44 protein-coding genes (2 of these 44 cut by a window edge) are annotated in these 57671 nt (G+C 41.7%); 24 read left to right on the forward strand and 20 right to left on the reverse strand.

Annotated features, from left to right (window positions below; all coding sequences use genetic code 11):
• Positions 1–76 carry the 5' portion of a DUF6471 domain-containing protein gene (locus tag QQK00_RS14235; protein WP_284218253.1) on the reverse strand. The gene continues 206 nt to the left of window position 1, outside the view, so only the first 76 of its 282 coding nucleotides appear in the window; the start codon lies at positions 74–76; the stop codon falls past the left edge of the window.
• Between the two features lie 213 nt (positions 77–289).
• Between QQK00_RS14235 and QQK00_RS14240 the strand changes: the two genes are divergently transcribed.
• From QQK00_RS14240 to QQK00_RS14265, 6 genes are all read left to right on the forward strand, one after another.
• Entirely contained in the window at positions 290–679 is a 390-nt protein-coding gene (locus QQK00_RS14240; protein WP_284218254.1) for a DUF2170 family protein, read from the forward strand.
• A gap of 12 nt (positions 680–691) precedes the next feature.
• On the forward strand, positions 692–1372 hold the full coding sequence (locus QQK00_RS14245; RefSeq protein WP_284218255.1) for a PspA/IM30 family protein: 681 nt from the start codon (positions 692–694) through the stop codon (positions 1370–1372).
• Between the two features lie 144 nt (positions 1373–1516).
• Positions 1517–2161, forward strand: coding sequence for a YjfK family protein (locus tag QQK00_RS14250; protein ID WP_284218256.1), 645 nt, complete (start codon positions 1517–1519; stop codon positions 2159–2161).
• Positions 2162–2242: 81 nt separating this feature from the next.
• A complete protein-coding gene (locus QQK00_RS14255; protein ID WP_284218257.1) occupies positions 2243–2656 on the forward strand; it encodes a DUF350 domain-containing protein in 414 nt (137 codons plus the stop codon).
• 12 nt (positions 2657–2668) lie between these two features.
• A complete protein-coding gene (locus QQK00_RS14260) occupies positions 2669–3286 on the forward strand; it encodes a DUF1190 domain-containing protein (protein WP_284218258.1) in 618 nt (205 codons plus the stop codon).
• Positions 3287–4474: a glutathionylspermidine synthase family protein gene (locus QQK00_RS14265; RefSeq protein ID WP_284218259.1), complete on the forward strand. Its 1188-nt coding sequence runs from the start codon at positions 3287–3289 to the stop codon at positions 4472–4474. It begins immediately after the preceding gene.
• Positions 4475–4488: 14 nt separating this feature from the next.
• Here QQK00_RS14265 and QQK00_RS14270 read toward each other — a convergent pair whose 3' ends face one another.
• The 3 genes from QQK00_RS14270 to QQK00_RS14280 form a co-directional block, all read right to left on the reverse strand.
• On the reverse strand, positions 4489–5745 hold the full coding sequence (locus tag QQK00_RS14270; protein ID WP_284218260.1) for a lipase family protein: 1257 nt from the start codon (positions 5743–5745) through the stop codon (positions 4489–4491).
• 61 nt (positions 5746–5806) lie between these two features.
• Entirely contained in the window at positions 5807–6451 is a 645-nt protein-coding gene (locus QQK00_RS14275) for a DUF6795 domain-containing protein (RefSeq protein WP_284218261.1), read from the reverse strand.
• 28 nt (positions 6452–6479) lie between these two features.
• Positions 6480–7613: an MFS transporter gene (locus tag QQK00_RS14280; RefSeq protein ID WP_284218330.1), complete on the reverse strand. Its 1134-nt coding sequence runs from the start codon at positions 7611–7613 to the stop codon at positions 6480–6482.
• Positions 7614–7894: 281 nt separating this feature from the next.
• Between QQK00_RS14280 and QQK00_RS14285 the strand changes: the two genes are divergently transcribed.
• Both QQK00_RS14285 and dld read left to right on the forward strand, forming a co-directional pair.
• Positions 7895–8644 carry a 3-keto-disaccharide hydrolase gene (locus QQK00_RS14285; RefSeq protein ID WP_284218262.1) on the forward strand — a complete coding sequence of 250 codons (750 nt, stop codon included), beginning with the start codon at positions 7895–7897 and terminating at the stop codon, positions 8642–8644.
• A 124-nt stretch (positions 8645–8768) separates the two neighbouring features.
• The gene (gene dld / locus QQK00_RS14290; RefSeq protein WP_284218263.1) at positions 8769–10484 is read left to right on the forward strand and encodes a D-lactate dehydrogenase; all 1716 of its coding nucleotides are present in this window, start codon (positions 8769–8771) and stop codon (positions 10482–10484) included.
• A gap of 45 nt (positions 10485–10529) precedes the next feature.
• Here dld and QQK00_RS14295 read toward each other — a convergent pair whose 3' ends face one another.
• A complete protein-coding gene (locus tag QQK00_RS14295; protein ID WP_284218264.1) occupies positions 10530–11855 on the reverse strand; it encodes a LamG domain-containing protein in 1326 nt (441 codons plus the stop codon).
• Positions 11856–12099: 244 nt separating this feature from the next.
• Positions 12100–13284 (reverse strand): LysM peptidoglycan-binding domain-containing protein, encoded by a 1185-nt coding sequence (locus QQK00_RS14300; RefSeq protein ID WP_284218265.1) that lies wholly within the window; start codon positions 13282–13284, stop codon positions 12100–12102.
• Between the two features lie 510 nt (positions 13285–13794).
• On the opposite strand from QQK00_RS14300, the gene QQK00_RS14305 reads away from it, so the two are divergent.
• The 3 genes from QQK00_RS14305 (at position 13795) to hrpB (ending at position 18587) form a co-directional block, all read left to right on the forward strand.
• A complete protein-coding gene (locus QQK00_RS14305; protein ID WP_284218266.1) occupies positions 13795–15144 on the forward strand; it encodes a uracil-xanthine permease family protein in 1350 nt (449 codons plus the stop codon).
• 71 nt (positions 15145–15215) lie between these two features.
• Positions 15216–16034, forward strand: a complete 819-nt coding sequence (locus tag QQK00_RS14310) for an aldo/keto reductase (protein ID WP_284218267.1) — start codon at positions 15216–15218, stop codon at positions 16032–16034.
• A 33-nt stretch (positions 16035–16067) separates the two neighbouring features.
• Positions 16068–18587: an ATP-dependent helicase HrpB gene (hrpB, locus tag QQK00_RS14315; protein WP_284218268.1), complete on the forward strand. Its 2520-nt coding sequence runs from the start codon at positions 16068–16070 to the stop codon at positions 18585–18587.
• Between the two features lie 55 nt (positions 18588–18642).
• Here hrpB and QQK00_RS14320 read toward each other — a convergent pair whose 3' ends face one another.
• Positions 18643–19605, reverse strand: a complete 963-nt coding sequence (locus QQK00_RS14320) for a methylenetetrahydrofolate reductase (RefSeq protein WP_284218269.1) — start codon at positions 19603–19605, stop codon at positions 18643–18645.
• Between the two features lie 127 nt (positions 19606–19732).
• On the opposite strand from QQK00_RS14320, the gene QQK00_RS14325 reads away from it, so the two are divergent.
• A complete protein-coding gene (locus QQK00_RS14325; protein ID WP_284218270.1) occupies positions 19733–20692 on the forward strand; it encodes a bile acid:sodium symporter family protein in 960 nt (319 codons plus the stop codon).
• A gap of 115 nt (positions 20693–20807) precedes the next feature.
• On the opposite strand, the gene QQK00_RS14330 is transcribed toward QQK00_RS14325, so the two are convergent.
• Genes QQK00_RS14330 through QQK00_RS14345 form a run of 4 tightly spaced genes read right to left on the reverse strand, consistent with a single transcriptional unit; the run spans position 20808 to position 29010 of the window.
• Positions 20808–21119, reverse strand: a complete 312-nt coding sequence (locus tag QQK00_RS14330; protein WP_284218271.1) for a Fis family transcriptional regulator — start codon at positions 21117–21119, stop codon at positions 20808–20810.
• Between the two features lie 6 nt (positions 21120–21125).
• Positions 21126–26246: a DNA repair ATPase gene (locus QQK00_RS14335; RefSeq protein WP_284218272.1), complete on the reverse strand. Its 5121-nt coding sequence runs from the start codon at positions 26244–26246 to the stop codon at positions 21126–21128.
• A 40-nt stretch (positions 26247–26286) separates the two neighbouring features.
• Positions 26287–28326, reverse strand: coding sequence for a flotillin family protein (locus QQK00_RS14340; protein ID WP_284218273.1), 2040 nt, complete (start codon positions 28324–28326; stop codon positions 26287–26289).
• Positions 28327–28371: 45 nt separating this feature from the next.
• Positions 28372–29010, reverse strand: a complete 639-nt coding sequence (locus tag QQK00_RS14345) for an OB-fold-containig protein (protein ID WP_284218274.1) — start codon at positions 29008–29010, stop codon at positions 28372–28374.
• 277 nt (positions 29011–29287) lie between these two features.
• Between QQK00_RS14345 and QQK00_RS14350 the strand changes: the two genes are divergently transcribed.
• From QQK00_RS14350 to QQK00_RS14370, 5 genes are all read left to right on the forward strand, one after another.
• Entirely contained in the window at positions 29288–31438 is a 2151-nt protein-coding gene (locus QQK00_RS14350) for a sulfatase (protein WP_284218275.1), read from the forward strand.
• A gap of 204 nt (positions 31439–31642) precedes the next feature.
• On the forward strand, positions 31643–32977 hold the full coding sequence (locus QQK00_RS14355; protein ID WP_284218276.1) for an ATP-binding protein: 1335 nt from the start codon (positions 31643–31645) through the stop codon (positions 32975–32977).
• Positions 32974–33621 carry a response regulator transcription factor gene (locus QQK00_RS14360; protein ID WP_284218277.1) on the forward strand — a complete coding sequence of 216 codons (648 nt, stop codon included), beginning with the start codon at positions 32974–32976 and terminating at the stop codon, positions 33619–33621. The genes QQK00_RS14355 and QQK00_RS14360 overlap by 4 nt, the downstream gene beginning before the upstream one ends.
• Positions 33618–34463, forward strand: a complete 846-nt coding sequence (locus tag QQK00_RS14365) for a DUF2861 family protein (protein ID WP_284218278.1) — start codon at positions 33618–33620, stop codon at positions 34461–34463. The genes QQK00_RS14360 and QQK00_RS14365 overlap by 4 nt, the downstream gene beginning before the upstream one ends.
• A 76-nt stretch (positions 34464–34539) precedes the next feature.
• Positions 34540–36816 (forward strand): glycoside hydrolase, encoded by a 2277-nt coding sequence (locus QQK00_RS14370; protein WP_284218279.1) that lies wholly within the window; start codon positions 34540–34542, stop codon positions 36814–36816.
• A 59-nt stretch (positions 36817–36875) separates the two neighbouring features.
• On the opposite strand, the gene QQK00_RS14375 is transcribed toward QQK00_RS14370, so the two are convergent.
• Positions 36876–37178, reverse strand: a complete 303-nt coding sequence (locus QQK00_RS14375) for a hypothetical protein (protein WP_284218280.1) — start codon at positions 37176–37178, stop codon at positions 36876–36878.
• Positions 37179–37339: 161 nt separating this feature from the next.
• On the opposite strand from QQK00_RS14375, the gene QQK00_RS14380 reads away from it, so the two are divergent.
• Positions 37340–38239 (forward strand): LysR substrate-binding domain-containing protein, encoded by a 900-nt coding sequence (locus QQK00_RS14380; protein WP_284218281.1) that lies wholly within the window; start codon positions 37340–37342, stop codon positions 38237–38239.
• A gap of 174 nt (positions 38240–38413) precedes the next feature.
• Positions 38414–39418, forward strand: coding sequence for a ribosome biogenesis GTPase YlqF (gene ylqF / locus QQK00_RS14385; protein WP_284218282.1), 1005 nt, complete (start codon positions 38414–38416; stop codon positions 39416–39418).
• Positions 39419–39439: 21 nt separating this feature from the next.
• On the opposite strand, the gene QQK00_RS14390 is transcribed toward ylqF, so the two are convergent.
• The 3 genes from QQK00_RS14390 to QQK00_RS14400 all read right to left on the reverse strand — a co-directional run bounded on the left by QQK00_RS14390 (position 39440) and on the right by QQK00_RS14400 (position 43654).
• On the reverse strand, positions 39440–40198 hold the full coding sequence (locus QQK00_RS14390; RefSeq protein WP_284218283.1) for a tetratricopeptide repeat protein: 759 nt from the start codon (positions 40196–40198) through the stop codon (positions 39440–39442).
• A 246-nt stretch (positions 40199–40444) separates the two neighbouring features.
• Complete coding sequence (locus tag QQK00_RS14395) at positions 40445–41314, reverse strand: alpha/beta hydrolase (RefSeq protein WP_284218284.1); 870 nt, start codon at positions 41312–41314, stop codon at positions 40445–40447.
• 210 nt (positions 41315–41524) lie between these two features.
• Positions 41525–43654: a winged helix-turn-helix domain-containing protein gene (locus QQK00_RS14400; RefSeq protein WP_284218285.1), complete on the reverse strand. Its 2130-nt coding sequence runs from the start codon at positions 43652–43654 to the stop codon at positions 41525–41527.
• A 156-nt stretch (positions 43655–43810) separates the two neighbouring features.
• Here QQK00_RS14400 and QQK00_RS14405 point away from each other — a divergent pair, with 156 nt between their 5' ends.
• Together QQK00_RS14405 and QQK00_RS14410 are read left to right on the forward strand one after the other, a co-directional pair.
• Complete coding sequence (locus QQK00_RS14405) at positions 43811–46906, forward strand: TonB-dependent receptor domain-containing protein (protein WP_284218286.1); 3096 nt, start codon at positions 43811–43813, stop codon at positions 46904–46906.
• Positions 46907–47049: 143 nt separating this feature from the next.
• On the forward strand, positions 47050–49080 hold the full coding sequence (locus tag QQK00_RS14410; protein WP_284218287.1) for a S9 family peptidase: 2031 nt from the start codon (positions 47050–47052) through the stop codon (positions 49078–49080).
• Between the two features lie 47 nt (positions 49081–49127).
• Here QQK00_RS14410 and QQK00_RS14415 read toward each other — a convergent pair whose 3' ends face one another.
• The gene (locus QQK00_RS14415; protein WP_284218288.1) at positions 49128–50750 is read right to left on the reverse strand and encodes an NAD(P)/FAD-dependent oxidoreductase; all 1623 of its coding nucleotides are present in this window, start codon (positions 50748–50750) and stop codon (positions 49128–49130) included.
• Positions 50751–51045: 295 nt separating this feature from the next.
• Between QQK00_RS14415 and fdxA the strand changes: the two genes are divergently transcribed.
• The gene (gene fdxA, locus QQK00_RS14420; protein WP_284218289.1) at positions 51046–51369 is read left to right on the forward strand and encodes a ferredoxin FdxA; all 324 of its coding nucleotides are present in this window, start codon (positions 51046–51048) and stop codon (positions 51367–51369) included.
• Between the two features lie 6 nt (positions 51370–51375).
• On the opposite strand, the gene rlmE is transcribed toward fdxA, so the two are convergent.
• Positions 51376–51996, reverse strand: coding sequence for a 23S rRNA (uridine(2552)-2'-O)-methyltransferase RlmE (gene rlmE, locus QQK00_RS14425; RefSeq protein ID WP_284218290.1), 621 nt, complete (start codon positions 51994–51996; stop codon positions 51376–51378).
• 215 nt (positions 51997–52211) lie between these two features.
• Between rlmE and QQK00_RS14430 the strand changes: the two genes are divergently transcribed.
• Complete coding sequence (locus tag QQK00_RS14430) at positions 52212–53000, forward strand: TrmH family RNA methyltransferase (RefSeq protein WP_284218291.1); 789 nt, start codon at positions 52212–52214, stop codon at positions 52998–53000.
• Positions 53001–53046: 46 nt separating this feature from the next.
• Here QQK00_RS14430 and QQK00_RS14435 read toward each other — a convergent pair whose 3' ends face one another.
• The 3 genes from QQK00_RS14435 to QQK00_RS14445 all read right to left on the reverse strand — a co-directional run bounded on the left by QQK00_RS14435 (position 53047) and on the right by QQK00_RS14445 (position 56987).
• Positions 53047–56295, reverse strand: coding sequence for a S41 family peptidase (locus QQK00_RS14435; RefSeq protein ID WP_284218292.1), 3249 nt, complete (start codon positions 56293–56295; stop codon positions 53047–53049).
• Positions 56296–56480: 185 nt separating this feature from the next.
• Positions 56481–56747 (reverse strand): hypothetical protein, encoded by a 267-nt coding sequence (locus QQK00_RS14440; protein ID WP_284218293.1) that lies wholly within the window; start codon positions 56745–56747, stop codon positions 56481–56483.
• Positions 56748–56795: 48 nt separating this feature from the next.
• Positions 56796–56987, reverse strand: a complete 192-nt coding sequence (locus tag QQK00_RS14445) for a hypothetical protein (RefSeq protein WP_284218294.1) — start codon at positions 56985–56987, stop codon at positions 56796–56798.
• A gap of 499 nt (positions 56988–57486) precedes the next feature.
• On the opposite strand from QQK00_RS14445, the gene QQK00_RS14450 reads away from it, so the two are divergent.
• On the forward strand, positions 57487–57671 hold the beginning of the coding sequence (locus QQK00_RS14450) for a helix-turn-helix domain-containing protein (RefSeq protein ID WP_284218295.1). It continues 454 nt past the right edge of the window; 185 of the gene's 639 nt are visible here — the first part of the coding sequence; it begins with the start codon at positions 57487–57489; the stop codon falls past the right edge of the window.

Below are 57671 nucleotides of genomic sequence, written 5' to 3' on the forward strand. Positions count from 1 at the left end.
CGCCTTTTGCATAGGGCAAAATTGACTTCTTGTTATTCACGCTTATATTAACTTGGGTGTGATTGTTTGTTTGCATGCTTGCCTCATAGATAAAGCTCTTAAGTAGTATATCTATTGATGCAACTTATTCAATACATAAGCTATTAATATCACGCATTTGCAATTTATTTTAATTATTTGCAACGTATGTGTTGCAAAATTATCTAAACTCACTATTATATAGACTATCGAAAGCGAAAAGCTTGATCAAAAGTAGCAATAACGTAGTCGCTTTTACATGGAGATTAAAATGACAATGAAGCGAGACCAAATACTTGCCCTTATGCAAGCGCAACTCAATTTCACAGCAGAGATTGAAGGGGATTGTATTAGTATTTCTAACGATGAAGGTTTGGATGCCTTTTTGGTAGTAGGAGAGCAGCAAATCGTCGCAGAAACCGTGTTGTTTCCATTAGATGCGGTAAAAGATTGCTCTGCACTTGACCATGAGATATTACGAACGCATCGGTTAGTGCCGCTGTCAACTGTGGCTGTGTCGTCAATTGGGGGTGAAGAATATTACGTCGCATTCGGTGCATTGTCAGTCGATAGTAAAGATGAAGTTATTGTTGAAGAAGTAGAAGCTCTGTTTGCAAACGTACCAGAGTTTTTAGAATTGTATTCTGAATATTTGAAATAGTAGGAGTCATATATGAGTTTAGGTAGACTTTGGTCAGCGTTAAAAGGCCACACAAACAAAGCATTGGAAGATGCTGCAGATTCACAAGCTATTACAATTTTAGACCAGCAAATCCGTGAAGCTAAAAAAGAAATACAGCAATGTGGGCAAAGCTTACATTCTATCGCTGCAAAGCGTAAGTTAAGCCAAAACAAAGTGGCATCTTTGCAAGCCGATATAGATAAGTATAGCCAAAGTGCGGCTGAGCATGCCGAAACTAACAGAGAGTTAGCATTGGAGTGTGCACAGCGCGTCGGTGAGTTAGAGCAACTCAAAGCAAGTGAGCAAAATATCACTGACAGTTATGTTAAGAACGAGAATACACTTAAGTCGAATTTGGCAACTGCTAAAAATAATTTACGTATGTTAGAACAGCAGGTTGACCAAGTAAAAGCAACTGAATCTGTCCAAAAAGCGCAGGTTGCAGCATCTACGCATTTTAGTGGTGGTAATAGCAAGGTGAAAACAGCATTAGATAGCCTTGAACGCATAAAACAAAAACAAGCGGAAAAAGACGCTGCGTTGGATGCTGCATCTGAGTTAGCTGAGCTTGAAACTGGCTCTGATTTAGATGCTAAAATTCGTCAGGCCGGTGGCGGAGCCAATAACTCTAGCGAAGACATGCTTGCGAAAATTTTGGCTGGCAAAAAGTAAACGTAGATTATCTATTAAAAGCGCTCGAAAATGGGCGCTTTTGTATGTTTAGGCATTGTATGTTTAGACGTAGAGTGTGTTACATTGACTAGCATAAATTAAAAATTGTCGATATACGCAAGTCACTCACATATGGAGTCGTGAATGTTTAATTTGTTTAAAAAAAAGCAGGTTGATAAACCGTCTATTCAAAAACCTGAGGTAATGGGCCTATGCATTGGTTCTAGCTTCGATATCGATAAACTTTCATTCCAACTTATCCTTGATCAACTGGTCATAAAAGATGTCGCCGATACTCAACTTATTCAGGCCGCAGGTAAAGTAGATTTGGGGTCTAGTATACTTCTGCGTTTTTACACGGACGATGAAGCTTGGTTACAAGTGGTGTGTGAAGGTGGCGTTGCTGAAGAGAATGTCGTCGACGTGACGCTATTCCATTATTTTGATACTTTGCATGTGAATACCAGCGAATGGAATACACTACTAAATCAAAAAATAGGTGTACCAGTCTACGTGTTTGAGGGCCATGAATATCAGCGTGTCTGGACAAGCACTACCGAATATCATCCACCAGTAGCTATGCAAGAAGAAACCTTTGATGAGACGAACGAAATATCAAAAACTGACCAGTTTGTGATGTTGTTTGAGCGAGAACTAGGTGATGGTTCTTTTGAGCAGTTATACTTGTCTGGTGAGGAAACTCTAAATGACAGTAATCAACTAGAGCACTGTTTAGTGATTAGCACAGGGATCAAACTGTCGCCGACACAAATTAGAGTCAATGGTTAGGTATTGTAGTGAATGTTTAACAGCAAACCTCGAACAAAAACATAACGTTTAAATTAACAATAAAACTGAAAGAGAAAGCTCATGGAAAATTACGATTTAGTCACAGGTATAATGCACTTCGCGCTATATTTCGGCATTGCGATTTTATTTTTAGTGATATTTAAAGGTGTGTATGGACTGGCTACTCCGCATGCCGAATGGAAACTAATTAAAGAAGAAAAAAATACTGCCGCGGCGATCGGGTTTGGTGGTGCAATTATCGGTTTTGCTACTGCGCTTGCTGGCGCCGTAAGCAACTCAGGTGATTTAATCGACTTTGCTATTTGGGGTGTCATTGCCTTGATTGCACAGCTTATTGCTTATTCGATTGTACGTTTTGTTTTCATGCCAAAAATCACCGAACGCATTGAGAACAATGAAGTGAGTGCCGGGATTGTATTAGGTGCTACGGGCGTCGCTGTAGGGCTGATAAACGCCGCTTGCATGACTTACTAAAGGAGCATGATCATGAAAAGAACATCGTTTCTTGATCTCAGTTTGATGAGAAAACACTCTCGTGCTTTCGCGCTGGCACCTCTATCCTTAGCAGTAATTTCTGGCTGTTCGTCAGGTTCTCAAGATGAGCAAGTAAAGTTTGTTACTTCTGTCTCAGAGTGCACAACAACAACGTCATTAACAGAATCTGAATGCCAGGCGGCATATGAGCAAGCAGTACTTGATGCGGAGGCTACTGCGCCACGCTATCAGTATGAAAGAGATTGTCTTACTGAATTTGGGAACTGCGAACGTCAAGGCAGTTTTTTCGTTCCATTTATGACCGGTTATATTGTTTCCGAAATCATTGATGAAGTTGGAGATGCCTTCGAACGCAAGCATCGTTATAAGCATTCTTATCCTGCATATTTATATTCTGGTAGCGGAAGCTACCGAAACAAAATCATGACCAGTGACGGCCATGTAATTGGTTCTCCGGGACAACGTTCTTATCGTGTATCACGAGACGCCTTGAAGCCTAAGCCAAAAGTAACTCGTACTATCTCTCGTGGTGGTTTTGGAGCTACTGCATCCGCCAAAAGTAACTGGGGTAGCAGTAAATCTTCGAGCAAAGGCGGTTGGGGAGGCTAAATGCTTCGTATCCCCTGTGAAGAACGTCCTAATTGGGAGGCAACCGCAGATGAATTTGGTTTCAAGTTTCATACCCTATATGGAGAAAAATACTGGGATGAATCTGCTTATTACCAGTTTACCCTTGAGCAAATAGAACAAGGGATTGAAGCGCCGACCGAAGAGATTCATCAAATGTGTTTGGCGGTAGTCGATGCGGTTATTCAAGATGACGATTTACTTGAAAGGTTTGCTATCCCAGCATCTCAATGGGCGTTTATTCGTAAAAGTTGGCAAAATGGCGACCCTTCATTATATTCGCGCTTAGACTTTGCATACGACGGCAAAGGTGTTGCGAAACTCTATGAAAACAATGCAGACACGCCGACGTCTATTTATGAAACAGGCTTTTGGCAATGGGTATGGTTAGAAAATAAAGTTGATAGCAAGGCATTAAATCGTACCGCGGACCAATTCAACTCTGTGCAGGAAAAGCTGGTAAATCGCTTTAAAGAGTTACATGCGCTTAATCCCGAACGCACGTTGCATTTTGCTTGTTGTAAAGATACTGAAGAAGACAGAGGCACCGTTCAATACCTGGAAGATTGCGCTATTGCTGCCGGGATAGAAACCAAATTCGTGTATATTGAGGATATTGGCATTGACCAAGATAATCAGTTTACAGATATAGACAACCTTGTTATCCAATGGATGTTTAAGTTGTATCCTTGGGAGTTTATGTTTGAAGATGAATATGGAGAGATACTTGGTAAGCAAAATATTCGTTGGATAGAGCCACCTTGGAAAGCAATTTTATCTAATAAAGCGCTACTGCCAATGTTGTGGAAGTTATTTCCCAATCATCCAAATTTACTGCCCGCATTTTTTGAAGATGAATTACATCTGGTGCCTGCTGACATGACCTTAGTGAAGAAACCTATATTTTCACGAGAAGGAGCAAATATCTCGTTCACAAATCATCTAGGTGAGCCGATTGATGGGGACGAGAGTTTGCTCGATTCAGATGGACCCTATGGCTCAGAGGGTTATATTTATCAGCAAATGCACGTATTACCTGTATTTCAGAACAATCATACGCTAATAGGGAGTTGGCTGATTGATGATCAAGCTGCGGGCATTTCTATAAGAGAAGATAGCCAAGCGATAACGCAAGACATGAGTCGGTATTTACCCCACATTATTCTTTAGTTTATTACTAACTCCTATAACGCTCCCATAATTACCATAGGTAATTCTACTGGCATACTTGCTATGTTAGGGCTTGCTAGGGTTGCAATAAGCGCCATTGATGCCTTATTTGAAACAAGTCTAAACAATTGCTCTAACAAATATCGAATAAATGTCTCCGTCATTTGTACTGTGCTGACCGCAGCTTTTCCAATAAACCTGAGTACGCCTTTTAATAAGCTTGCTAGCGATTTTTTGAAGTTGACTGCAAGCGTCGCTGCTCTGTGCAATAGCCATGCTAGGAAGTCGAGTGTACTCAATATGGTGATTAGACTAGCAGCCACAATAACCTGAGCTGAGCGAATAAGTCTTTTTAAAATATACATGATTATTTTTTGTGTACTCGCACCCAAGTGCTTACCCGTCTCAAGTGCTGCTTCTAATACACTTACGTTTTGATAAGAGAGCGGATCTGGAATACGTTGTACAGCACTCCATGAATCAAACTTTGCGGCACTTGGCATATATGAATCCGTCATCGAATGTGCACTAGGAGCAATAAGCACTTGGCGTTGAATGCAACAATCTCCATGGGTGTGCACAAATGGCCAACAGGGAACCATAGGTACGGGGTCGCCATCATTATAAACTCTAAATGCTTTTACTCGTCTAGACTCGAGGGCTTGCTTAAAATCAGAACCATAACCAACGCGAGGGCTGCCAAAGGTGTAAAGGTTCACCGCATAACCTTGACGCGCGAAATACTCCGCATTTAATGAGGCAAGTGCACCGCCAAGGCTGTGACCAACACAATGAACTGTATTAATACCAGTATTTTTAATGTCGTTAGAAAACGCTTTTAGATCGTCAAAGTAAGATTCAAAGGTGTCGATAAAACCTGAATGGCATTTAGTTCCTAAGGGCGATACTTTTGGGATTGTCCAGAGATCAGTGAGCACGTCAGACATGGTTGCCGTGCCTCTTGTCGAGACGATTGCTTCATTACGCCTGTTGCCCTCTCCAAGCGCAAAGAAGCCAAACCCAGATGTTTGTTTTGTTCCTTTATTTAGCGCCAATTTTTTGGTGAACAATACCGGTGCATTTACCTTGTCATAGCCACTTTGACCTTCAAATCGTTTTGAGGCATCAAAACCACCTGCCTCATTTATTGTGCCTCTCAGGCCAGTCTGCTGGTTGCGGCCTTCTCTGTTTTCATCAAGTGAATCTACGATGTTCATATTGTATGCAGCATCTGCGATTTTTGCTGCATTGAGTGGGCTGAGTGTTGGCATTTTGAATTTACCGAAGTTAAATGTAGCAGTTAATATGGCTTGGAGATTTATTCACGTCACATTACTCCAGTCGACACAAGCCGAAATAATCAGACAACTGGGAGATGTCATGTGCTTTTTCTGTTTCACTTAATTCGCAACGCATTTTCAGTGGTAAGCCGTCATTCTCACTATTTAACTCATAATTACCCTTCTTAAAACGCCATGCGGTATATGATTTGCCTTGATAATTTATGGTCAGTTCTTGACCGATGGCCGGGTTATGCGGGAACATCGACCAAAAAAAAGATTGTTGAGTTTTTACAGGAAAAGAGAATTCACCCGATGGATCTGTCATTTTTTCCTCAGAAAAAACCTCATCTTTCCATTTGTAATTATGAACGATGTTTGCGCCTTCAACAGGCTCACCGTTCAGTTCAACTACACCACTTACTGGAGAGAATAAGACTAGGGTAGAAGAGAAAGTGCTCATGGAATAAGTTATCCCCAATAAAATAATAAGTGCTTTTAACCAGTTAACAATCATAAAAAGAAAGTAGCAACCTTGTTCACTGAATGAACAATATGAATAACATATCTGCAATTGAAACGCTAATGAAATGAAAATGCGATTTGAGAGCATAAGGTGAATGAACACTAATTTCTCTGGCTCATCTGTATTGGCAAATATACCGGCGTGAAAGGAACAAACAGAGGTATTGGTCAAATGACCAAATTCACCTTCAATTTCATTCCTAGTCTGCTTTTAGCGAAAACCTAAATTCACTGCCATCTTGAGGTTCATCGGGAATATTCAGCGCTAAAATAAGCGAGCACACCGCAAAACCTGCACCAATGTAAAATACTGCGCTGGGCGAGCTTAACCACAATATGCCCAAGAGTGCTGGTATTACTACGGCCGCTATATGGTTGATGGTGAATGCAACACCCGCAGTGGATGCAATATCCTTTGGGTCAGCAATTTTTTGAAAGTAGGTTTTCATCGCAATAGCCATTGCAAAGAAAAGGTGATCAATAACAAACAATACCGCAGCCACTTGCGCATCAGAGACCATTGCGTAAGACACAAAGACGACTGCTAGTCCGACATACTCGACAGTTAACGCCGTGCGTTCACCTACTTTTGCTATCCACTTTCCAATTTTAGGCGCAAATATTAAATTAAAAACATAATTGATAATAAATAGTAAGCTAATTTGCCCGACAGAGTATCCAAACTTTTCGACCATCATGAAGGAGGCAAATACCAAGAATATTTGCCGTCTGGCGCCGCTAAAAAAGGTTAGGGCGTAATACAACCAGTATCGTTTCCGTAATACCATGTGTTTGTGTTGTAAAGACGGTTGCTCAAATTGCTTAAAGAATCCCCACATGAAGACGACAAGGATTAAACCGAATCCGCCTGCGAGCATATACATGGCGGTATAATTAACGTCCAACCATTCCATCAATACCCATATTGAGCCATAAGCAAATAATGATGCAAAACTCTTAACGGCAAGTTGTTGACCCATAAAATGCGCCGCTTTGTCTTTGTGCAGCCATTGCAGTGTTAACGATTGATTGATGGTTTCAAAGTAATGGAATCCGATTGACATCAATACAGTTGTGCAATACAAACCGATTTCAAAAGGTAATAACCCGGTAACCGCGATACCAATACACATGACTAACAAGGAGAGCATGGCAAATGTTTGCTCTTTTAGAATTAGCAGTACAAACACTGCAGTGAATGCGAGAAAGCCCGGAACTTCGCGCAAACTTTGCAATAAGCCAATTTCTGCGCCGGTAAATTGTGCTTTTTCAACAACAAAATTGTTTAGCAATGCGACCCAAACGGAAAACACCAAAGGCATTGCAAATGCCATTGCCAAGAGCAGTAACTGCGGGTTATTGCGGAAGTTTGATATTTGTATCACTACGTGCTCATATGCGTTAAAGCAGCAATAGTATATTTATAATGCTCAATGTAAAAGTGAGAATAGTGGCACACGATCAAAAAAATATAGGTCAATACCATCTTTCGTAAGTATTCTTTTCTTACCTGAGATTGAGCAAGACAGTTTTGCAGCGTAAAGTTACAATTTATTTACAAACGCTCAATATCGATTATTGAGTGATGAAAGATTAAACACACATCAGGGAAACTATGAAAAGCTCATTTTTGAAAGGTTTACGATTTGCCATTTTAGGTCAAATGTCCTTAGCAGTAGCGTTTATGTCATATGCTAATCAGCAACTGCCGCCGCAGGCAACAGAGTATTATGCGCCAGTGCCAGTAAAAATAAGTACAGATCCTGTTCCCTCTGATGCAATTGTCCTTTTTGATGGGAATAGCACTGATGCATGGGAGCACCACGATGGTTCTGCGGTAAAATGGACTGTCGAAGATGGTGCGATGACCGTTAAACCAGGCAGTAAAGGTATTCGCTCAAAAGCGTCCTTTTGCGACGCACAAATACATATTGAATGGCGAACACCTGCTGAGGATGCTACAAAAAAAGGTCAAAACGATAGTAATAGTGGTCTATTTATTATGGGACGTTATGAAATACAAATTTTAAATAATTATGACAATGACACCTATGTAAATGGTCAAGCAGGCTCTATTTACAAGCAATACCCTCCTTTGGTTAACGCGAGTAAACCAAGAATGGAATGGCAGACATACGACATCATTTTTGCTGCGCCACGTTTTGATAAAAATGGAATGGTCACCAAAAAGGCGACAATGACGGCGCTACATAATGGTGTACTTGTGCAAAATCATTCTGAGCTTCAGGGCAGCACAACATACAAAGGTTTACCACAATATAAAGCACATGGTTGTGCACCAATTCATCTTCAGGATCACGGTTCTAAAGTAAGTTTCAGAAATATTTGGGTACGTGAACTATAAGCTGGTCGTAAAGCGAGGTATAAGAAGCATCTGGTCACTTTTGCATGTTTTACTGCACATATGATACATATATGACGTAAAATCTAGCGTTAGCGGTAAACACAGTAAATGGACTCGGAAAAAAGTGACAAAACCTTTAGTTATTGAACAGCTTGCAAGTGTGCTTGCTCCCGAGCATATTGCGACTGAAGAAAAAGAGACCGAACATTATCGCAAGGGTTGGCGTTCAGGTGGTGGTGCCGCTTTAGCTGTTTTATTTCCACAAACGTTAATTGAATATTGGCGTGCCTTGGAAGTATGTGTCGCGTCGAATTGCATTATTGTTATGCAAGCGGCAAATACGGGACTCACAGAGGGTTCAGCACCAAATGGTGAGGATTATGATCGCGATGTGATTGTGATCAATACCTTGGCAATGGATAACATCGTTGTATTGGGAGACGGTGAGCAAATCATCAGTTTTCCCGGCGCGACCTTACATAAGCTAGAGAAAACGCTAAAACCATTCAAGCGTGCGCCACATTCTGTTATTGGTTCTTCATGTTTAGGCGCGTCGGTTGTTGGTGGCATAGCGAATAATTCAGGCGGTGCACTTGTTAAGCGTGGGCCAGCGTATACTGAATTAGCGCTTTATGCACAAGTTAATGCAAATGGCGTACTATCTTTAGTAAATCATCTTGGGATTGATTTAGGGAACGAACCTGAAGAAATACTCGCTAACCTCGTATCGGGGGATTTTGAGCAATGCCTCGGCAGAGCTGTGGGTGACCAAGACGTTCGAGTGGCCTCAGCCAGCGATTATGAAAGCCGTATTCGTGATGTGGATGCAAATTCGCCAAGTCGCTTTAACGCGGACAGCTCTCGACTTTATGAAGCTAGCGGCTGTGCCGGAAAAATAGCAGTATTCGCCGTAAGGCTAGACACCTTTGAAATGCCGGCGCGAGAGCAAACGTACTATATTGGTACGAATGACCCTAAAGTACTTACCCGTATTCGGAAACATATGTTAACGCAATTTACCCATCTTCCTGAAGTGGGGGAGTATATGCATCGAGACGTATTCGATGTCGCGAAAGAGTATGGCAAAGATACCTTGCTTAGCATAAAACACTTAGGTACTGACACTATGCCAACGCTATTTGCGGCGAAAGGGCGGATTGACGCTGTGCTGAATAAACTGACGTTCTTACCTGATAATTTGACAGACAAATTTATGCAAGTTATCAGTAAGTTGTTTCCGTGTCAGCTAAGTCATCGCTTGATGCAATGGCGTGACAAATTTGAACATCATTTGATTTTAAAGATGAGTGATAATGGGATAGAAGAGGCAAACAAATACCTCGAACATCTATTTGTCAATAACGAACAGGGTGGATATTTTGTATGCTCAGATGACGAAGCTGAAAATGCGTACTTGCTAAGGTTTGCAGCGGCTGGCGCAGCCGTTCGCTATCAAATAATGAACGCGGATAAAACGTCAGATATCCTTGCATTAGATATTGCTTTGCGCAGAAATGATGAAACGTGGGTAGAAGCTTTACCAGAAGATATCGCCAAGCATATCGACATGCCTCTTTATTACGGGCACTTCTTCTGTCATGTGTTTCATCAGGACTACATCTTGAAGCGGGGGAGTAGCGCAAAAGAGGTAAAAGAAAAAATCTTGGCCTTACTTGACCAACGCGGCGCTAAATACCCCGCTGAGCACAATGTGGGACATATGTATGAAGCTGAAGCTAGCCTGAAAGCGTTTTATACAGACTTAGATCCAACCAACACCTTTAATCCGGGTGTCGGTAAAATGGACAAGCACAAACGGAATTGTGCTTGTAGTATCTAGTTGTTGTTGCCTAACTTGTCGATTGGAATATGCTAATTTTGGCGTTCACTTTACATTGACTGTATGCTCGTGTGTTTTCGAATGTGCAATAGTCTTGTCACCCGATTTAAGTACTATTTGGATATTCGTTTTATCAAGATCTATGGCAGTCTTGAGTTGCACACTGCTGCGAAGGTGCCCATAGCCAGCCTTAAGTGACAATTGTTTACTTGTTAATGTTTTTGAGTCTTTTGTAAGTAGAATATCTGCGTCTATATCAATGTCGCTCTCGTAAACATAGTCCACTTCCAAGGTATTTAACACTTGGTTGACGCTTTTTATCTCCACTCGCTCATCAAAAATATCACCAGCTGATTCATTCGAATTATTTGAGTTTGGGTGTTGTTCAGTTACGTCAAGATAGACATAAGCGCGAATCCAATCGTAGTAGGACGTATTTATGCTGTTATCTGCGAGTTGCTCGTCTGTTGGATATGGTTTAGCCCAGTCATAGGTTTCGGTAACCATATTAATTTGCATTGGCCGGTTGTACGGACGCGCTGAAAGTGTAGTATCGATAGAAATATGCCCTGAAAATTGGTCGTTCAAGTAAAAATCGACTTCGTTTTCATTCTTCCACCAAGCAGCGTAGGTATTAAAGTCTTGCCATACTTCTTTTCCATTCGCTAATTTTGCGTTGCCGGGAGCGCCAGTCCCGTCACCCTCAGCAACATTTGTACCTTTTGAGAACCTTAGGGCGCGTCCGTAAAAATTCATCACTGAGTTATCACTGTTGGGGTCTACAAGTAGCTCACTATCTTCGGGTTTGCAGCCTCGATACCAAACGTGAGTGTTGTATTGCTGGCCGGTGCGAAATAAGGCGCCAAATGGTGCGTCGATTACGCCACCGACGGCTTCAGCGATATCGAGCTCAAGTGCCCAAGAATCTTCTGAACAGCTTTCCCCAAGAAAGTTCTCACCTTCGAAAGGCACGTTTTTATTTGAAAGCCAAAATGTCGTGGACATATTTATACGTGACGCTTTAAAGCGTGCTTCATAGTACCCATGATAGGCGCCTTGATTAAGCGATTGTATTGCGCCCCCACCGATAGTATAAGGACCATCGGTTTTTTTTAGTTTATGGTTTTTAATTTGTAAAAAGCCATCAGATAAAGTTACTGCGCTAGGTACAAACTTTGCTGGTGGGCGACCCTTCCAGGTATTGAAATGGTCTCGCCACTTTGTTCTATCGAGTGAGGTTTGATTAAATTCATCAGAATATGCGTAATTTACACTCCACCGTTTACCTAGTTCAGGCTCTGGTGGTTTTGCAGTGACGTTGACTCCTGTACATAATAAAAAACTGCCAAGCATTATGAATTTAATTCGCATAACTTTATCCTCAAAGCTAAGTTATAAATATAAACTCAGTGTTTTATATATGAATGGTGCGGCATCTGCAACATTCATTATCTTATAAGCTATATATACTTGCTTGCGATGAGTGTTTTGGCAAAGGTCAACAGACCCTAGCATCTTATGGATGATTTACACGAAGGTTTAGTTGCTTGTCAGGGGAAGGCACAAGGGTAATGCGAGCACTACCCTTGTTAATAAGTTACCGTAATTAGTATATTTAACAGTTTGTATTATTGCCTTTTAGGGTCTCTAGTCTGCATTTGAGTTCTACAGCTTGTGTGCGGTATGCGGATGCATTTGCGTGACTTGGGTCAACCGCCAGAACAATGTCCCACTTGGCGATTGCTTCGTCTAATTCTTGCTGCCTAAATGCGGTAGATGCTTCTCGATGGTATTTCTCAGTTATTTTCTTTTGCAAGGCTTGCATTTTTTCATTTGCTGAGGCATTTGAACTATCAGCTTCTGAAGCAAGTTTAAAGCTATCGAAAGCCGCTAATTCAGCGTTGTTTGAGAGTTGAATGTCGCCAGACTCGACAAATAAGCTAGCTGCAGTAATAGGGTCTTCAGCAACGAGTTCTTTTGCTCTCGCTTGCATTGCGACCAACGATGCAGATTGAAGATCACTTGTCAAAGGGCCGAAGCGTTTGAGCGACTCGATGATGTGAATTGATTCTGCATAATTTTGGACTGAATTTGCGTCAAGTAGTTGTTGCGTTAAAGATTCTTTACTTGGCATTTCTGGCGCGTCACTAACGACCAAATTGGGCTCTTCCATATCTGCTTCGTGAGCTGGCATGGCATTAGCGTCTTCTTCATTCGAGCTTGTTTCCACAAGTGCTTCTGCATCTTTATTATTTGCCGCAGCTTCTTCTTTTGCTATGACGCGCTTAGCCAGTTGTGTCAGCGGTACTTTGATATCTGTCCCAATATTGACCCGGTTTGGGTTGTCAATCTGGTTGTATTTCGCTAAGGCGTAAAACTCCCAAGCGGACCCCAGGTATTTTTTTGCAATGGTTGACAAGCTCATACCCGAGCGTAGTTTTAGCGTAAAATACTCTTCAGGATAATATTCAGATGACGGGACGGTAATCTGCTTAATGAGATTTGCCGCTCGACTACTGTTAGGCACTGCAAGGGAGTATTCTTTTAGTTCAGCAAGTGCAATATCTACGTTTCCTCTCTCAAGGTTTTTAATTGCTTTAGTCATCCGCGCTCGCGGTGTTAAGCCAACTTCCGCAACAACAGTAGGTTTTTCTGGTTGAGACTGCACTTCATTTTGAGGCGTATTGGTGGGCGTTGGTTCGGTTGTTGTCGGGGCGGTTGCGATACACGCTGACAACGATAAAGATCCTACCGCAAGTAGTGTTAACTTAGTTCTACTAAAAGACGCTTTATGAATCATGCCCTACCTCATCTATTTTTGGTTACACCAGTAGAATGATGTAACACTTCCATGTAAGCGTAAAACTTACTGTCAAACGCATTAATTTTGATGCTCACTACTATACATTCAATGGGTTAAATTACAAACAATCAGATTGAAGTATTGTGTATCGACATTAGTCTATCGGTATTTAGTGATAGACTGCCCGAATGTAGTGTTCGCTTCCTATCTAATAGCATTAAAAAATGTTGGTTTTGCACCAAAATGAGTCAACTGTCTTACTTTAGGGTGAGAGGTACTGAAAATATTCGTGTGCAAAGTATTTGATATGCCTAGAGTTTACTGCCCAAGCTTCGCAGATACCGTTATTTTGTGCTTACTTCACCCATATCGTTTTCGTAACGTGTTCTATTAGATTACTATTGGTTAGTTTCTTGCTTTAAAGCCAGTTTACTTAGCTTATATGGTTTGTATGCATTTTATGCTCTTTGGGTATTTGCAAAACGATTGAGTCCATTAGGAATAGATATGAAAAACACCCCGGATATATTATTTTCGCTTGATGACAAGCCAAACATCAAGCAGAGTCTTACGTCCGCTGTTCAGCATATATTGGCTTGTTTTGTTGGTATTATTACGCCGACTCTAATTATTGGCGCCGCTTTAGGTTTGCACGCTGAAATTCCTTATTTGATCAGCATGGCTTTATTTGTTTCAGGCGTTGCTACCTTTGTTCAAGCGAAAAAATTTGGTCCTGTCGGTTGTGGACTTATAGCTGTGCAAGGTACGAGTTTTGCCTTTGTAAGTGCGCTTTTGGTTGCCGGTTTTGCTGTTAAAGCAAAAGGCGGCAGTAATAACGATATACTTGCAACCATGTACGGCGTCTGCTTTGTGGGCGCTTTTATCGAAATAATTTTGAGTCAGTTTATAGAAAAAGTAAAAAAGGTAATCACACCGCTTACGACGGGCATCGTTATTACGACTATTGGTATCAGCTTAATTAAAGTTGGATTTACTGATTTGGCCGGTGGCTACGGCAGTGAGAGTTTTGGTAGCCTTCAGAACCTCAGCTTGGGCCTGTTTGTTCTTGTCATCATTATTGGAATGAACGTTTCGTCTAATCCTTGGATTCGGCTGTCGGCAATAACCGTTGGTATGGTTTTAGGCACTGTATTGGCCTATTTTCTGGGTTTATTGTCGTTTTCTAATATGGTTGATTTACCCACTTTTAGTATGCCGCTTCCTTTTAAATATGGCTTCAACTTTGATTGGGAAATATTTGTCCCTGTTGCCCTCATATACTTTTTAACCGCATTAGAAACCTCGGGCGATATTACAGCAAATAGTTTGTTTTGTGGTTTGCCAATTAAAGGTGATCGTTATCTAAAACGTATAAAAGGCGGGGTGTTAGCCGATGGTATTAATTCGGCTATTGCTGCTATGTTCAACACATTTCCAAATACGACCTTTGGTCAGAACAATGCGGTCATTCAAATGACTGGCGTGACGAGTCGACATGTGGCGTTTTACATCGCCGCGATATTGGTTTTGCTTGGGCTCTTTCCAGTGATAGGTGGTGTGTTGCAAGCGATTCCGAAACCTGTGCTTGGTGGTGCGACCTTAGTTATGTTTGCAACAATCGCGGTTGCGGGAATTAAAATACTCGCGAGTGAGCCAATTGATAGGCGGCGATCTTTAATTATTTCAACATCATTGGGGGCTGGTTTAGGTGTGCTAATGGTGCCTGATGCCATTCAGCAATTGCCTGAGTTTGTCAAAAATATACTGTCGTCTGCAGTCACCACTGCGGGTTTTACGGCTATTTTTATGAGCCTTCTCATCCCTGAGACGGAGCGTGTTCAACACGAAAAGACATAATTAGTAAATAAGGTACTGCAAATTTGCTAGACTCCTGTCTTCGAGGCAACTACAAGGCGTATTTTCAAAAAATGACAGGATTTAAGCAACAGATACCACATTTGGGTTATGGTACATGGGATAGAGCAGGTGATGTTGCATACCGTGGCGTTTTCGATGCCCTAACTCTAGGCTACAGGCATATTGATACCGCGCAAGCATACTCAAATGAAATTGATGTTGGTAAAGCGCTTGCTGCATCGGGGCTAGACAGAGACGCCTATTTTTTAACGACTAAAGTCGATCCAATAAATTTTGGTCCAGGTCAAGTAGCACCGAGTGTTGAACGCAGTTTAGAACACTTACAGGTAAACTCAGTCGATTTATTGCTGTTACACTTCCCTTCTTTACACGATGAATATGAGGCTGAAGACTACATCTCTCAGTTAGGAGAGGTGTATGAAAATGGTTATGCTAAATTTATTGGTGTATCTAATTTCACCAAACACTATCTTGATATTGCCTTGGATGTATTAGGTGAAGGGCTTATTGCTAATAACCAAGTTGAAATTCATGCTTACATGCAAAACCAAGCTATTGTTGATTATTGCCGTTCCCTAGATATTGTGACAACGGCATATTCTCCATTGGCGCGGGGCGCCTTAATTAAAGATCCTGTTTTACAAGGCATTGCCAGTGAATTAGGGGGTACGTCAAGTCAAGTAGCGTTGGCGTTTCTATTGGCCGAAGGACATGTTGTTATTCCTTCCTCAGTCAGCCAAGAACGCGCCGCATCTAATCTTGCTGCAAGTAAGTTAACATTGTCCAGTTCACATGTAGACGCTATTCGTGCTTTAGAGCGCGGTATGCGCTTAGTCGATGAAGACTGGTGCCCAAAATGGGACATTTAGGTATGAAACGGTAAACGATAGGTAGGATGCGATTTGTTACCCGTTGAAGCTGTTTTATCACAACTGACAAAAGCGTTAGTGGCTGGCGACGCTATTTTAATCGCTCCTCCTGGCGCTGGTAAATCCACTTGTTTGCCACTGCATTTATTAAAATCAGATCAATTTCAGGGCAGCAAAATCGTTATGCTGCAACCGCGTAGAATTGCGGTTCGGAATATTGCGCGCTATCTATCAGCACAATTAGGTGAAACGGTCGGGCAAAGCATCGGTTATCGAATCCGTGGGGAAACAAAAGTATCTCACCAAACGCGCTTAGAAATTGTCACTGAAGGTGTACTTGTGAGAATGCTCCAAGCGCAACCTGAACTCAGCGATGTTAGCCTTGTTATTTTCGATGAATTTCATGAGCGCAGTATTCATGCGGATTTTTCGTTAGCGCTTTGCTTGGAAGTGCAACAAGCACTGCGAGATGATTTACGCCTCTTGGTCATGTCTGCAACGCTTGATGTCGGGAATATTCAAGAATTGCTGCCTGATGCTGAAATATTGGAATCAAAAGGTCGGCAGTATCCAGTAGATATTGTTTACTGTGCTGATGCCTATAGAGCAAGTACTAGTAGCAAGCATCTGCGTTTGCATGACAGTATTTCAAAACTCATTTTTAATGTTTTTCCAAAACACAGCGGAGATATTCTAGTCTTTTTACCTGGTGCATTTGAAATAAATGCTGTCGCAAATGCCTTGGAAAACCTTGTCGATTTCCAATCGTCTGTCGCTGTGCATAAATTGTTTTCAGAATTGTCGCCGAATATTCAGCAAGCCGCATTGTTACCCGACAAACTAGGGCGCAGAAAGGTCGTATTAGCGACAAACATTGCAGAAACCAGTTTAACTATTGAAGGCATAGACGTTGTGATTGACAGTGGTGTGGAAAAGATTGCTGTTTTCCAACTAAATCGTGGTATTACCCACTTGCAAACTCAGGCTATTTCGCAAGCATCAGCTACGCAGCGCGCGGGACGAGCGGGGCGCTTGCGGGCAGGCACCTGTTATCGTCTTTGGAATAAGGAGTTTCATGCGCGCTTAGCGAAACATGGTGAACCTGAAATTAAACGTGTGGATGTGAGCAATGTCATGCTTGAGTCTGCGGTTTGGGGTACAGAGGTAAGTGGGTTGTCTTTGTTAGATTATCCCTCTAACGCGCAGTTAGCCGAATCAAGTGTTAGGCTGCAACGCATCGGCATCTTTGATCAACACAAAAAGCTAACAACACTAGGACACCATGTGCATCAAATTGGTGGTCAGGCAAATTTGGCGATCATGTTGCTTAGAGCTAAAAGGTGGAGTCAAGCTCACTTAAGTTTGGCATGCGCTTTAGTTGGTTTACTTGAAAATAAGGATCCAATGGGTCAGCATGTCGGAGCGGATATTCATTTGCGTGTTCAGCAATTGCAAAATAGTCGATTGGATACTCGCGACTATTCAGTCCTACGTAAAAGTATTCAACAGTGGCATATCAAGGTGTCATGCAAGTTAAGCGATGACAATGCGGATTGGCCTGTAGATGATATTGGCGTATTGCTCGGTTTCGCTTTTCCAGAATGGCTGGCTAAGCAACGTCAAAATGAACGATATTTGCTGGCAAAAGGCTCTGGTGCGGTGGTGCATCGTGATGACCCATTGACAACGCACACGTGGTTAGCGATTGCAAATATGCAGTCCAGTGATAGGCAACAAGACAACGCACAAATTCGCTACGCCGCGGCCATTTCAGAGAAGCAGATACTTGAACATTTTGAGCAAGTAATTGTTTCTGAAGAGCTCTGCTCTTGGGATGAAAATGAAAAACGAATCGTTGGTAGGCAACAACGAAAGTTAGGTAAAGTTATCGTTAGTTCACAACCATTGGCAAAGCCTGATACGCAAGTTATTGAGAATATCTGGCAAGCGGTCATTGTGTCAAAAGGTATTTCTGCCTTGCCTATGTCAGCGCGCGCGCAACAACTTATTCAACGCGTTGCTCTGGCGAATACGTTTGACCAAGGAAAAGCGCTTGACCTGCCACGTTTTGATGAACGTAGTCTGTTGGATTCCATTGATATCTGGCTGCTGCCTTTCATAAAGGGGAAATTAAGGTGGGCGGAGTTAACGCAAGTCGATTTTTATCAAGCCTTATCGAACCTGTTGGACTGGCAGCAGCAACAATGGCTAAATAAATTCTGCCCTGAACGTATTGTTATTCCAAGTGGTCGGCAGCAAGATTTAACGTATAGTGATGATAGCAGTGTCGTGTTGTCGGTAAGAATGGGTGAATTATATAGTTGGTCTGTGCATCCTGCCATTGCTGATAATCAAGTTGCGATTACAATTGAGTTGTTGTCACCAGCACAGCGACCCATTCAGATTACAAAAGATCTTGTTGGTTTTTGGGCGGGCAGTTACCGAGCAGTGCAAAAGGACATGAAAAGCCAATATCCAAAACATTATTGGCCAGATGACCCAGCCAACGCGCCAGCTACCACAAAAACCAAACGTAACATGAAACCCGTGTGAGAGTGTTCAACTGTTAATGCCAATGTATTACCTAAATTAGCGAAAAAATGGAGGGTTAAAGTTTATCTAATTGTTGCTCTGCAAGCTTTTTATCCATAGTGGCTTTAAGAAGCTTATACAACAAAATGGAAGCATCTATTTCTTCTTTACGATTGGTTAGACTTTCAATATTTAATCCCAGCGGGATACCTAAAGGCAAACACGCCTCTAATATTTGCAGTAAATTGTTGTAACAAATGGAAATTGACTCTTTGAGTGGTTTGTTAGCGTTTAAAATTCTAAGCGATGTCGCCTCAGGGACAGATACCCCCAACCAATCAATGAATTCGAGCGTTTTTGCACTTCCGCAAGGTGAGAACGTTAAAATAATTCGCTGTGGTTTGCGTCCCTCTTCGCGACAGGCATGTGCATATCTTGACAACATATCGATAGTGGCTTGTGCGTTGTATACCGCTTGCGTAATAAAGTATTCACACCCCTGGCTGGTTTTGTGCAGCAGGCGAGTGTGTTCATCGCCTTTTTTTGCGTGACGCTCGGCTATCGTAACGCCGCCAACGTAGAATGTATGCGCTTGTTTACCCATTGCTTCATATGCGCCCGCCAAGCTTAATTGAATATCACCTGTTGCCGCGGGGCTGCCTACCAATACTAAATCTCTTATTTCAAATTGATGCCATGCCTCTTTTAACCACGTCAGAAAATCGTCTTCATTGCGCTGTGATACGCTTTTATAAGTAATGACAGGGCGGTCGCTTTTATTCATTAGCAGCTTTGCGTACAATCGTGGATCGTGGGTATGCATAAATGGAAAAGGGCGTGGTTTGTCTATACGGCTACTTTCATCTTGGATGTCGTAAACAATGAAGCCGTCATAATCAATTTCTTCTAAGCGAGCCAAAAGCTTATCTGCGATGCTGCTCACATCATCAATATCAGTTTTTTGTTTTGGCGGCGTGGTGCCAATAAAATATACGCCGTGATATGGATCGCTTGAGATTTCTTTGAGTGTTTTACGCATTATACTGAGACTTGGCTTTTGCTTATTCCAATTTGTAATTATTTTCGCATACATTTAGGCTATTGGTCTAAGATTCTTCTTGTAAAAGCTATAACAAAAATCGTCAATGAACCCTTGGGGAAACAGCATGTTATTTAGTCTACGCCAGCGTGAAGTCCTTAAACGATACTCTGGCTTAATGTTTACCCTAGTCATTATTTTATCGTCAGCATATGCGTTATACGCCCCTGAATACTTTATTAGTATAGGTAGTTTTCAGCTAAAAGAGCTTATTGTCCCGCTGTTAATGCTCATCATGTTTGGTATGGGCACGTCGATGAGCGTTAAGGATTTTGTGTCGATAGTGAAAATGCCAAAAGGGGTATTTATAGGATTATGCTGTCAATTTACCATTATGCCCATTGCGGGTTATTCACTAGCCGTGATCTCTGGCCTGCCTCCCGAAATCGCCGCTGGCATAATATTAGTTGGCTGTTCGCCCAGCGGCTTGGCGTCCAATGTGATGGCATATATTTCTGGCGCTAACTTAGCGTTGTCACTTACACTAACGAGTATTTCTACCCTATTAGCACCGTTTATTACGCCATTTTACATGTCTTGGTTAGCTGGGGAGCTGGTGCCAATTGACAGTACCGCAATGTTTTTTAGCATCAGTAAAATTGTACTTTTACCTATTGCTGCCGGTTTGCTCTTTAATCACTTTTTGCACGGTCGGTTTCGTTTTATTGATAAGGCAATGCCGAAAATTTCAATGTTTGGTATTGCTTTTATAATTACGATCATTGTTGCACTTGGTCGTGATAACCTTCTTAACATCGGTTTCATATTAGTATTAGTCGTATTTTTGCATTCGACAATTGGTTTTGGCTTAGGCTATTTAAGCGCAAAATTGTGCAAATTGGATGAAGCATCATGCAGAACCGTTGCTTTCGAAGTGGGTATGCAAAATTCAGGATTGGCGTCAGGAATTGCTGTGACGATGAGCAAAGCTGCCAGTATGGGCCTTGCCCCTGCAGTTTTCAGTCCGGTAATGAATATATCAGGGTCGGCATTGGCCGCGTGGTGGCGGAGTAAACGCACTGAATAGTTTGCAAATCCCGCAATCTTTGAAACAAACTCAAGGGCGGCCGATTATTTCCACACCAACACAGATCGAGGAGGCGTAAAAAACGCACTTGCGGCTCGCTCAGGTCATTTTTATACTATGGTTTGAAACCTGCTTCTTCAGTGTTAAATGTAACGTTATGTTTGGGGCGTTTTAGTACTACACCGATGCGAAACATTGCCTTGTGGATAGCTTTAATCAGTTGTGTATCTTGTGCTTCTGCCTTTGCGTTATTTAACGATGCATTTGTGTCAAACACACAGGTAATTAATAGACTACTGGGGAAGTTTGAAAAATCGACGGTATGGGTCAACCATATAAACCCGTCGATATCATCTTTTGCTGTTTCGCACACCTCTGTTAGCGCATTAACTATGTTGTTCTCTAACTTCTTTATGGTTTTTTTCATGGCCGCTTAATCAGAATCATTCGTTGGTTTGGTGTTTGTCGTTTTGGCTATTGGCTTTTTCGTTTTTGCTTTGGGAAGTTGCGCTTTGTCTTCACCAGCCCATACTTTACCAAGTAATTGCATTGCCGCGGCCACTCTATTGATGGGACGTATCAGGTCGCCGGTATCTGATTGTTGCATATCCAGTTTTATATCTTCTAGTGCGTTGGCCATTTGCGACAATTGCTTGACCGCTTGTAACTGCGGATCACCTTCAATGTTTTTGGTTTGCTTACTATCAAAGGCGCTACAAATGTGCGCCCATCGGGCTTGTTCTTCTTCACTTATAACGCCGCGTAGGATAGCCAGTTTCAGTAAATTTTCTTCAGCGCCAGATGTTAAGGTTTGTGCCTCGCCAGTGTAATGATCACCAATAAGTTGCATGAGTTCGTCATGATTCATAACAGCAGATACTTTCTCTGTCATTTTATTCATGTTTCGATAACTACCTTGCAGCTTAAAGGGGGGCTCTTGCCGGTAATCTTCTGCTGTAGCGGCTGATTCAATATATTGCAAATTGACTTTTAAAATGACCTCTTGAATTGCTTTTAAATGCCGCAGTACTGCGACGATCTCATTCACTTCTGCACCACTGTATTGATGGCTGAGCTCGCTACTTGCTACTTCCTCACCATTTGCCATTGCTACGAATTTATAGACGTCGTTCATATCGCGCAGAGCGAGAGGCGCAAGCACTGGGTTGGATGTAAGCGCATTTTCGATATAACTTAATGCAAATTGTTCTTCTTTGCCGCCAAGTACGTCACCTAAATTGTAAATATCCGCTCGGTTTGCAAGCATATCCGGCACTTTGAATACATCACCAGATTCGGTATAGGGATTTCCAGCCATGACCACACAAAACTTTTTACCTCGCATGTCATAGGTTTTGCTTTCACCTTTCCATACACCTTCAATGCGCCTTGTACCGTCACATAATGCAATAAATTTTTGCAAAAACTCAGGATGCGTATGTTGTATATCATCAAGATAAAGCATCACGTTATTGCCCATTTCGAGGCCAAGGTTGAGTTTTTCGAGCTCTTGTCTGGCGGTTGCATTCGGCGCGTTTTGCGGGTCGATAGAGGTGACATCATGACCTAGTGACGGGCAGTTTATTTTCATAAATACCAATCCAAGTCGTGCCGCCACATATTCCATCAAGGTCGTTTTACCGTAACCCGGTGGTGAAATGAGTAGCAATAAGCCCATTAAATCTGTGCGCTTATTATCGCCAACGGTCCCCATTTGCTTAGCTAAGTTGTCGCCAATGATGGGGAGATAGACTTCATTGATAAGCCTATTTCTGACAAACGAGCTTAGGGGCTTTGCCGTGTAGGCATCCAGTTGAAGCTCCTTTTTACTCGTTTGCATGAGCTCGTTACGCAGTTGGTGATAGCGTTTAAAGTTTTCGACGTGTACCGAATGATAATGAGATAAGCGTTGGTTAAACTCATCTAAGGTTAGGGTTAATTCGCCGTCCTTAATTCTTGCGTGGTCACTTAACAAACTTGAAATATTTGTAGTAAGAGAAACGTCTGAGTTTCGTGTTGGTAGTTTGTTGTTAAGAATTACTAAAGCGCTGACTTCATCAATATAATGCATACTTTCAGACGGCAACGATTGTTGTTCAATAGTTGCTTCTACCCACGCCCGAGTGAGCGCCCACTGCTCCTGCAAGCCTTTCACATACTTATCTGTTGATGAGTGCTGATGAATCAACTTGTCAAATTGATTCATCGCTTGAATAAAGTCTTTACTGTGATTTAAGTGTTCAAGTGTTTGTGTGAATGTCTGCTGTATTTTGCTAGCTGATTGGCTTGTGACGAACGCTAGGTCGTCTTGAGCGAGTTCTAAACTCAGGTAAATAGCTGCTTGGGATAAGGTCTCTTGACTAAATGGCAGTTGAAAACGCGCGATAAATGATTCAATCGCTATTTTTAGCTTATTCTGTAATTCGATAAACCCTTGAATACTGTTAAAACTGGTCGATAAAATTGAAGCACTTTGTGCATGGCTTTGCCATATATTTTGTTGATGCTCAGATACCTTATTATATGCCCAGAACAACATCGCCAATGCTCTTGTGTTTGGAGCAAAACGTAACAAACCTGCTTTTTTATGTATCGGTATTAGTGCCTGTAAAATACTGATGGCATCGGCATCGTGTATGCCTTTTTCGTAACCTTCCTGAAAACGCTCTGTCATGTATTGGCGAACAATTTTATTGAGAGCGGAGGTATCGTTTTCAATTGAATAGAGTCGTTCTAATGATAAGTCGTTTCGTTGTTTTTCTGCATCAAAAAGTATCAATGAAACTAAAAATTCCGCTCGAGATACGTCATTATTTTCAGATATAAGATTTTGTTGCCAGTACGGTTTTAACGCGTTTAAAGTCTCATTGTCTATGGCTTCAAAGTAATCGGTACCGACTAGGTGGCGATACAAATTATCTTCTCTTGGTAAAAGTGTTAAATCTAATGACTGCCTATTTACCGAAAACTTATGTCGGCCAAGCTTAATGATAGCGCCGCCATCTTCGAAGATATCTTGCTTGTCTCTTAGCGAGCGTATGCCTTGCTCTTTCACATTTTTTAATTGCGCGTCTAAGTCATCGGCTTTAATTGGATCATCAAGTTCACGTAATTGATTGGCCAACTCATTTACTTTTAAAATCATTGGATCTGAAGCAAAGTAGGTATTTAGATCTGCGGCTTCAGAAAAGGTCATTGCTCGTCTACCAACACCTTTTAAAATGCGTTCTGCTGCACCAAAAATGTTTTGAGATCTGCGCTGTCGCTCCTCCATCAAGGTTTGTTTACGCGATTCAAATGCGCTTTGTAATTCTTCTCTTTTTTCAACAATGTCGGTAAGGAATTGGTCAAACTCACTAAATTTTGATTCCAGCTCTTCCAATTGAATGAGTAGTCTAGAAAGCTGTTCTTCCGCTTTATCTGGCGTGTCGGCCATCGCTAGTGCACTATTTATACTCTGAGAGAACAATCTAAATTGGGCGGCAAATTCGGCAGTCGCTTCGCTAGAACCTAGTTGCTTTCTGCGATTGCGCCCTTGTGCCTTCACTTTGTTTAGTTTGCTGTAAATCTCAGATATATCGTCTAAGATTTTTGTCCGTTTGGTGGCGTCGTCGATTTTTAGGCCATTGAGTACTTCCGTAAGCAAATCTAAGCCTAACGACAGGGATTCTAGTTCGTCATTCACTTCGTTGATTACAACGACTAACTCAGCACTTTGAATGCGTTGCTCAAACGTATCTATACTTTTCACATAGGGTGTAAGTGCAGCATCTGAGGATAAAAAGTCGACGGTTGCTGTACTGACCTCATCAAATGCCGTTTGTGCTGATTCGTCTAGCGCATTTAGCTTATCGACATCGATATATCGCTGCTCTCTCAATGTGACTAGATAGCCACGTTGCTTACGCAGATTTGTTAAGCTTTCAACGTATTCTTGCGGTGTTTTCCAGCTCGAAATTCTAATATTACTAATGACATCTTTTTGCTTCGTTTCTGCGTCTGACAATGCCAATGATGCTTGTTGTTGAATTTGTTCCACTTTTTCAAATTCATCAATTACTAACTCAGCTGTATTCGTGATGTCTTTTACGCTGTTTGCAAGTACTTCGATTGAGCTGTCTGACAACCAATAATAGGTATCGAACATTGATTTTGCTGTTCGAATGAGATCTTCGTATGACGAACGACTAGGCGTATTTTGGTTTACATTTCGGTAAATAGACACCAAATCAGATATGCCTCTTACCAACTCCTTATTGCCAATGCGATGATAGAAGTTGTCTTTGCTTGGTTGTTTGGCGGCAAATTCGTTGCTGAAATAAGGCGTTTCCCATACTTGCATTGGGTGAACTCGACTGGGTTCATCTTGCGCACTAAAAATGACCATTTTTCCATCGTCAAAGATACTAAAGCCGTGTGCGTAAATGGGGTTTTGTAGTTCTTTACGTATTAAGTTGTATGAATACAAACCCGCCAATCCGGTTTCAGGCTCATAAAATATGAACAATACGTCTTCACCATTGGGTGATTTTATACTTCGCTTAAAGGTGAGACCGTCAATTTCATCTGGGAATTTTTTGGTTTCTCCGCTTTGTAGGTAATATCCACCTGGGAAAATGATGCCGTGGTCTTCAGGTAACGACATACAAGCCAAGCCAATAGCATCAATTCTGTCGACTTGTTTAGTACGCGTGTTAAATACCAAATAGCGATGGATTTTTTCGCGATAGGGAAGGATTCTCAATAGTATAAGAGAACCAACTTGGGCATATTTAATATCAGCGTCAGCGAGGCTTTGCGTATTGTCGTCAACTTCTTCGCTGTATATTCCAAGACCGTCTTCGGTATTGTTCTCTACCTTTATTGTTAAATCGCCGCCAATGGTCTCAACAAATACTTGATCTAAGATATTCACATGCGGGTGGCTACCTGATTCGTGTAACTCTCGCCCCGCGCTTTGCCACTCAAAGTCATGAGATGGCGATTTTTTAATAGTTCGGTCACCTCTATTGTCAATATAACTAGCGCTACCTTGCTTATCCAGTTGCCACTGAAATACGCGAATATCTTCAAGTTTTCTACCAATCTGGAAAACAGCAAATAGTGTTTGGTTCTGAATCTTCAGCTGAATCAAACGAGCTTCTTTGTAGTAAACGTAAAGCTCATTAAACTCTTTTACGAACTTAGCATCGTCTAAAAAAGTGCCGTCAAGAGGCGTCTCGGTAAGCTCGTAACCAGTCCCTTTCTCTTCTAATTTGTAAAGGCTAAATACGTCAGAGACTTGGGTTTCTTTTTTGAGGCCAATAAATACGTTGTAACCAAACAGCACGTGATTGCCAACTGGCACAATATCACGCGCGATACAGTTATTTTCAGTGCGAACGCGTACTCGACCCGTCACGCTTAAGTTTGCTTGTCCGAACTCAGCGACACGTGCCTCATTTAATGTATCAACCGCTGACTTGAGTTGTGCTGATTGTTCGACTAGCCTAGCCCGAATAACCTCATACGCGCCACCTTGGGCAACGGCTTGGTCCAGTTGTTCACTCGCCATTATATGCTCCTTGCCATTACTGCGTTAACCATAGTAGTAACTAGGCAGAAGGAGGGTTGTTCTTCAACGAGTCATTCTTTGATGAGCCACTTTGCCCTAGAGCGGCCATAAGTGTTTCCATCAGTTGCGGATTGTCAGCGTTGTTTTTCAAAAATTTACTAATAAGCGCTGTCATAGCTGTATCTTTGGCATTTCCGCTAGCGTTTCCGAAGCCTGCCACTAATTCTTTTGCATCCTCTACAAAGCTTGCTTCACCGTTCATATGACCTTGGAAGGCAGTACTCAATGTATCAGACTTAGTGATAGTGCCATCAATGGCTTTGCCGACAGACAATGATTTTACAAAACTGTCGAAGTAAGCTGTGTCGCCACCGACAATATCAATATTCGCTTGTTTCAGCGCTTCTGCAAGCACAAGTGCTTGGTGAGAGGCTATATCCACATTGGTTTCAATAGATTTAAGAATTTGTTCATGCTGTTTGTCGAGGCGCATTCTAAATTCTTCGTGCGCTTTTTGTTCGTCAGACATGGTGGCCATTGCTGCAAATTTCTTTGTCATACCATCAGCTTCAGCCTCGGCTTTCTTCGCCATTACTTCAGCTTCTGCGGTACCGCCTTTTTCAATTGCTTCAGCCATGGCTTCTTTCACACGCACTTCGGCCATACCTTCTGCTTCTTGCGCTCTCGCTTTGGCTTCCATTACTTTGGCATGTGCTAGGCCGTCAGCGGCACTAATCGCCTCTAAACCTTGTGCTTCTTTTTGTTGCGCCTCTGCTTGCTTTTGAGCAACATCGAGGTCTGCATTTGCCGTAATGGATTTTTCTTTCGCGTGGAATTCTGCCGCTTTTTCAGCCGCTTCTGCTGCTTTAATGTCTTTAACTAACGATTGTTCAGCTTCGGCTTCTGCTTGAATCACTTTGGCCTTTTTCTGACGCTCAGCTTCGGACACTACGCGTAATTCATTAATTTCTTCTTCGCGCTCAGCAACGGTTTTATCTACCTCAACACGGCTTCTGATAACTTCAGCAATTTCACGTTTTTCGTGTTCGATAAGTTTTTCGTTCGCAATACGTTGAAGCGATGCTTCTTTTTCACGCTCAATTGTTTCAAGCTCTCTAGCTTTAATTACGCGCTCTTCTTCGATGGCGACTGCACGCAAACGATTGTTTTCTGCTACTTCGACCTCACGCTTTTTATTTTGTTCTTGTACTTCAATTTCTTGCTCCGCTAATACTCTTGCTTGTTCAGCCTTTAAATGTTCTTCATGCTGGACGCGCTCCATTTCCGCCTTTTCACGGGACCGTACGGTTTCAACTTCACGTTCTTGCTTCGCTTCAGCATCGGCTTCCTGACGCTCTAGCTCTAATATGGCTTCACGTGTCTCAACGTCTTTTCGTTTGATTTTCATTTCTTCATCGCGTTGGAAAACGTTGGTTTGAATATGTTGTTCAGCGGTCAACTCGGTGATTTTGCGAATACCTTGTGAATCCAAGATATTGTTTGGATCGAGTTTCTCAATGGGCGTTTGCTCTAGATAATCAATTGCGACATCTTCCAGTACGTAACCGTTTAAGTCTGTCCCAATGTTATCGATAATCATGTCTCTGAAATTGTCGCGTTTTGCATATAGGTCTTCAAATTCAAGCGACTTACCGACAGTTTTTAATGCTTCAGAAAATTTAGCACTAAATAAATCTTCCAATGTGGCAATGTTTGATGCGCGTTCACAACCAATGGCTTGCGCTACCTTTAATACGTCATCACGGTTTTTGTTTACCTTTACGAAAAAGCCTACTTTTATATCTGCTCGAATATTGTCTTTACAGATAAGCCCGTCTGAGCCGCTTCTGTCAACTTCGATTGTCTTCAATGAAATATCCATGATTTCCAGCTTATGAAAAACAGGGACAACGACGCCTCCTGTAAACGTCACTTTAGGCTCAGAACGCATGGTATTTACAATCATTGCTCGTCCTTGTTCTACTTTTTTATACAGACGTGCCAGCATAAAGATGATTGCTAAAAAGGATACGACGACGGCAATCGCCACAGATGCCCAGAAAAATAATGTTTCGCTCATGAGTTTGCTCCTTAAACTGCTAAATTAGGTATTTTCGGCAAATATTTAATTATGTTGGATGGAATGGGTGCCCATTAATTCACTTTCTGTCACCACAATATATATATCTTTTTCTTTATCAAAGTCTATCAACACGACGAGCGAACCACCGGGTATAACTTCACCTGGTGAGGTTCGTACGCTGTATATCATGCCATCTTCGGCCCTTGCTTGCCCAAAAGACTCGGTGACGGTTTGTGTTGTAACGGTGCACACGGTGCCAATAAGTTCAGATTTTTGAATTGCTTCATGTGTCTTAAAAAATTGACGCATGGGTTTACTAGAAATGGCGGCTAGCGGGATAGCGACAACAAACGCTAATACAACAATAATGAGGCCAGTGGCAGTCGCCGTGATTACGCCATCAAATAATGGTGATATATATTTTTTTGCTAAATAAGCAAAAACAAACCCGTAGAGTTCAATGAGGGTGATCGCAACCGTCAGCGGAACGCCATCAAGCCCAAGTGACTCAAGAAAGGAAGAACCTGTGCCTTCAGAAGATTCTGTATCTCCTGAGCCATCGAGTATTTCTATGTCGATGGCACCAAGTAGCGCAATTATCCAAAACACAATCATAATCATGAGAGGAACAGTAAACGCAACAATTGGAAAGCTAAATATATAGTCTAGAAATAAGTCCATTTTACTAGTGTTTTAATCCTTAAATTAATACTGCATACACGCACAAGTCGATATATTTAAGGTGTAAAACTACCCCGACAATAATTTACTGTCAACGAATTTGACACAGAGTAATTCTATTCCTATGTCTTTACAGCTTATTTTTTCTTGTCGTTGTCTTTTCGACGTTTCAACTGCTATCAGCATTCTTTGTTTGTGTGATATGCTTTTTTTCAAATATATACCTTGTATTTTCGTGCATTTGCGATTGTGCGATCAGTGATGGAGTGTTAGATACATGCTAAAAATGATGGCCGGAGTAGTGATAATGTGTTTATCACTGTCGACAGCTTTTGCGACAGATAAGAAGCCTAATATCGTATTTATTCTTGCCGATGATTTAGGATGGTCAGACACCTCTCTTTACACGCAGAATGACTTTTACGAGACGCCTAACATTGAACGGCTTGCCAGTATCGGCGTAACATTTACGCATTCGTATACAAATAGCCCTGTGTGCTCACCTACAAGAGCGTCAATATTGACTGGTCAAACACCTGCCAGACATGGTTCGACTGAGCCAGCGCATGGCTCCGATACTTTGCGACTTCGAGCGACGATTAATCGCACAGCGGCATCTAGCAGAAAGTCCGTTCGGCCAATGACGGCGACTCGTTTAGACACTGCGCTGCCAACACTTTCCAGTTTATTGAAGCAAGATGGCTATCAAACCGCACATTTTGGCAAATGGCACTTAGGTGCTGAGCCTTATAGCGCCCTAGACCATGGTTTTGATATTGATATTCCGCATTATGAAGGTTCGGGCCCCGCGGGAGGTTATTTAGCCCCTTGGCGGTTTGCTCCCAATTTACAGCCGCAACCAAAAGGGCAACATATAGATATTCGTTTGGCGGAGGAAGCCAGCAAGTGGCTACGTGACCTGAATGATGATGCCCCTTTTTATTTGAATTTTTGGACGTTTTCCGTGCACTCGCCATTTAATGCTGCCTCAGATTATGTCGAATATTTCAGGTCAAAAGTGTCTCCCTACAATAGTCAGCAAAGCCCGACATATGCGGCAATGGTTAAGCATTTCGACGATAGTATTGGGATTTTACTTGATACGCTTGAACAAGAGAACTTGTTGGATAATACGATCATTGTTTTCTCCTCCGATAATGGTGGCAATCATTATTCTGAGGTGGATGATGTTAGACCAACGAGTAATTTGCCGTTTCGTTATGGTAAAGCGACAAATTTTGAGGGCGGTATGCGCGTGCCAACCATCATTTACTGGCCTGAACTGCACAATCAGTCGCATGCGGTGTCGACACCAATACAGTCGGTAGACTTTTTTCCAACACTCTTGAATGGCGCTGGGGTTACGTGGCCAGCATCTCATGTTGTTGACGGCGTTGATATTAGACCATTGCTTTCTGGTGACGCTATTGAAGAACAAGCCATCATTAATTACTACCCAGCGGAACCAAGAACGAGTCATCCCGGTTGGATGCCTGCATCTGCCAGTGTCATATTTGAAAACTGGAAACTAATAAAGACGTTTCACTATGGGTTACCAAGTGGCGATTTATACCACCTATATGATTTATCGAAAGATTTTGGCGAACGAACGAGCATTGCAGAACAGTATCCAGATAAGGTGGCATTGCTTGAATCTATCCTAGACGCGCATCTAGACGATAGTTTTGCAATAGTGCCAGCACAAAATCCAAATTATGTTGAGGGGGCGTTTGACTATGGCTTAATTGACCGTACCCTAAATGGCGTATTTTTACATCCTGACGCTGAATTGCCGAAGGTCAGCGGTAGAAGTATCCCACAAACTGCTTCTGTAGGCGATGTGGTCGAAATCAAGTTGCAAAGTGATGATATAGCGACGCTTCAAAATTTGACTTATGAGCAGTATGTTGGCCCAAAAGTGAATATTGAGAAAGTTGACGAGAACACCCTTCGATATCTAGCACCGGAGGTGTATACAGAAACATTTATTGGTGTGGCGCTCTTGAATAATGATGATTCACCTGCTTTTACGTTTACTAAAATTAGCCCTACTGAAATTGAACCAAGCATAAGTGCAAGACCAAATTCGCAAGAAATTGCAAAGGGCGATATCTTGGTTATTGATGTGCAAGCGGTCGACTTAAACTTAGAAATATTAGACGTTTCGGTAGAAAGTGACTTAGGCGGTGTTGTATTACCTACCCCACCAGTAAGAGGGCAATACGAAGTGATGATTCCTGCAGATACACAGGCGACTGAAATGACAATAACGTTTTCGGTGACTGACGGTAAGGCGAGTGATTCAACAAGCGTCACTATTCCAATAAAAGAGCCTAGCGCTGGTGGGAGCACTTCCTATTTAACGCTATTGTTGATTTTGTATATTTCATTTTGGCGATTAAAGATAGGTAGGTTTTTTAATCGTTGAAAATGCTACATGTGTTTTTATTTAATAAATAGAGTCATAGTTGACCTGCGCAAACAACACGGTAAATGTATTTTATTGACATTGAGGTGACAAAACGCAACAAGAAAACACTAGGATACATTTATACAACTCGGAGACTGATTACTTCTGGCTATATTAATTCGCTGGCTTACTGTTTTTTTTGCATGCCTCATCTCTACGCCATTGCATGCGTCCACTTTACATGAAAAATGGTCACAACTTTATCAACAAGGTATGGCGGTTGGCACGGTTGCGTTAGCGCATGCAGATCTTGCTCGATACCCTCAAGAATTACTCGTATCAAGTGCTCAGTATCCAGATTTTTCAAGTTATTCATGGTATGACTTAACGCAGTTGTATCACATCAAAAATACATGTGCCTTCAGTGGCGAGATTAGCGCACATCTTAGCGCTGCTGTCGAATTCGAGTTAAAATTATGTAAAAGTCAACACGTTTCAACCAAATGGTTTAAAACAAACGCAGTACTTCACCCTGCTGGCGGCAGTTTTGCCGAAAGGTATCTCGCTATTAACCCTTTAGCTAGCAACCGCTCTTCACTAGAATATTTGCTGTCAGCAGATAACCCTAAACATCCGTTGAATAGCGTGTTTGTCGATATTAGTACTGAGGGACGAGATGCACTTTTGAACGGATATCGGGCATGGTTGAGTCAGGAGGCTCTTTGGCTCAATAGTGAGAGTGCTTGGTTAAAGTTACCAAACAACACTTGGCAGCCTCTGGCGAAAAAATTGAATATTACTTTGAAGGCTGATCATTGCGGATATACGTATACTAATCTGTGTATTGCTGAATTAAATTATTTTAACCAGACATTGACTATCGCATCGGTAATGGTTTGCTGTTTACTTACAATTTTACTTACCGTGGCTCTTCATCAGAAACGAGTACAACGTGAGACAAAAAGAATTGTATTGCAGCTATTGACTCATGAATTGCGTACGCCGATTGCCAGTTTAGGAGTGACAATTGAAATAATGCGGGAGGAGTTTGATAACTTAAATAGAAAGGCTCAGTTATCCACGTGGCGTTTACTTGAAGACTATCAGCGTCTGTCTCAAGTAATACAAGCGAGTAAAGGATATTTACACGCAAATCGAAGTAGTGACATCGATACTCAAGAAGTGGCTCTTAGTGAATGGATGACACACGTATGTGACAAGAATGATCTTTACTACTCATTGGATGGGGATCACACCTTAGTTCTGCCGTATTATTGGTTAACGATATGTTTAAATAACTTGATAATAAATGCAAAACAACATGGTAAGCCACCTTTCCGTATCTATGTTACGACACATCAATATGTAACAGTTACGGTATCAGATGCCGGTATTTTTCCTTCATTTAGTCAGCGTTTTTTTAAAAAGAAAGTGACAAAAGATATACATAATATGGGTATCGGTTTGAATCTCGTTCAACATCTAATGACAAGGTTGGGAGGAAGGTTGATATTTAAGAAAAATCCGACTCGAATTAGTCTTAGGTTGCCAAGATGAATTCGATCTTGCTTGTGGAAGACGACGAACTTTTAGGTCATGGTTTGAGTCTGTATTTAAATTCGAAGGGGTATACTTGTTGTTGGGTTACTAACGCAACGGATACTAATGAATATTGGTTTCATGCAGATCTTGTTATTTTGGACCGTCAGCTTCAAGATGGAGATAGCTTAAGGCACTTACCCGGTTGGCTTATGCAAAAAGCATTACCCGTTATTATATTAACCGCTAAAGTTGATATTGAGAACCGAGTCGAAGGTTTAATGCTCGGCGCTAAAGATTATATGACCAAACCATTTGCTCAGGAAGAGCTGCTGGCTAGAATTATCGCGCATTTACGTCCGTTGGGTGCTAGTCTTTTGGAATATAAGTCGCTCCAAATTGATGTATCGAGCAGAACTGTCAAATGTGCAGGCGAAAGAGTAAATTTAAAGCCTAAAGAGTTCGACTTATTGTTACTTCTTCTTCAAAACCCAGGGCGGGTGTTTCATCGAGATGAGCTACTCAATAAAATATGGGGTTACCGGTCTTTTCCTTCCACACGAACTGTCGACAACCATATTTTACATTTACGACAGGCTTTCCCTTGTCTGGAAGTTGAAACTCACCGTGGTATCGGATATCGCTTAACGGCAGCTAAATGAATAAAACAATATTGGGTCTCATTATTTTCTTACTAACCGCAGATTCCTTAGGCGCTGCTCGTGATAGTGAGTGGTTCATGAGAACACCTATGCAGAAGTCTTTCAATGCGCTAATGATTAAACAACCTAAGGTGGCTTGGTGGGAGCTGGTTTCTGCGTTAAATCGACATGATATTGCCGTTGAACATTGGCTTCCTCTGAAGGAGACTATTTTAAAAGAAAGTAATTGCGGTCAAATTTTATACAACGCATTCGGCAATCTAAATAAAGGTTTTAAACTTTCAATTATAAGTCGACAAGGCTTCTCCAATCAGGGCTATCAAATAAAGTTATCTATCGACCAGAAGACGATAAATGGCTCGTTTCAACTGCTATCGCCAAAAAAGGAAGTAGTGTTATCGGGTGGTATTGACGAGGATGCTTCATATCAAGAGTGGGAAACAGATGAATTACTAATAAAGCCTATTGCTGGACTCTACTACTTAACATTCAATGGCTTTGAAACTCCTATTGTTGTTTCTAACTACCACTCTGAACGTTGGCTGGAACGAATTACTCAATTTAGCGACAAAATATCAGTGTCGCTTCCAAATTTGGCTAATGGTTGCGATCCAGCAACAACGGGCTTTCATTGGTTCAATGAAGATTACCAACAAATAGGTAAAAAAATCATTGCTAACGTTGAAGGAAATACAGTAAAAGTTTCGCCTGCAAAAATTCCTCACGGTGCAGAATTTTTAAGTGTTTCCGCACTTATTTATGAGTTACAGTCGGGCGTCAGAGTAGAATATATTCACCGAATATCAATGCCATTTGCCCTTTATGTAGAAGACGACAATTGAGTATTTACATTGAGGTGACACGTTTGATTGACTAAGCATGTGAAATTGGAATATTCGAAAATATTGGAATCAATGCATGCTTTTTAAATTTGCGCTTATTAACCTGGCTTTCTTCATTGAGATGTTTCTATGCAATTTCGTGTTTGCAAGCCAACCAATCCAGTTAACTGATGATAACGGCCAAATCGTTTCAATTGAACCTAGTACTCTAATGATAAATTGGAAGGGCATACCTATCAATCGGCCTGCCCTAAAAGTTGCGAATGAATTGCAAGACATTGCACATCTTAAGCGGTTGTCGCAGAAGCATGTGCAATGGACACTACTTCCCAGTAACATTAAAGTCGATGCCGTAATTGGTGAGACGCTCGAGCTTACCTTTTCGCTTTTGAATACCGATAACATTGAAAGAAATAAGCCGCTACAACTCGAGTGGTTTAATCTTGCAAGTGAAGCTACTCAAGTGCTTTATTTGCCTTTTAATGAAGGGATGCGAGTACCGATAGATAATCAAGCATGGATCGAATACCTAACAAAGTCGCGTAATGCATCAAACACGACTCAAGATTTGAAAATGCCATTTTGGACGGCAAGGCTAGGGGAAATTTTTGTTAGTTGGCACTTAGTCACTGCGACAGACAACAAATTGTTTTTTTCAAGTGCTTCAGAAAAGCTCAATATGCAATCTTCTCATTATTTTACTGTTCTCAATTCACACCAAGCATTTAAGGTATCTGTTAGTCTCGGAGAGCACATGCTTGATGGCGCTAAACAGTATCGGCATTGGCGAATAGACAAAGGATCAGCTACGCCACTGTCTAGTAAACAGAAGAAAAATCGAAGTATCGCGAAATTAGTTGGTGCAAGTCATGTTTACTTGTTTGGCCGAGATGGTATTAGCAAGGAAGATGTAAAACATTGGAAAGGGTTGATTAAATGGTTGTTAGCGCAAAGTACATTTAAACTAGATTCGAAGAATCGCTCAGAATTGGAAGCCTTAGTTGATGGTCGCCGCTGGATAAGCAACTACTACAAGCAAACTATTATAGATAAGATTAACCGGTCACTCGATACTATGTATAGCGTGCCAGCTCCAACGATGCTGAATAATACTATTGAAACACAGTATACAGCAGCTCAGAGCAAGAAAAAGTGGTTGATGAATAATGCTGGACAATATTTGAATGATTCTGCGTATTGGGGGCAGGCAATATCAAAAGATATGGTAGGCTTATTACAGTCAACTGGGTTGTCTCGTTTATGGCTCGGTTTAGACAACTGGTTGCCTGCCTTCTATCAACCTGAAGTCATAGAAAGTGCGAAATCAGCTGGTTATCTAGTTGGTACTTATGATTCATACAATACTGCTTTGCCCCGTGGAGTTAATGATGCTTGGTTAAGTGCTCAGTTGCCCGAAAAAATGAGAGAAAGTTGTGCGATTGAGTTGGCTGATGGTATCAAGAAAGCGGGATTTAGAGGTAAGGGGTTTTATCTAAACCCGCTCTGTGAAAGTGCTTATGTGTTACGTCGAGTATCTGACGTAGTCAAATTTGGTCGTTTTGACAGTCTTTTTCTAGACGTTGACGCGACTGGGATGGCTAGAGAAGACTATCACTTAAACACCAGCGAACAACAAATGTTGGCTGGGTTCAATAAACGCTTAGAAGATGTCGTTGAAATTAGTCAAGTTGTTCTCGGTTCGGAAGATGGGAATTCCTTGACCGCGTCGGGCATTACTTTCGCTCATGGCTTGGAAACCTCTATTTTTGGTTGGCATGATATTGAGATGATGAAAGACCGTTCGTCTCCCTATTATCTTGGGCGTTGGTATCCAGATCACAAGCCAGACTTTTTTTTTAAACCCGCTAAAGTGAAAGAACCATACAGAACTCTTTTGTTTTCACCTCAATATAGAGTGCCGTTATACCAAGCTGTTTTTCATGATGAGCTTATTAGCAGTCATCATTGGCATTTCGATAGTCTTAAGTTCTCTAATGTTAAAGTGGAACGTGATCTCTTGGCGATGCTATACAATGTGCCTGCTATGGTTCATTTAAGTCGAGATGACGCTAATTCAAACGGAGGTGCGCGACTCATGCAGTTGAAGCACTATCAAAAAGCTTTCCTTCATATCCATGAAGCGCTTTGGGATAAACAGCTAGTCGATTTTAAATGGCTGGATGTTAACGGCGATATTCAACAGACTGCTTTTAGTGATGGAAGTAAGATTATTGCTAATTTCTCAGATAAAGCTTTTCCTGCTTTGGGTAAAGACGTTGCGCCCAAATCAATTACTGCAGTTTTAGTAAACATGCCACCATTTTCATGGAAACCTATGGAGGTTGGAGGTTAGGCATAACAAGTCAAATTAAATGTAAAGGGTACAATAAAAATCGTTTACTTGGCGTATTGTCATTGAACTGTAATATTTTCCGCCCACACGTGAGCATAAATACCTTGGGCGTTTTTCCGAGGTAAGCAAGCCATTAAAGGCGTTTTTTCAAACACTAGCTTAGAGACTGTTACTGGTTCAGATTGCCATTGACGCAAGGGCGTAATCACGCGGACATGACAAGTCACATCTTTTTTGTTTTCAGTAAAGAATACCTTAATTGAATCTGTATGATTTACTAAGCGTGTATAGGGGTATTCGCCTTTTTCATGATCTCGACTAATTTCCGCACTCGCCTTACTTATTTCAAAATATAAAAACATTAAAGAAATCATTAAAAACATGATTATATAGGGTGTAGCCTTTTTCATTGTTGTTTCGCTATGTAGCTAGAATGTGCATAAAGCTTAGCTACTCGGATATGTGTCGACAAACGATAAGATGTTAACTATAGTTAAGAAAATCTTAAGTATGTGGTGTTTTTTTGAAATCTCTTCCACCATTGAAAAGTTTGCAGTTTTTTGCTGAAGCGGGCCGACTTCTGAGTTTTAAAAAGGCGGCTGAATCACTAAATGTGACACAAGCGGCTATTAGCCAACAGATTAGGCAACTTGAAGAACGACTAGGTCAGAAGTTGTTTGAACGGTCAGCTCGAACAGTTCAACTGACGGATGCTGGGCGTCGAATGCTCCCACTTATTCTGCGTGGATTTGAGGCCTTAAGTGATGGTGTAGATACGATACAAGGCGATCCTCGCTCCGACGTCCTGCGAATTTCAACTTTACACTCTTTCAGCTCATCATGGTTAATCCCGAGATTACAAGAATTTCAACAGATGTACCCCAATTTAATGGTCCAGCTTGCCCCGTCAAACGATCTTATTGATTTTAAGCAAGGCGATATAGATGTTGCGATTCGTTTGGGTGGAGGGGGGTACTCTGGTTTACATGAGGAAAAAATCTTTCAAGGTGACATGGTGTTGGTTGCTAGTCCAAGTTTGCTAAGAGATATTGATGTAAATAACGCTACGCAAGTGCTTTCTTTGCCGCGTATTGAAGATACGACCAAGGGAGTGCAAGATATGTTTACGAGTTGCTGTAAACAATATGGAGTAGACGCACAAAAACTGCGCCCCATACTTCAATCCGAAAATGCAGTGCCTTTAATTGAGGCTGCACTAATAGGACAAGGGTATTTGATGATTGATTCCTGCTTAATTACCGAGCACCTGCGTGTTGGAAGTTTAATTCGTTTACTCGGTTTTTCACAGCAAAGTCCCTATGCTTTGTATTTGGTTGCACCAGAAGCTCAATTTAATTGGCAAAAAGTGAAGCAGTTCAAATCTTGGTTTACACCCAAGGTTAGAGGTTTTTTGCAGGCGTAGCTTATTGGTTTAGTCATTGACTGAGTGTTGCGCTGTACAATAATACAAGTTGAATAGCGCACGAATGTTAATTATTCTCCTGCTATTCTTCGTCACGGTTAAGCGTTTATGTAGCTTATCGCTCGGTTTAACCCATAAGGCGTAAATAATTTCTCAGAATAAAGGATGTAAGGCGTGGGATTACAATGGTTTCCAGGGCATATGCATAAGGCCCTTAAAGAAATAAAAGAGTCGCTTGATCAAGTTGATATTTTGATTGAAGTACTCGATGCACGCATACCTTATTCGAGTGAGAACCCGGAGATTGCGAAAATACGCGGAGATAAACCCTGTCTTAAAGTTCTCAATAAGTACGATTTGGCGGATCCTAAGTTAACGGCAGACTGGCAAGCGCACTTAGAAACGGAACGAAGCGTACAAACACTAACAACGGCAAGTAACAATCCAGGGAATAGTAAGCAGATTATTAATATTGTTCGCAGTATTTGTGCGAAAAAAAATGCGTCGGTAAAGTCAATTAAGGCGATGATAACTGGCATTCCAAATGTCGGTAAATCAACGCTTATAAATATTCTTGCAGATCGTATTGTTGCCAAAACGGGTAATGAACCCGCAGTCACTAAAAGCCAGCAACGGGTTAACCTGGGTGACGGAATTATATTATTCGATACACCTGGTGTGCTATGGCCTAAACTCGAAAACCCTAATTCAATCTATCGGCTTGCGGCCTTAGGCGCGGTTAAAAATACAGCAATGGAATTTGATGACGTTGGGTTTTATGCTGCGGACTATTTAATAAAAGCATACCCTGAGGTCATGACGGAACGCTTTAAGCTTGAAGAGTTACCCTCCACCGAACTGGCGTTTTTAGAAGCGGCAGCAAAAACGCGCGGTGCATTGATGGCTGGTGGTCGTGTAAATTTACACAAAATATGCGAAGTGTTACTTACCGAGTTGCAGGCGGGTAAGTTAGGACAAATTACATTTGAGACGCCGGGCATGGTAAACATTGAAAAAAAACAAATGGAAGACGCCGCCGCGAAAAAAATTGCAGACAAGCAAAAGCGCAAACAGCGTTTTAAAGATGGGTCATTGACACCCGACAAAAAAGACCGCAAAGAGAAGCGCACTGAAAAACGAGAAGCACAAAGTAAGCGGATGAAAAAAGATCGGAAGTAGGCAAATATGCCAAGTTGCCTATTATTGCCTATGATGTCGGTTGTTTTTTTCGGCATCTTCAATACTACCTAACCAAGTTTTGTATTGTTCTTCTCCTTGAGCATTCTTTCTGGCAATATTTTTGTCCGCTTCTGCCTGTGAAGTGTTGCCCAATATTTCGTGTACACGAGCCCTATTTAGATGAGTTGACCAAGCTTCGGAATTTAACTCAATTGACTTGTTATAATCTGCCAGTGCGGCTTGGTAATTCCCTAGCGCAAAATGAGCTATGCCTCGACTGTCGTAAGCATTGGGGTTGTTTGGTTCAATGTCCAATGACTGATTACAATCAAAAAGTGCCAACTCGGCATCTCCCTTTAGCACTCGGGCCCAGCATCGGAAATTGTAATACCGAGCATTTTTGGGTTGCAGTCGAATCGCTGAGCTGAAGTTATCGACGGTTTCGTTGTAATTACGCTCGGCGTATTCGTAGGCCATTCCACGCACTATATAGAAACGAGCATCTTTAGGGTTCAACTGAATGGCAGTGTTGAAGTCAGTGATAGCCTGCTCGTAATTGCTTTTTTGGTAATAAGCGTATCCTCGTCTAGCTATTACGTCGGCCAAATTTTCATCGCTTAATTCATCTGACTGCATAGCAGCAGTGCAGTATTGGATAGTCAAATCGGGGGCATCCTTAATTTCATTGCACTTCTGAGTATCGTTAAATTCGACTGCATTGATAAAAAACGATACTAACATCGCTGTGATAATTAAAATGATTCGTAAGGCGTTGCTCATAATTTTCTCCCTAGTTTGAGTTTAATGAACTGTTTAAACTCAATTTAAAATAGAACGAACAAGCCCTCAGTTTAAGTAAACCAGCTTTAAAATACCTGACGTCTTTGTGATCTTTAGCTGAATTTGTACTGATTGAGTTGCGTGAATTGAACAAGAAACAGTAAACGTTTTCTATCAAACTTGAATAAACTGTAATAAGCCGCTATTTAACAGCGGCTTATTAATTGCTTGAACAACAAAACATCTTTAGAGTGTTTTAAACCTTTGTATGTTGCCATTTATTGAGGATGACATATATTGATATACGCTGTTGGCGCGTTTATAGCCACCATGGCTATCGACTACTTTCTTACAGTTGGCAACGTATACGTTTTTAGCTTTATTTAAGATATATGCTCTATCCTCGGGGCCAAAGAGTCCCAATGCGTTATCCCATTCTGCCATTCGATATATAACAGATAGAACGCCATCTTTACATGAATGAAGTACAAACAATTTTTCGACCTTGGATAAAGAATCACTAAATTCCTCATTTTCTTCTAATACCTCATTGTCGACGGCTGCCGCGGTGCAATAGTAATGTCTAATCAGTGAGCTCAAGTTCGACTGTTTTAACGCTTTCAGCGTGACTCTTGCGCCTAGACTGTGCGACATTAAATCCAATGATGACGTGACGCCCGACATTTTTTCAAGTAGAAAACGAAGTCGCCTCGCAACCGCATTCGCGCGACTTTTTGATTGCCACCATTCAAGCCCTCTATCTCCTCCCGGCCATGAGTAACCAATCACGAGGTCGTACTCACCTTGCATGTGTAAGTTGACGTTTTTTTCGATAACGGCGTAAGCGTCGTTCACCTCGTCTTGCTCGTTATTGTAGCCGTGGATCAAAAACAGCACTTTCTTATCATTTAATCGATTTAAGAAGTTTTGCTCTGAACTTATATCAACTATCGTTGCGTCACTGTCTAAATCGACTTCTTTGAAAATATGCCCAGAAGACGATAAAACATCTGGGTTGTTAAAATTTTTTCGTGCACTAACAATTATCATGGCGGTTCTCCAACGTGGTAAATAAGTTTGAATAATGCCATTCATCCATACCTTTGCAGTTTGCATTTGTTGACATAACAAATGCGATGACTGACTTATTCACTTTTAGTTTTATTTCGACAATACTTAGGTATTTTGTGCATTGAGTGATAGAAATATCTCACCTTAGCATTGTACATTACGCCAATATTTGCCAGTTTGGGTGCATGAATTGTGAGATAGTCTGGGTGCGTTTACCAAAGGTGACGGTAAATATCAATATTACTGCCAAAGCGGTCAATCATTGAGTACTGGGTGGGATAGTCGTTTAATATCAACCTTAGGTAAGACCGACTGAGTTATGACCAAGCTATTACTCTTATCAATAAACGAAAAAGGCACTCGGTTCGAGAACGTTCTTAAAGGCGCCTTTATGACGGTTTCAATAAGCGATGTGTCGAAAGCGTAAAAGTTTATTCGTTCTTGGTCAGCATAGCGTTGTAAAAAGTAAATGCCATCTGCAGACTTGAACCAGCTGTAGGCACTGCTCATTAAGCCTGGCTCAATCAATCTGACTTCTGTCCCAACAGGGTCGCTCAAACTTGCGGTATAAATTGCATCATTGCCATCGCTGTACCATATTGTGTCACTCGTGTTTGACTCTATAATGTAACCGCCGCTGCGCTCAGATATTAGTCGATAAGTACTGTCTTTAATATTTATTTTAAAATACGCTCTATTAAAATTTTCATCATTTCGTTCAAGTGCAGCGGATACATTTATACTGCTGCCATCTTTGCTCCACGTAGGCATTAAAAATTCGTTTAATCCGTTTGGCGTTAATTCTTTGATTTCTTGCGTTTCAATATCCACTATTTGAATGGATGTCTCATCAGAAGCCTGATGACGTAATAAAAAAGCAACAGATGTTCCATCTGGAGACCAACTAGGAAAAGAAATATTGCCAGCTAGTCGTGTCAATTGTCGACTTTGGGTACCGTTTAAGCTGGCTGTCCATAATTCTTTGTCGCCAGATTCATTTGAAATATAGACAATCTTTTTCGTCGCTCGAGAATACATTGCGTTCGTGTGTACATAGTCAGAGTTTATTAGTGGGAAGGGAATAGCTGCACTTTGCTTTTCAATTTCTAGTGTACTAATGAATTTCCGCAGTCTGCGATCATGGTAAATAATGTCATTTGAGCCGCTGATAAACTTAGGGAAACTGAATCCTTCAATACCTAAATCCAATACTTCATTGTTGTCCAAATTTAAGGCATACGCGCCACGGTTTTCAGCGCGCTCAGCACTGTAAACAATAAGGTTCTTGTTAGGGTGCCAAGCAACACCTTGAACATTTTGAAGCCCTATCGTCAATCGTTTACTTTCCCCACTCTCGCGCTCAACTAAAAACAGATCCTCTTCATCGAGTTGAGTCCTGCGCGTCATCAAAAAATACCTGTCATTCGGTGAAAACTCAATGTCCCTATCCGAAAATTCGCAGTTACTTGCACAGGAAAACCGTTTAGGCTGTGCATAGGGGTCTTGCAAATCTAGTGTATACACGCCCACTGACGAGACGTGGTCGTCATTTCCGACATAAGCCAAGGTTGTACCATCGTTTGAAATGGCAATTGACGGATTAACGTCTGGATGGCACTGACCGACAAATTTCTTTTCACGGGTACGTAGGTCAAGAGACACCACTCTGCATGACAGATAATCCCATGTTTTTTGAATGTAAAAAACTTTATCCATCGTCAAATTCCACACTGACTTACTCTCTCTTTCAGCGTCGTGAGTAAGTTGTACCGGTGGCAAATCAATCCGTTCTATGTCGCGATAAAACAAATCTTGGTTTTCGTTATTCCGCTTCCAATAGTAAAGCATTTTTTTACCATCAGACGATATATCAGGATAGGCTTCACGGCCTGACGAAGTAGTAATCGGCATAATAACGCTTTGTGAACTTCCTGTATGTTCAGTAAAAAAGTAAATAGCAAGCGCAAAAACAGAAAGCAACAATAAAACTAAACCTACATAGCTAATTAAGCCACTAGACTTTTCTTTATTATCTGGGGCTAATAGTTGCTCTTCCTTTACTACAGGTTTTTGGGTCAGGCGGTAGCCCTTTTTACGTACAGTTTGGATACAATCAGAATGCTCCAAGTGCAAACTTTTGCGAATATGCCAAATGGCGTTTGTTAGTGCTTTTTCGCCAACGTAGCGATTTCCTTGCCAAACCTCTTGAATAATTTTGTCACGACTGACAACGTCAGGGTAAGATTGTGCCAGGCAATAGAGAACTTCCAAAAATTTTAGTTGTACGTGTTCAAATCTTCCATCGTGGTGTCTGATCGTTTGTGTTGAGAGGTTAACTTCAGCATTACACAGTGTAAAAACCTGATTTTTTTTAACCACACTCACTGCGCTCTAGCCCTTGTTGTATAAGAAAATAGATATTTAATAGATATTAAAAAGGCAAATAATAGATTTGTCCAGACTTTCCTCACGGCACCCAGTCAGATATAACCAAGTAACACTGCCAAAAAACAATAAATCAAAATAGCGTGGTACGACGAAATGGAACATCAATTTAAGCACAATCTCATTGCGACCTCATTAATACTCGCAGGAATTAGCAATTCGAGTTTTGCACATGCGCAAGAGAGCACAGCTCCTTCAGGCATAGGTGCGTCGCAAAACAACGTCGCCAATACGCCAATTGAAAAAGTACAAGTAACTGGCTCGCGTATAAAGCGCTATGAATTTTCTCTTGGGAATCCGGTGGTAGTATTTGGAAGAGATAGCATTGATGATATAGGTTCCCCAGACTTATCAGAGTCTTTGTTAGAAATTCCATCCATCATCGCAGGCAGTACGGATGAAAACTCAACACTATCCATCAACGGCAGTGGTATTCAGTCGGTTAACTTAAGAAACTTGGGAGACAATCGCACACTGACGTTAATAGACGGTCGCCGCACAGTGTCAGAAAGTAATAACATTAATAGAGTCAGTCAAAGCTCTATGCCCTCTAGTTTTATTGAAAAGATTGAGGTAGTCACAGGAGGTCGTTCGTCAGTTTATGGCTCGGACGCGGTCGCTGGAGTGATCAACTTAATTACTGAAAGTGGCCAACAAGGCTTTGAAATCGACGTTTTAGGTCGTAAAAGCAACACCTTAGACAGAGAAAGCTACAGCGTTGAAGTCAGTTACGGAAAGAAATTTAATGACGACAAAGGTTACATTTTCGCAGCGGTCGATATGGATGATAGAAAAGCGTCTAGATCGTCAGCAATTCCAAGAACCTTAATTCAAGCGGATTGGGATTATGATGATGGGCTGAACTTCTTTAGCAATATCTTAGGCGAAGATATTCGTGCCAATGAAATATTGCCCGCTGAATATGGTAACAAAAGTGCTGATCCCGATGGCGGTAGATTTGATCAAGGTAGTTACTGGTATGATGAAGACAACGTCCTACGAGAGAATTTCGTTACCGACAGAGACGGCTTCGATTTTCGTTCGCCAGACACTTTCCAATCCCCTAGAGAGCGTTTGAATATAGGGATAAAAGGCGTCTACGAGTTTAGCAATGCCATTGAAGGTTTTTTCACTTTGTTACGTTCAAACATAAAACAGGTCAATGTTAGAGAACCTGAAGGCGACGACTACAACGATGTTCATTTATTGATAAACCCGGATGGTACAGTTAAGGAGCGTTTAGTCGCAGGTCGAATAGATTTAGATAACCCCTTTGTCCCACAGTTTATCAGAGAAAACGAAACTAGAGCACTGCGTTGGGACAGGCGATTCGTTGAAGTGGGCCCGCAAGAAAGTGACAACGACCGCACGACAACACGTGCTTGGGCTGGCTTAAGAGGACAAGTATTTGACGATTGGGATTGGGAAGCATCCCTAGGCTATGGAAAACACAAGCAAGTACAAACCCGTGCCAATGAAATTGATATCGTAAACTTGGCAAAAGGCTTGAATGCTGAACGTACTGAAGACGGCACCATTCAATGTGCAGATCCGCTAGACAGGGCGGATGGATGTGTTCCCGTCAATTTATTTGGGCGAGGCTCAATAACTAACGAAGCTGCTGATTATATTCGTGCCAACTTATTTACCTTAGCCGAAATTGAACAAGTGAATTTTCAAGCGTTTATGACTGGGGATTTGTTGGAATTACCGGCAGGACCCATCGGTGCGGCGATTGGGATTGAGTATCGAAAGGATGAACAAGATATTCAACCCGGACCACTTAATCGCCGAGGGGGGCACTCTTCGGGACATGTGCCAGCTTACACGGCGTCTATTGCCGTCGCAGAAGCTTTTGGGGAATTAAACATTCCTATCATTACAGATGCGCCTGGGATATATCAATTATCCATCGATACATCCTTGAGATTTGCAAATTATGATATTGATAGAGTAGGTAGCGTTACTAGTTTCGGCACCGGTCTTCAATATCAACCACTAGAGGATGTGCTGTTTAGAGCTAATTTTAACCGTGCCTTGCGTGCTCCCGATTTAACGGAATTGTTCTCTCCCCCTAGAGGTGACTCAGACAATGTCACTGACATTTGCGACGGTGTATCACTTGCAGCAGCCGATGCTGATGGTATTGACGGTATTGTGGCGAGAAACTGCTTGTCAGAACCCGGTATTCTCGCGGCCATTAATGACCTTGATTCTGAAAACCCGGGCTTTTTTACCCAAGAAAGTACGACAATATCAGGTCCCAATGCGGGGAACCCGGACTTAATTGAAGAAGAGGCTGATACCGTAACGGTTGGTATTGTTTGGGTCCCTGAGCAAGTCAAAGGCTTGAGTTTTTCTGCTGACTACTATGATATTGAAATTAAGAATGTCATAACTGCGTTAAGTGGTGCTGACATTCTGAGGGAATGTTACAGAGACAATGTCAACTTCTCCAGCAACCCCCTATGCAACGATGTAAGCAGAAACCCTGAAGATGGTCAGATTGAAAACTTAGTCAATCGAGAGTTTAACTTAAATGGCCGACTTACAAGTGGCGTTGACTACTCTATCGCATATGACTTTTCTTTAGAGGGCATGGGAATCCCTGGCAACTTTAGCCTTTCTTACAATCACACACACATTATCAAGCTGCTTGATATACGTGATGATTTTAATGAACTGGATCAAATTGCTGCATTAACGGAAGCAGGTAGGGCTGACGAAATTCCAACAACCATCGCAGCTGACGGAAGCCCCTTAGATGGTTTAGATATCGACAATGACAAAGGTGAGCTTGTCAGTAATTCTTTCAAAGACCGGGGGCGTTTTTCACTCGCGTGGCAAAACGAAAGTTGGCGTATTTCTTGGCGAACGAATTACTTCGGCACAGCTATCGGCAGTTATGCGCTACTAGAAACATACGAAGATGCTATTGAAGAATTTGGTAGTGATGCTGAGGAACCTCTCTTTTTGTTTTACGATCGTGAGTTAATACACAACTTATCTGTTAGATATACAACCAATATAGACAGCACTCAACTACGAATTTCTGCAGGTGTGAACAACATCAACGACAATCAAGGGCCATTTGCGCCGCTGGGTGCGCCTAATGGAAATTCAGGGAACTTCTCCGATGGATATGGCTTGTTAGGTCGTTCTGGCTTTGTTCGCGTGAGACTAAAATTCTAAGTGAGCAGGCGCACTGCCAGCAACATTTTTGACACCATGCGCTTCAGGTAGGACGACTAGCTGAAGCGTCTTTCCTCCATGCAAATGATGACAGCATTTACTATTAGTCGCGGTTTACAAATACTCCCATTGAGAGATCAACAATGACACCTAGTTATTTCACATCGACAAATATTATTGCCATCCTAGCCTTATTTCTTTTAGTAAACACAGCAAGCGTATTTGCAAGTCCTAAACAAGCAAAACCAATGTCTGCAGTAGACATATTAAGTATGACGCGAGTCCAAGATGCTGTTCTATCTGCTGACGGAAGTCATATTGCATTTGAGAAAAACAAACCGAACTGGAACAAGAATATACGAGAGTCGCAGTTATGGTTGTACAATGTAACATCCCAAGAAAGTAAGCAACTGACTTTTTCTAGTGCGCCATCAAGTGATCCATTTTTCAGTAACGATGGGCGTTATTTGTTTTTCTTGAGCAAAAGAGAGAAAGATGATCGTCGCCAACTTTATAAATTGAGTATGGACGGTGGCGAAGCAAAAAAAGTATTTAGCTTTGACTTTACGCCAAGCAACCTTGTCCTCACGAAAGACGATAGGTACCTGTATTTTACCGGCATAGCCCTTTCTTCGAAGGCGCGCCAAAAACAAATTAAAAAAAAACAAGTAATCGAACAGTTTGAAAACCCCGACAGGCAGCGCCAATTATGGAAAGTTGATCTTAATTCAGGGGAATTGCACGCTATTACTAATGACACTTTCAGCGTGCGCGCATATGCGCTAAGCACAAATGAACAACAGATAGTTTACTTGAAAGCCAAGGGAGTTTTGCTAGATCAAAGACACACTGGAGATCTGTTTCTTAGCGATAACCTCGGAAAAAATGCCCAAGGCCTAACACAGAACAATTTTGCTGAACAAGCACTGAGCTTTTCTCCAAATGATAAATGGATAGCATTTACAGCGACAGTAAATAGCATGGGTGACCCTTACTACAACAAGAATATATTTTTACTGCACGTGAAGACAGGGAAAGTTAGTATCCTTGCAGAAGACTTAGAAGGCGAAGTAATAAATTATGCTTGGTCTGGCGACAGCAAGCAGCTGTATGTTCTACAAAACATTGGCGTATCAAACCATTTGTTTGAGTACGACATCGAAAATAAGCAAATCACTCAACTTACTGCAGGTGATTGGACAATTTCCGACTGGGCCTATGACAGTGAAAATCAACAACATCTCATTAGAAAAACAAGTCCAATAGAGTTGGGTGACTATTGGTTAGCTAACGAAAAGGCGATGGTATTTCAGCGAGTTACTTCGGAACACGCCAAATTATCCCATGAGTTTACTTTACCCAAACAAGAAAAGTTGACATGGAAAAGCCATGATGGCTATTTAATTGAAGGCTTGTTGGTGTATCCAGTCAATTATAAAAAGGGGCACACATATCCGCTAGTAACACAAACCCATGGAGGCCCGAGGTCATCTGACCAATTTGGCATTTGGAGTACAGGTAGTTATATGCCAGTATTAGCTGGCATGGGATATGCGATTCTTAGAGTAAATCATCGAGGAGGCACCGGTTACAGCGACCAGTTTTTAAGAAGTATGATGGGCGGATACTTCAAGCATGCTCATCTAGACGTATTAAGTGGTATAGATTACTTAATTGACGAAGGCATCGCGGCGCCAGATAAATTAGTAAAAATGGGCTGGAGTGCAGGTGCTCATATGACGAACAAGTTATTAACAGAAACTACTCGTTTCAAGGCGGCGTCTTCCGGTGCAGGAGCTGTTGAATGGATGTCAATGTATGGCGAAACTGACACTTCATATGGCAGAACCCCCTGGTTTGGTTCTAAACCATGGAGCAAAGGCGCCAACTTAGACAATTATAGAAACCATTCTCCGTTACATGATTTATGGAAAGTTACCACACCCACACTAATTTTCGTCGGCCAACGAGACCAAAGAGTACCTTCAACTCAATCAAAAATTTTGTTCCGGGCGCTGAGAGATGTAGGGGTAGATACTGAGCTTTATATCGCGCCAGATGAGTCTCATGGTTTCAAGAAACTCTCCCATCGCCTTTTTAAAATTAATAAAGAATTGGCTTGGTTTGAACACTATGTAAAGGGGCATCAATATACTTACGTCACTCCCTATTGATAGACAACAGCACACTTTTTACTGGCTTAAATAAAGCACCTACCGCATTAACGAAATTCAGCATCGTAGGCTAATGCTAGCGCCTCAGCTACTCTTATACCATCAATACCTGCCGACCAGATGCCGCCTGCATACCCTGCGCCTTCGCCGGCAGGATATAAGCCTTCAACATTTACGCTCTGGTAATCGTCGTCACGTTTTATGCAAATGGGTGAGGATGTGCGCGTTTCTACGCCGGTAAGTAAGCCATCGGCCTTGGCAAAGCCTTTTATTTGGCGATCGAATGCGGGAATGGCTTCGCGTATCGCGTGAGTCACATAGTCTGGCACGACTTTACTTAAATCCGTTAACGTAACACCGGGCGTGTAAGAGGGTTTTACTTCACCCATTTCAATACTTGATTTACCGGATAAAAAGTCACCGATTAACTGCGCAGGTGCGTGATAGTTTTCACCGCCAATGGTAAACGCAAGGGCTTCTAATTCACGTTGCAGTTTAATGCCAGCCAAGGGGTGCCCTGGATAATCTTGTTCGGGCGTGATACCCACTACAATGGCGCTGTTTGCGTTGCGTTCATGTCGAGAATATTGGCTCATACCATTGGTAACCACTCGTCCCGGCTCAGAGGCCGCGGCGACGACTGTGCCGCCGGGACACATGCAAAAGCTATAGACGGTGCGACCATTTTTACAGTGGTGTACTAATTTGTAATCAGCAGCACCAAGTATTGGATTACCCGCGTTATCACCAAAACGACATCGGTCAATCATGCTTTGTTCATGCTCTATTCGAAATCCGACAGAAAAGGGCTTAGCTTCAACATATACGCCTTGTTCATAAAGCGATTCGAAGGTATCACGGGCGCTGTGACCCACTGCAAGAATCACTTGTTTACAGGCTAAATACTCGCCATTTGATAGATGTAAACCTTTTACTTTGAACTTGGCGGTATCGCCAGATAAATCTAATTTTTCTACACGTGTACTAAAGCGGATTTCGCCGCCTAGTTGAATAATTTGCTTGCGCATTTTTTCAACCATATTCACCAATTTAAATGTACCAATATGGGGCTTGCTGACATACATGATTTCGTCAGGTGCACCGGCTAGCACAAACTCGTGCAGCACTTTACGGCCATAGTGTTTGCGATCTTTTACTTGGCTATACAATTTGCCATCTGAAAACGTACCTGCACCACCTTCGCCAAATTGCACATTTGACTCAGGGTTTAAGGGTTGTTTTCGCCAAAATCCGAAGGTGTCTTTGGTGCGTTCGCGCACGGCTTTACCGCGTTCTAGTACGATAGGACGGTAACCCATTTGGGCCAAAATGAGTGCAGCAAACAAGCCGCATGGACCTAAGCCTACGACAACCGGGCGATGATTGAGTTCTTTAGGCGCTTGGGCAACAAACTTATATTGCATATCTGGTGTGACACGCACGCTGGTGTCGTTTTCGAATGTAGCAAGTAACTCTGCTTGCTCTTTGACCTCGACATCGAGGGTATAAATTAGCTTAATGTCTTTTTTGTTGCGTGCGTCATAGCCGCGTTTAAACATCGTAAAGTCGATGAGCTGTGTTTTGGGAATATTAAGTTTGCTCAATATAGCAGCTTGGAGTGCTTGCTCGTCGTGGTCGAGCGGTAATTTAATATCGGTTAAACGCAACATAATAGGGCTACTCTCTTTGAACGCCAGACACATCCTCTAGCAAAGCACGGCATTTTAAATCACTTAACAATAATTGGGTAGCACATTGAGTGATGTACGGGTATGAACCGACTGAGCAACGCAAAGTTAAGTAGAGAGCCATACTGACAATCACGGAAATAGGCATCCGAAAAAGCGAGTTATAGACACCGTAACTAGCATCTGAGCACTATTCAAAGCGTAGTTGCAATAGATTATTGCTACAATTGAGATTACACTTAGGCCTATCCTAAAACTATAAGGTAATTGGCTGTAAATGACCTTTGTTGTAACCGATAACTGCGTAAAATGTAAATATACAGATTGTGTGGCGGTATGTCCTGTCGATGCATTTTTTGAAGGGCCTAATTTTTTAGCGATTGACCCTGTGATTTGCATCGATTGCGCCTTATGTGTACCAGAGTGTCCGGCAGAGGCAATATTTCAAGACACAGAACTACCGGAAGACCACGCGCTGTATTTGGCACTAAATGCAGAATTATGCCAAGAGTGGCCTAATATCAACGAATTGAAAGCGCCACCTGCAGACGCTGATGACTGGAACGGTATCTCAGACAAACTACATCTACTAGAACGCTAAACCGTTTTATCCTTTAAAGCCTTTTGCCACAAGATAAACTTCGCGAGAGCGAGGGCGAGATGCGTCGGGTTTTCGTACAATCAGCTTGTTAAATGACGTGCGTACATCTTTTACATATTCGTCGTAACCCACGCCTTGGAATACCTTGGCGCAAAAACTTCCATCGGGTTTAAGGACATTGCGTGCCATATCGAGGGCCAGCTCAACTAGATACATTGACGCGTATTGATCGGTGGTATTTACACCGCTTAAGTTAGGGGCCATATCTGAAACAACCACATCGGCTTTGTTATCGCCTAGGGCCTGCAAAATCTCGTTGTAGACAGATTCTTCTCTAAAGTCACCTTGAATAAAATTTACGCCAATGATGCTGTCCATCGGCAAAATATCAGATGCAATCACCTCTACTGAATCACCGACAATGGGTGCCACAATTTGTGACCAACCCCCTGGCGCAGCGCCAAGGTCCATTACAATACTGCCGGGTCGAAATAGTTTATCTTTTTCATTTATTTCAAGTAGTTTGTAGCTTGCACGTGAGCGGTAGCCATCGATTTGCGCTTTTTTTACATAGGGGTCGTTAACGTGCTCGTCTAGCCATTTTTTGCTAGTTTTAGATCGGGCCATTTAGGGATTCTTCTGAAGATAGAGTAACAACAGGCCTTATTGTAAACTCGCCGCCGCTATTTGCAAACGATGCATTGGATTTGTAAATGGCGCGCGTGCTTTTATATAAGATAGTGTGAGCACAAAAATCACGATATAATTCACGCCAATATACCTATTTACATTGTTTCTGGCCCAATGAAGATGATGTTAACTGCCAGCACTGAGCACACCACATGAAACTAGATGATGTAAAAAAACTGCATCAAAAAAAATATAGAACGCGTTTCGGTTATTACTTGGTCGAAGGTGAGCACTTGGTCCTAGAGTTGCACAAAGCAATAAACGGGACGGTACTTGCACAAAAAGTGACCTTGTATGTCAGTGAACAATACATGCGCGAAGAGTACACGCAGACCTTCGAGGGTATGAATATTGATTTTAAGGTGTTGGTGCTTACTCAAAAACAAATGGCGCAAATAAGTGATACGAAAACGCCACAAGGTATTGTTGCATGTGTGCCTCTGCCCAATGTAAGCTCAGACCAAAAACCACAAGTCCCCGTAAGTGATGGAAATGGTGGTTCATTCAAAAACGAGCGCTGTATTTATTTATATCAGGTACAAGACCCAGGCAACTTAGGTACAATTATACGAAGTCTTGCTTGGTTTGGTCGATTTCGCTTAATACTTAGCCCTGATAGTGTGGACCCTTTCAATCCAAAGGTCGTGCGCGCGAGCATGGGCGCTATTTTTCATCTACCGATAGAGCTTGATGTTTCACTCGATGACTTGTCTACACGTTTTGAGCGCTTTGCCTATCTTGATTTGACGGGCAGTGCCGTAAATAGTGACGCATTCGCTAAATATGAATGTTATTTATTTGGGAATGAAGCGCGCGGCGTTCCGCATAACGCACTGAATATGTTCAATGCTGACGCTTACACTATATCGGGCAGCGGCAGCATTGAGTCTCTTAACCTAGGTAGTGCGGTTAGCATGTGTGCCTATCAATTGTCGGTGTAGGCACACGGTTTTACGCTAGTTATTGGCGATTAAAGTTACAACGCCGTTATTTTACTTGTTTTAGTAACTCTTTAATTGCACGTTGTAGTTGTTGATCGGTACCAGTCGCAATGTCTTCTGGCGCATTTGACAACATAATATCGGGTTCAGTCTGATTGTTTTCTAGCCATTCGCCTCGCTTGTTTTTAGCACTGATTGGTACAAATCCCCAGTAACCACCAAGCGGTAAACTTTCCCAACCGGCAAAACTACATGTACCTGGTACCGGCATACCAACAGACTTTCCTATTTTTAAGTCTTTGTAACCACTGGCATAACAATGGCCGTCGCTATACATGGATTCGTTAAACAACGAAATTACAGGTTTTGTATACCTTGATGTTGGTTCACCACCCACTACACGCTCTTGTGTTGCATACGTGAGGAACTTCTCACCAGTGAAAAACATTGCTAAATCAGCGACTAAATCACCACCGCCATTAAAGCGTGTGTCGATTACCATTCCTTGTTTGTCGAAATGACGACCAAGCATGATGTCAAAAACATTTCTATATGGTCCATCACTCATGCCGGGAATATGCACATATCCCAGTTTGCCTTTTGATTTTTTAAGGACTTCTTGTTCGTTAATTTCTACAAACCTGTCGTACAGTAAATCTTCTTCAGCACCTATAGATATGGGTCTTACTGTATACTCTTTTGTTTCGCCGTCACTGTTTAATATGCTGAGTAAGACAAGTTTGCCAGCTTTTCGGTTGAGTAGTTTACTCCAATCCATATCAGCACTAAGGTCTACCCCATCAATAGCGGTAATTACTGCACCGGAGGTTATATCAAATTTCGCTTTATCTAACGGGCCATTTTCAATGATTTCGGTAATTTTTATACCTTGTCCGATTACACTGTCGTCATAAAAAATCCCCAAAGACGCGGTGTCATCCCCGCCATCCGCAAAGTTACGGTAACCAGCGCCAGAATGTGAAACATTTAATTCCCCCAGCATTTCACTGAGCAACTCAGTAAATTCGTAAGTATTAGACACATGAGAGACTTTAGGGCGATATTCGTCGTACATTTGTGTCCAATTTACGCCATGATAAGTGGGTTCATAGAAGGTTTTAGATGTACGTAACCACACATGATCAAAAGACGACTGCCGCACTGCAATATCATCTTGTACCATTTGACTGTCGATAAAAATACCTTCTGAACTAGCACTATCCAAGTCGATTGTTGAAATTCCACCATCACTCAATAAGTAAAGGGTTTCCATCGCTTGGTCCCATTGTAAGCTTGCATTTTCGGCATACAAGCTGATTGCCTTTTCAGTTTCTTGGGTGCGAAGATTGGTTTTCCACAAATCCAATTGCCCTTCAAATTTGGTGAGGTAGTAAAGGGTATCTGCGTCTTGATTCAATACGGCATCTGACAATGCAGAGGAGTGAATCGTCAGTTTTGCAATGCGTTCATCTACGTTATCCCACTGAATTTCGATGTCTTCAATTTCGGGTTCATCTGTTGACTCCTCTTCACTTTCAGCAGATTCGGCATCGGTTTTCTCTTTGTCGTCAGATTCTACTTCTTCTAATGTTTGCAATAAATTGTAGTCATTTTCACTTAGGCGGTATTCATCCCATTCTGCTTGTGTGAGGAATAATGAATAAACATCAAGTTGCGAAGTGCCGCTGGTTGCATAGCTGCGCAGACCATGGCGATTACTAAACCACAAAATCTGCTTACCATCATTTACCCATTTAGGCGAAAAGTCATAGTAGGCACTAGGGATAAGCGTTTTAAACATATCAGTGCCATCAGCTTTAACAATGGCAATGTCTGTATTGTTTAAGAGTTTTTCATGTACAAATAGCAACCACTTGCTGTCAGGACTCCATGAAAAATCTTTATCGCCTGCACGAAAGGTTAGCATTTCTGAGGAAGCGACAAGCGTTTTTGTACTTTTCGATTCAAGGTCTAAAACTCGCAATGTTTTACGATCTTCAATAAACGCTAGCTTCTTTCCATCTGGCGAAAATAAGGGTTGTGTGTAATCTACATTACCGCTTAGTACGCTTGATTCATTGAGCAAGGTTGCTGCATAAAAGAAGGGTTCTTGCTCTCGTGTTTTTTCAGTTTTGTATATCCCCCAGTTTCCATTGCGCTCAGATGCATATATAACTGCGTCATCTTCTTTTGAGAATGATACAAATGCTTCGGTCTCAGGGGTTTGTGTGATTTGTTTGGTAAAAGCACCGTCGCTTGATGTGACAAATACATCGCCGTTAGAGACAAAAGCGATTTGTTTGCCGTCATGAGACGTCGACATTTCTGAGATATCACCGTCTACATTTACCAAGTTCGTCGCGTTTTCGATATCTTGTGTACGGATAGATAATTGTACCTTTGAAGGTTTTTCACCTTCTTTCATGGTGAAAAGTTCGCCATGGTAAGTAAAGGCAAGCACACCATTGCCTTCTGATAAGAATCTTACCGGGTGCACTGAAAAATCAGTAAGTTGCTTAGTTGAGCTGGGTCTGCGTAAACTCAGCTTATGCACATTGAAGGTGCCGCTTTCAGCAGACAAATAATAGATACTCTTGTCGTTATCGGTAAATACTGGATTGCGGTCTTCACCTTCAAACTTAGTGATTTTCTTATGTTTTTTGGTTTGTGTATTGTAAGTCCATATGTCTCTGGTTACGGCAGACTTATGGTGTTTACGCCAATAGTTTTCAGTCCCTTTATAATCATGGTATACAAAGGTGTTGCCGTCTTTGCTGATGTCGATATTTTCTGCTGGCGTAGTGAGTAGCTGTGCAACACGACCGCCCGACACCGGCACACTATATACCTCTTCAAAGCGGCTACTTGGATATTGTCTGTGAGAGTGCGCATCCATTCGTTGCCCTTTGAATACAATCGCTGTGTCGTCTTTGGCAAATGCATAAGGGACTTCATTGCTAGAATGAAAGCTTAGCCTAGTCGCTTTGCCACCCAAGGCGTCCATGGTAAATATGTCAAAATTACCGTGGCGATCAGAGGCGAAGGCCAATTGGCTACCATCATTACTCCACACTGCGTTGTAGTCATGAGCTTTGTGAAAAGTAAGCTGTTTTGCTTCTCCGCCTGCTGTTGGGACACGGTACAAATCACCTTTATAGGTAAAGACGATATCTTGTCCATTTGGGGATATTGCCGCGTAGCGTATCCACTCGGGTGTTATTTTTGCGTTAATGCTAAATGCAATTACTAGCATCGATAAAAGGCTACTATAGAGCGTAAATTTGTTTTTTTTCATTTGCTTTTATGCTTATTTTATTGTGATTTATGTCGTTAGAGCGCTATGGTTTAGTATTTTTTTGTTGAGCTACGATCAATGGAAGGCAAATGTGAACACGCTTTCCCTGCATGTAGTTAATAACAGATTATGCGCTAGTATAAGACAAGATTACGCACAATAGAAATAAGCTTAGTCGAGCCGCATTAAATTGACACAATTCTTTTAATTTTTTCTTCAACCAGTTGATTGTTGCGTTCAGCGCCGAAAACAACTAGTGTAATTCGCGACATGAATTCCTCAAATGCGCCCCCTTCGTACTCCTTTAGTATTTCATCGCTACTTTTACCTGTTTTTTTTAGCAATAGTGTCAGTACTTCTTTGGCTTCTATAGGGTGCGCAATATCATCAATGTTCTCTAAGACATCAAATAGCTCAGCAGTTGAATATGAATTAAAATCAGGTTTTTTCATTGTTTATCCTCCTTGTATGGCGAAGTGTTGACTTCGCCACTATTTTATCTATCTGTTTGATCCACCAGCAGACCCTGGGTTTTTGTCGCCATAAATACTTCCTAACGACTTATTTATATTATTTCTGAGTCCATTTAGCTTTCCTGCTGCATGTATTAAAGCGTGGGCAGCTAAATAAGCTCCGACATAAAGTACACCACCATTGACTTCTTTTATATCATGTTGTTCTAATTGTTTCATTTTTTACATCCTAATTATTTGTAAATAAATTTTTCCATAAACCATTATTATGGAAAGAGTATAATAGAATCTATTTACAATAGATTAACCTGAACCATGGGATGGTTTTGAGTAAGGTTTGAAAATGTAAGAGGCTGCATGTTTGTCAAGGTGGGTATCAACATTCAGTCCTCATAAGTAAGACATATCTTTAATCGCACCTGATTAAACGCAACATAGTTGATATTCATATTTTACAAATTGTTAGCTACAACACCACTGTATGCTTGCTTCGTCGTATTTTCCTTTGTATAAAAATACTATGTAGATTCAAGTAAATATCGCAATAGCTTTTTGTTAAAAAACTATCTGTATATTACCCTTCAAGGAAAAGCCTTGCCAACTCGAGCGCAACATTTTCTGCAGGCGAGGGCGGTCGTTCTTACGCACATATTTTACGTGGCAAAAATGTTGCAGAATTGTATAGTTGCTTTAAGTACAACAATCGTTCTATGTTTAGATGAATAATATTTTACTAGAAGAATGGATGCATACTGGCGAAAGGGAATCTTTCTCCATGATTGTGCCAGATGGTTGCCGAGATATTATTCTCATACAAGATATAGAGGGTAGTTCATCGTGCTTTATTAGTTCGTTAGCATCAAGCACCTATGACGTGAAAATTACCGCTGGCGTTCAGTTTCA

The organism is Agaribacter marinus, from assembly GCF_030160655.1.
GTDB lineage: Bacteria > Pseudomonadota > Gammaproteobacteria > Enterobacterales > Alteromonadaceae > Glaciecola > Glaciecola marina.

Bases quoted from the DNA above. Each gene is read 5' to 3' on its own strand.
- QQK00_RS14240 (WP_284218254.1), top strand. From the start codon at position 290: ATGACAATGAAGCGAGACCAAATACTTGCCCTTATGCAAGCGCAACTC.
- QQK00_RS14245 (WP_284218255.1), top strand. From the start codon at position 692: ATGAGTTTAGGTAGACTTTGGTCAGCGTTAAAAGGCCACACAAACAAA.
- QQK00_RS14250 (WP_284218256.1), top strand. From the start codon at position 1,517: ATGTTTAATTTGTTTAAAAAAAAGCAGGTTGATAAACCGTCTATTCAA.
- QQK00_RS14255 (WP_284218257.1), top strand. From the start codon at position 2,243: ATGGAAAATTACGATTTAGTCACAGGTATAATGCACTTCGCGCTATAT.
- QQK00_RS14260 (WP_284218258.1), top strand. From the start codon at position 2,669: ATGAAAAGAACATCGTTTCTTGATCTCAGTTTGATGAGAAAACACTCT.
- QQK00_RS14265 (WP_284218259.1), top strand. From the start codon at position 3,287: ATGCTTCGTATCCCCTGTGAAGAACGTCCTAATTGGGAGGCAACCGCA.
- QQK00_RS14270 (WP_284218260.1), bottom strand. From the start codon at position 5,745: ATGCCAACACTCAGCCCACTCAATGCAGCAAAAATCGCAGATGCTGCA.
- QQK00_RS14280 (WP_284218330.1), bottom strand. From the start codon at position 7,613: ATGGCATTTGCAATGCCTTTGGTGTTTTCCGTTTGGGTCGCATTGCTA.
- QQK00_RS14285 (WP_284218262.1), top strand. From the start codon at position 7,895: ATGAAAAGCTCATTTTTGAAAGGTTTACGATTTGCCATTTTAGGTCAA.
- QQK00_RS14295 (WP_284218264.1), bottom strand. From the start codon at position 11,855: ATGCGAATTAAATTCATAATGCTTGGCAGTTTTTTATTATGTACAGGA.
- QQK00_RS14300 (WP_284218265.1), bottom strand. From the start codon at position 13,284: ATGATTCATAAAGCGTCTTTTAGTAGAACTAAGTTAACACTACTTGCG.
- QQK00_RS14305 (WP_284218266.1), top strand. From the start codon at position 13,795: ATGAAAAACACCCCGGATATATTATTTTCGCTTGATGACAAGCCAAAC.
- QQK00_RS14310 (WP_284218267.1), top strand. From the start codon at position 15,216: ATGACAGGATTTAAGCAACAGATACCACATTTGGGTTATGGTACATGG.
- QQK00_RS14320 (WP_284218269.1), bottom strand. From the start codon at position 19,605: ATGCGTAAAACACTCAAAGAAATCTCAAGCGATCCATATCACGGCGTA.
- QQK00_RS14325 (WP_284218270.1), top strand. From the start codon at position 19,733: ATGTTATTTAGTCTACGCCAGCGTGAAGTCCTTAAACGATACTCTGGC.
- QQK00_RS14330 (WP_284218271.1), bottom strand. From the start codon at position 21,119: ATGAAAAAAACCATAAAGAAGTTAGAGAACAACATAGTTAATGCGCTA.
- QQK00_RS14335 (WP_284218272.1), bottom strand. From the start codon at position 26,246: ATGGCGAGTGAACAACTGGACCAAGCCGTTGCCCAAGGTGGCGCGTAT.
- QQK00_RS14340 (WP_284218273.1), bottom strand. From the start codon at position 28,326: ATGAGCGAAACATTATTTTTCTGGGCATCTGTGGCGATTGCCGTCGTC.
- QQK00_RS14345 (WP_284218274.1), bottom strand. From the start codon at position 29,010: ATGGACTTATTTCTAGACTATATATTTAGCTTTCCAATTGTTGCGTTT.
- QQK00_RS14350 (WP_284218275.1), top strand. From the start codon at position 29,288: ATGCTAAAAATGATGGCCGGAGTAGTGATAATGTGTTTATCACTGTCG.
- QQK00_RS14360 (WP_284218277.1), top strand. From the start codon at position 32,974: ATGAATTCGATCTTGCTTGTGGAAGACGACGAACTTTTAGGTCATGGT.
- QQK00_RS14365 (WP_284218278.1), top strand. From the start codon at position 33,618: ATGAATAAAACAATATTGGGTCTCATTATTTTCTTACTAACCGCAGAT.
- QQK00_RS14370 (WP_284218279.1), top strand. From the start codon at position 34,540: ATGCTTTTTAAATTTGCGCTTATTAACCTGGCTTTCTTCATTGAGATG.
- QQK00_RS14375 (WP_284218280.1), bottom strand. From the start codon at position 37,178: ATGTTTTTATATTTTGAAATAAGTAAGGCGAGTGCGGAAATTAGTCGA.
- QQK00_RS14390 (WP_284218283.1), bottom strand. From the start codon at position 40,198: ATGAGCAACGCCTTACGAATCATTTTAATTATCACAGCGATGTTAGTA.
- QQK00_RS14395 (WP_284218284.1), bottom strand. From the start codon at position 41,314: ATGCAAACTGCAAAGGTATGGATGAATGGCATTATTCAAACTTATTTA.
- QQK00_RS14405 (WP_284218286.1), top strand. From the start codon at position 43,811: ATGGAACATCAATTTAAGCACAATCTCATTGCGACCTCATTAATACTC.
- QQK00_RS14410 (WP_284218287.1), top strand. From the start codon at position 47,050: ATGACACCTAGTTATTTCACATCGACAAATATTATTGCCATCCTAGCC.
- QQK00_RS14415 (WP_284218288.1), bottom strand. From the start codon at position 50,750: ATGTTGCGTTTAACCGATATTAAATTACCGCTCGACCACGACGAGCAA.
- fdxA (WP_284218289.1), top strand. From the start codon at position 51,046: ATGACCTTTGTTGTAACCGATAACTGCGTAAAATGTAAATATACAGAT.
- rlmE (WP_284218290.1), bottom strand. From the start codon at position 51,996: ATGGCCCGATCTAAAACTAGCAAAAAATGGCTAGACGAGCACGTTAAC.
- QQK00_RS14430 (WP_284218291.1), top strand. From the start codon at position 52,212: ATGAAACTAGATGATGTAAAAAAACTGCATCAAAAAAAATATAGAACG.
- QQK00_RS14435 (WP_284218292.1), bottom strand. From the start codon at position 56,295: ATGAAAAAAAACAAATTTACGCTCTATAGTAGCCTTTTATCGATGCTA.
- QQK00_RS14440 (WP_284218293.1), bottom strand. From the start codon at position 56,747: ATGAAAAAACCTGATTTTAATTCATATTCAACTGCTGAGCTATTTGAT.
- QQK00_RS14445 (WP_284218294.1), bottom strand. From the start codon at position 56,987: ATGAAACAATTAGAACAACATGATATAAAAGAAGTCAATGGTGGTGTA.